This window comes from Thermomonas sp., assembly GCF_041919455.1.
GTDB lineage: Bacteria > Pseudomonadota > Gammaproteobacteria > Xanthomonadales > Xanthomonadaceae > Thermomonas.
This window is the reverse complement of the sequence record NZ_JAYRTQ010000018.1, coordinates 1-56633: the sequence shown is the minus strand read 5'-3', so window position 1 is coordinate 56633 and position 56633 is coordinate 1. Positions and strand designations below refer to the sequence as shown.

Here is a 56633-nt window from a genome sequence, read left to right as displayed (position 1 = left end):
GGTGATCCAGGCGATCACCAAGGAAACCGGCACCCAGATCGACATCCAGGACGACGGCACCATCACCATCGCCTCGGTCAACGCCGCCGCCGGCCAGGCCGCCAAGGCGCGCATCGAGCAGATCACCTCCGACGTCGAGCCGGGCCGCATCTACGAGGGCAAGGTCGCCAAGCTGATGGACTTCGGCGCGTTCGTGACCATCGCCCCGGGCAAGGACGGCCTGGTGCACGTGTCGCAGATCTCCAACGACCGCGTCGAGAAGGTCGGCGACGTGTTGAAGGAAGGCGACATCGTCAAGGTCAAGGTGCTGGAAGTCGACAAGCAGGGCCGCATCCGCCTGTCGATGAAGGCCGTGGCCGAGGGCGAAGGCACCGGCGCGTAATCGCCGGCGCCATCGGCGTCACACCGGAAAGCGGGCTTCGGCCCGCTTTTTGTTTGCGCATTGCACGGAGATCCATTTTTCCATTGACGCATCGCCGATGACCCAATATGTTGTGGTCGTCGGTTCCGGTGGCTACTACCACTGGATGAAAAGGGAAGCCGGTGCGGCGCTCATCCAAGGATGTGGCGCCCATCCCGGCACTGCCCCGCAGCGGTAAATGGAGACGAGGTCGCAACTGGCACTGGGATGGTGATCCCGGGAAGCCGCGACCAAGGAGGCAACGGTTCGCCGATGCCGCATCCATGAGTCCGAAGACCTGCCGACAGCCGCGCGAAGCACGCCGCGCGGTGCCGGCCGACGAATCTCCGGGGGGAGATGGCGGGTGCAGCATGGCCGGCCGCATGCCTTGCATGCAGGTCGCAGGCCGTGCGACATCGATGCCAGACCCTGCGTTTCCGATGCCATCCGCGCCTGCGAGGGACAGGCAAGGACCGTGCATCACGCATGGAGCCACCCGATGTCCGAGACCTTGCTTGCCGAGGCGCCTGTTGCGCCCCCGCTTTCACCCCCGATGTTCGACCTGACCCCGCCACCGACCGCGACCACGATGCGCGTGACCAAGCGCAACGGCGCCAGCGAAGCGGTGGACCTCAACAAGATCGTGCGCGCCGTCACACGCGCCGCAGAAGGCCTGCATGCCGTGGAGCCGATGCGCGTCGCCACCCGCACGATCTCCGGCCTGTACGACGGCGCGACCACCGCCGAACTCGACGAACTCTCGATCCGCACCGCTGCGCTGCTCACTGGCGAGGAACCCGAATACGGCAAGCTTGCCGCCCGCCTGCTGGCCAGCGTGATCGCCAAGGAAGTCGCCGGGCAGGAGATCCATGCGTTCTCGCAGTCGGTGCAGCGCGGGCACGAGGTCGGCCTGGCCAACGACCGCCTGCTCGGGTTCGTCCAGGCCAATGCGCGCAAGCTCAACGACGCGCTGGATGTGTCGCTGGATCGCCACTTCGATTACTTCGGTCTGCGCACCCTGTACGACCGCTACCTGTTGCGGCATCCGCGCACCCGCAAGGTCATCGAAACCCCACAGCAGTTCTTCCTGCGTATCGGCTGTGCGCTGTCCGAGGATGTGTCCGGCGCGCTCGCGCTGTACCGGCGCATGGCCGAACTCGACTACCTGCCGAGCTCGCCGACACTGTTCAACAGCGGCACCACGCATGAGCAACTGTCGTCCTGCTTCCTGCTGGATTCGCCGCAGGACACGCTGGAGTCGATCTACGCGAAGTACGGCGACATCGCCCAGCTGAGCAAGTTCAGCGGCGGCATCGGCGTGAGCTACACGCGCGTGCGTTCGCGCGGTTCGCTGATCAAGTCCACCAATGGCCACAGCAACGGCATCGTGCCGTGGCTGAAGACCCTTGATTCCTCGGTGTCGGCGGTGAACCAGGGCGGCAAGCGCAAGGGCGCGGCCTGCGTCTACCTGGAGCCGTGGCATGGCGATGTCGAGGAGTTCCTGGAACTGCGCGACAACACCGGCGACGAGGCGCGGCGCACCCACAACCTCAACCTTGCCAACTGGATCCCGGACCTGTTCATGCAGCGCGTCGAGGCCGATGCCGACTGGTCGCTGTTCGATCCGCGGGTCGTGCCCGAATTCACCGATCTGTACGGCGACGCGTTCGAACGCGCGTACGTGCAAGCCGAAGCGCAGGGCAAGGCGCTCAAGACCATCAAGGCGCGCGAGCTTTACGCGCGGATGATGCGGACGCTCGCGCAGACCGGCAACGGCTGGATGACCTTCAAGGACAAATGCAACCGCGCGAGCAACCAGACGCTGCGCGCCGGCAATGTCATCCACCTGTCCAACCTGTGCACCGAGATCCTGGAAGTCACGTCGAACGACGAGACCGCGGTGTGCAACCTCGGTTCGATCAACCTCGCGCGGCATTTCAATGAGGACGGTTTCTTCGATTTCGACAAGCTCGCCGAGACCGTGCGTTTGGCGGTGCGCCAGCTCGACCGCGTCATCGACCTGAATTTCTATCCGATCGAAACCGCACGCCGCGGCAACCTGCGTTGGCGGCCGGTGGGCTTGGGCTGCATGGGCCTGCAGGACGTGTTCTTCAAGCTGCGCCTGCCGTTCGACAGCGCGGAAGCGCGCCAGTTGTCCGCGAAGATCGCCGAGACGATCTATTTCCATGCACTGGAAACGTCCTGCGAATTGGCCGAGGAACGCGGCCAGCATCCGTCGTTCGCCGACACCCGCGCCGCGCGCGGCGAATTGCAGTTCGATGCGTGGAACATCGTGCCTGCGAACGGCGAGCGCTGGGACGCCTTGCGCGAACGCATCAAGACGCACGGCCTGCGCAATTCGCTGCTGGTGGCGATCGCGCCGACCGCGACCATCGCGTCGATCGCCGGCTGCTACGAGTGCGTGGAGCCGCAGGTGTCGAACCTGTTCAAGCGCGAGACGCTCTCCGGCGACTTCCTGCAGGTGAACCGCTACCTGGTCGAGGAGCTGAAGAAGCTGGGCCTGTGGACGCCGGAGGTGCGCGATGCGATCAAGCAGGCCGAAGGCTCGGTGCAGGGCGTCGCGCAGATCCCGGAGACGTTGCGCCACGTCTATCGCACGGCGTGGGAAATTCCCATGCGCGCACTGATCGACATGGCGGCCGGGCGCGGCGCCTTCATCGACCAGTCGGCTTCGCTCAACCTGTTCATGGAAAGCCCGAACATCGGCGCGATGTCGTCGATGTACATGTATGCGTGGAAGCAGGGCATCAAGACCACGTACTACCTGCGCTCACGGCCGGCGACAAAGATTGCCAAGACCACGGTTGGGAGTGTTGCGGCAAGCGTGCCGAAGCCGGACTACACGCCGGTCGAGGCCATCGCCTGTTCGCTGGAGAACCCGGAAGCCTGCGAGGCTTGCCAGTGAGCGCGCATAACCGCCAACTGCTGCTCGATCCCGGCTTCGAACTTACCCTGCGGCCGATGCGCTACCCGCAGTTCTATGAGATGTACCGCGACGCGATTCGCAATACGTGGACGGTGGAGGAAGTGGATTTCTCGCTGGATACCAACGACCTGAAGACCAAGTTCGGGCCGGCCGAACGGCACCTGATCGAACGCCTGATCGCGTTCTTCGCCACCGGCGATTCGATCGTGTCCAACAACCTCGTGCTGAACCTGTACCAGCACATCAATGCGCCGGAAGCGCGCATGTACCTGTCGCGGCAGCTGTACGAGGAAGCGCTGCATGTGCAGTTCTACCTGACGTTGCTGGACACCTACCTGCCGGATCCGAACGAACGCGCCAAGGCGTTCGCCGCAGTCGAGAACATCCCGTCGATCCGCCGCAAGGCCGAGTTCTGCTTCAAGTGGATCGACTCGCTGCAGGGCGTGCAGAAGATCGAGACGCGCGCGCAGCGCCGGCAGTTCCTGCTCAACATGGTCTGCTTCGCGGGCTGCATCGAGGGCCTGTTCTTCTTCGGCGCGTTCGCCTACGTGTACTACCTGCGCTCGCGCGGCCTGCTGCACGGGCTGGCCAGCGGCACCAACTGGGTATTCCGCGACGAGAGCGCGCACATGGCGTTCGCCTTCGAGGTGATCCGCACTGCGCGCGAGGAAGAGCCCGACCTGTTCGACGACGCGCTCAAGGCGCAGGTGGTGCAGATGATGTGCGAGGCTGTCGACTGCGAAGTCGCGTTCGCCGAGGACACCCTGAGCGGCGGCGTGGCCGGGTTGTCGATCCGCGACATGCGCCAGTACCTGGAATATTGCGCCGACCAGCGCATGGCCCAGTTGGGCATGCCGCGGCACTTCGGGTCACGCAATCCATTCCCGTTCATGGACCTGCAGGACGTGCAGGAGCTGACCAACTTCTTCGAGCGCCGCGTCTCCGCGTACCAGGTCGGCGTGCAGGGTGAGGTCGGCTTCGACCACGCGTTCTAAGCGACTCTGTTATTGCGACGCAGTGGCATCCGCCTCCGGGTGCCGCTGCAGCCACGCGGCCAACGCCTTTCGATGGGCGATCACTTCTTCGGCATACAGGTCATGCACGCAGACCGGGCAGCCGCTGTCGCAGCAGTCTGAGGGCAGGGGACGTTCCGGTGGTTGGGGACGCGGGTCCGGATCGGCATTGGCGAGAAGGCTGGTCATGCGATGGCGATGAGGGAGTCGCGGTGATTATCCATGCGCATGTGTGCGGGTGCTTGCGACATGCGCGACGAACCGCTCCAATGCGGCATGACTGATCCCAACGTGCCAGCAATCTCGCGTCGCAATCTGTTGGCCGGCGGCATCGGACTGGCGTCGTTGGCCGCCTTGCCGGCAGGCGTCCAGGCCGCTCAGCCTTGGGATGACACCGCCGACTGGATTCCCGGCGATGCGCTCCTGCAGGACCTGCCGCGGCAAATGCGCGCGCTCGGCGTGCCCGGCGTGGGCATCGCCGTGGTGGAGGCGGGCAGGCTGGCGTGGTCGCGTGGCTTCGGCGTCACCCATGTCGAACGCGGCACGCCGGTCGAAGACAACACGTTGTGGGAAGCGGCATCACTCAGCAAGCCGGTGTTCGCCTACACCGTGCTGCAACTGGTCGATCGTGGCGAGCTGGCGCTGGACGCGCCGTTGGTGAGGTACGTGAGGCCCGCCTACCTCGGCCAGTCGCCGTGGATCGAGCGCATCACCGTGCGCGACGTGCTGCGCCATACCACCGGCCTGCCGAACTGGCGAAAGGATCCGGCCAACGAGCCGCTGGTACCCGCCGTGGCGCCGGGCATGCGCATCGATTATTCCGGGGAGGCCTTCGTCTGGCTGCAGCTGGCGGTGGAGGCGGTGACCGGCGAAAGCCTTGACCAGACCATGCACCGCCTGCTGTTCGCGCCTGCGGGCATGCGCGACAGCAGTTACGGCTGGGATGCGGCATTGGCGACGCGCTCTGCATACGGTCATCGTGCACCGGATGACACCCAGCCGGGCATGCCGGCGCAGGGATTGCGCGAGGCGTGGGACGCCGCACAACCGACCGCCGATGCATGGCGCAAGCCGCTCTCGACATGGCGCTATGCCGATGCCGAGCGCGCCTTGCCGCTCGCCCGCGCGAATGCCAGGACGGGCGTGGTGAACTGGCCCAGCGACATCCTCGCCAATTCCGCGGCCAGCCTGCGCTGCACGGTGCAGGACTACGCGCGCTTCATGGCGCTGGTCGTGCATGCGTCGCCGGCTGCGTGGGCGCTGAAACCCGCGACGCGCACCGCGATGCTGACACCGCAGATCGCATTGCCCGGACGATGGACGGAAAAGGGCCTCGGCTGGAACCTCGAAGCCACCCGGGTCGGCCCGGTGCTGTATCACTCCGGCAGCAACGCCGGCGTCTTCAAGACCTTCGCGCTGGGCGATGCCGCGCACCAGCGGGCCATCGTCATCATGGCCAACGCGGCCAACGGCAACGTGCTGTACCGGCGCATCGTGCGCGCGGCCACCGGGCTGGATCTGCTGGCATTCGACCTGTGACATAGTGGCGCGCCCCGCGCGACGCCCACCGCATCCCCCATGCGCCACGACCACATCCTGACCCTGTCCTGCCCGGATCGCACCGGCATCGTCCACCGCGTCTCCGGCTGCCTGTTCGAGGCCGGCTGCAACATCCTCGATGCCCAGCAGTTCGGCGACGGCGAAACCGGTCGCTTCTTCCTGCGCGTGCATTTCGATGCGCCCGCGGCGCACGCGGTCGAGGCATTCCGCGCTCGATTCACGACGCTCGCTGATGACTTCGGCATGGACTGGCAGTTGCACGATGCGCGCCGCCGCGCGCGCCTGTTGATGCTGGTGAGCAAGCAGGGCCATTGCCTCAACGACCTGCTGTTCCGTACCCACAGCCGCCAGCTGCGCGCGGACATCGTGGCGGTGGCCTCGAACCACGAGGACTTCGCCGCGCTGGCGTCGTCCTACGGCGTGCCGTTCCATCACCTGCCGGTGGATGCCGGCAATCGCGAGGCGCAGGAGCACGCGATCATCGACCTGGCCGAGCGCGAACAGGTCGATTTGGTAGTGCTGGCGCGCTACATGCAGATCCTTTCGCCGCGCCTGTGCGAAGCACTGGCCGGCCGCGCGATCAACATCCACCACAGCTTCCTGCCCAGCTTCAAGGGCGCGCAGCCGTACCACCAAGCGCACGCGCGCGGGGTCAAGCTGATCGGCGCGACCGCGCATTACGTCACGCCGGACCTCGACGAAGGCCCGATCATCGAGCAGGACGTGGCCCGCGTGGACCATGCGATGACCCCACGCGATCTCGTGCGCGTCGGCAGCGACATCGAATCGCAGGTGCTGGCCCGCGCGGTGCGCCACCACATCGAACACCGGATCCTGCCGAACGGGCATCGCACGGTGGTGTTCCGCTGAAGCCGCCGCGCCACCCGCGGTTACCATGCGCGGCATGAGAGCCTATCTGCCCGACTGGTTGCGCCCGTGGTTCGCCGAAGTGGCGATCGTGCTGCAGGTGCTGGTGATCCTGCTGGTGGCGTGGACCTTGCGCTGGCTGCTGCGTCGCCTGGTTGCCCGGCTGGCAAGGCGCTACGACCTGCCGCTGGAAGTCAGCATGGGCGTGCGCCGGGTGAGCGGCTTCCTGGTCGGATTCGCCGCGTTGCTGGCGATCCTGCACGTGGTCGGCGTGTCCGCCGGCGTGCTGTGGGGCGCGTTCACCGGTTTCGCCACGGTGGCGGCGGTGGCGTTCTTCGCCGCATGGAGCGTGCTGACCAATGTGTTCTGCGCGTTCCTGATCATGACCAGCCGCCCGTTCCGCCTGCACGACCACGTGGAACTGCTGGAGAGCGGCGAGCGCCCCGGCCTGCGCGGGCAGGTGATGGACATCACCCTGGTCTACGTCACCCTGCGCGAGACCCATGCGCATGGTGGCCACAGCCTGCTGCGCGTGCCCAACAGCATGTTCTTCCAGCGTGCCGTGCGCCGCTGGGAACCGGGCGCGCCCGATGTCGCCCTGCAGGCCGCGGAACCGATGAACGGCCGCGACCAGCGTCGCGGCGCGGTGCTGGGCGGCGGGGTGTCGGCGAACACCGTGGATCCGGACTGAGGGTGGCGCGCGAGAGTCCTCTGTTTCCGCCAGAATGCGGGAGGGGTTGAATCGCAAGGCGGGGGAGATGGTGCAACCACGTTCCAATTTTTCCCATCTGCTTGCCTTGCAGGCAGAGCTTGCACGCCTTGGTGCAGCGGCCGAGCGCTATTTCTCCGATGATCCCAATACCTCTCTGATCAAGCTGCGGCAGTTCGCAGAACTGATGGCACAGCAGGTTGCCGCGCGCGCAGGTCTCTATCTCGCCGATGAGGACAACCAAGCGGCGTTGTTGTCCCGGCTCAAGCGCGAAGGCTGGTTGCCGCGCGACATCGCCGATCTGTTCCACTGGGTACGCAAGGCGGGCAACGAAGCCGCCCATCATCTCCGTGATGACCATCGCACCGCGCTTGAGGCGTTGAAGATCGCCAACCAGATGGGCGTCTGGTTCCGGCGGACATTTGCCGATCCGGCGTTCAAGGGTGGCGCGTTCATCCCTCCTGCTGCGCCGATCGACGAATCCGTCGAACTCCGGCAGGCGCTGGATGCCCTGCGCGAAAGCCATCGCATCGAACAGGAAAAGGCGGGTGCCGCCGAGCAGCTGTTGGTACAGGCTCAGGAAGATGCACGCTTGTGGGAAGCCTTGGCGCAGGAAGGCGACACCGCCATCGCCACGCTGAAGGCGCAACTGGTCCAGCTGCAGGCACAGGCGTTGGCACAACCTGCGGTGCACTTCGCCTCGATTCGCCAGAATGCGGAGCAGGCGGCATCGCTGGTCTCGCTGGACGAAGCCGCCACCCGCGAACTGATCGACCAGCAGCTACGCGACGCTGGTTGGGAAGCGGATACCCGCGCCTTGCGATACAGCAATGGCACCCGGCCGGAACCGCATCGCAACCTGGCGATTGCCGAATGGCCAACGGAAAGTGGCCCGGCCGATTACGCGCTGTTCATCGGCACCGAGTGCATTGCGGTGGTCGAGGCCAAGCGTGGCGGCCGCAATGTCTCGGCCAGCATCGACCAGGCCAAGCGCTATGCCAGCGGATTGCGCGACGATGCCGGTCAGCCGATGCGCGCGAAGTGGGGCGAGTTCCGCGCTCCGCTTGTGTTCGCCACCAATGGCCGCCCGTTCCAGCAGCAGTTCAAGGAGGTGAGTGGCATCTGGTTCTGCGACCTGCGCAGGCCGGAGAACCATCGGCGTGCACTGGATGGTTGGTACACCCCGGACGGCGTGCGTGACCTGCTCAAGCAGGATCACGTCGTTGCGGAGTCCAGGCTCGATCGGATCGGTTTCGATTTCGGTTTTCCGCTGCGTCGTTACCAGCGCGATGCGATCGAAGCGGTGGAGCAGGGTGTGCGCGACCACAAGCAGGCCATGCTGGTGGCGATGGCCACGGGTACCGGCAAGACCAAGACCTGCATCGCGCTGGTCTACCGCCTGCTCAAGGCACAGCGCTTCCGCCGCATCCTGTTCCTGGTCGACCGTACCGCGCTGGGCGAGCAGGCGGCCAATGCGTTCAAGGAAACGCAGATGGAGTCGCTGCAGCGTTTCACCGATGTGTTCGGCATCAAGGAGGTCGACGAACAGCAGCCCGATGCGGATACCAGAGTGCACATCGCGACCGTGCAGGGATTGGTCAGGCGGGTGTTGCACGCAGAGGATGGTGGTCTGCCGGTGGACGCCTACGATTGCATCGTGGTGGACGAATGCCATCGCGGCTATCTGCTCGACCGCGAGATGAATGATGCCGAAGTCGCATTCCGGGATCAGCGCGATTACATCTCCAGCTATCGGCGCGTGCTGGACCATTTCGATGCGGTAAAGATCGGCCTTACCGCCACCCCAGCCTTGCACACCACCGAAATCTTCGGGCTGCCGGTGTACGTGTATTCCTACCGCGAGGCCGTGCTGGACGGTTACCTGGTGGACCACGATCCGGCCCTGCGCATCCGCACGAGGCTGGGCGAAGACGGCATCCACTACAAGGTGGGCGAGGACGTCGCCATCTACAATCCGCAGACCCAGGGCGTGGACCTGTTCAAGACCCCGGACGAGCTGGATTTCGATGTCGGCGAGTTCAATCGCAAGGTGGTCACCGAGTCGTTCAACCGCGTTGTCTGCGAGGCGCTGGCCGGTCATGTCAATCCGGTCGGCCCCGACAAGACGCTGGTGTTCTGTGCCACCGATGTGCACGCAGACATGGTGGTGCGTTTGCTCAAGCAGGCTTTTGCCGACAAGGGTATCGAGATCGAGGACGGCAGCATCCTCAAGATCACCGGTGCCGCGGACAAGCCGTTGCAGTTGATCCGCCGCTTCCGCAACGAACGCATCCCGGTCATCGCGGTGACCGTCGATTTGCTGACCACCGGCATCGATGTCCCGCCGATCAGCAATCTGGTCTTCCTGCGTCGGGTCAACAGCCGCATCCTGTACGAGCAGATGCTCGGTCGTGCCACCCGCCGCTGCGATGAAATCGGCAAAGAGGCGTTCCGCATTTTCGACGCGGTCGACCTGTACGCGAACCTGGAGGCCGTCAACAGCATGCGGCCGGTGGTGCAGAACCCGAACATCGGCTTCGCCCAACTGGTGCAGGAGATCGTGGCGCATGCGGGCGAAGACATCGCCGAGCAGGCCCGCACGCAACTGTTGGCCAAATGGCAGCGCAAGCGACGGCATCTGACCGACACCCAGGCCGCGGGGCTCAAGCAAGCGGGCGTGGATCCGCAGGACTTTGCCGAGTTCATCAAGACGACAGACGTCGCCAAGCTGGCCGACTGGTGGGTTCGCCATGCGGGCTTGGGCGAGTTGCTGGATCGCACGCGCGAGTTCCCGCTCGACCCGCTGGTGGTGTCAGGGCACGACGACGAACTGCTCGAGGTTGTCCCGGTCTACGGCAAGCCGGAGGATTACCTGGAGCGCTTCACCCGCTTCGTCCAGGAACAGGGCAACACGCTGCCCGCGCTGGTGGCAGTGGTGCAGCGCCCGCGCGACCTGACCCGGCGCGACTTGATCGAATTGACCACGGCGCTGGAAGGTGCCGGTTTCGACGAACGCAGCCTCACCTCCGCCTGGACCCAGACCACCAATCACGAAGTGGCCGCGCGCGTGCTGGGATTCGTGCGGCAAGCCGCCATCGGCGATCCGCTGCGTCCTTACGCCCAGCGCGTGGATGAAGCCGTGCAGGCACTGATTCGCACGCATGGGCTCAACCCGATGCAGCAAGGCTGGCTGCGCAGGCTTGGACAGCAGGTCGTTGCGAATGTGGTGCTCGACCAGGCATTGATCGACGAAGGACCTCTGCGCGAGCAAGGCGGCTTCCGGCGGTTGGATCAGATCTTCGACGGCCAGTTGAGTGACTTGCTTGCCGACATGAACGAGGCGATCTGGCGCAGCGCCGGCTAGCCCTGCCATCCAGATGGATGCACAATGGCATCATTCTTGATTCAAGGGCGATACTATGCGCACCACCGTCACCATCGACGACACCGATTACGAAGCCGCGCTCGCCGTGGCCGACCCGGCCATGGACAAGGCTGACCTCTTCCGCGAAGCCATCCGCACCTTCATCCGCGTTCGCGCTGCGCAGCGATTGGCTGCCCTCGGCGCCGCCGCGCCCGACATGGCGGACGTACCGCGCCGCGGTGGCCTGCGCGTGAACGAAGACGCGCCTTCGGAATGAATGTCCTGGTCGATACGTCCGTCTGGGTGGAGCATTTCCGCAACGGCCAGCCCGCGCTGGCGCAACTGTTGGCAGTCGATGCCGTGCTGATCCATCCCTGGGTCGTGGCCGAACTGGCCTGCGGCACGCCGCCCGCACCGCGCCGCCGCACGCTGGACGACATCGCGCGTCTGCGACCGGCCGTGCAGGCCAGCCAGGCTGAATTGCTCGACTTCATCGAACGCGAACGACTCCACGGCCTGGGCTGCGGCATGGTCGATGTGGCCCTGCTCGCTGGCACCTTGCTCACCCCGCGCGCGCGGCTATGGACGCTGGACAAGCGCCTGGCCGCACTCGCGGACCGCTACGACGTGGCCTACGCGCCCGCAACCTTCGAGACACCAACGCAATGAGCAAGCGCACCACCGACATCGTCGGCAAGCTGTGGAACCTGTGCAACGTCCTGCGCGATGACGGCGTCACCTATCACCAGTACGTGAGTGAGTTGACCTATCTGCTGTTCCTCAAGATGGCGAAGGAAACGGGGGCCGAGGACAAGTTGCCCAAGGGTTACCGCTGGGACGATCTGGAAGCGAAAGCCGCGCCCGAGCGCCTGACCTTCTACAAGCACCTGCTGATCCACCTGGGCGAGCACGGCAAGGGCATCGTCCAGCAGATCTTCGTGAACGCCTCGTCCTTCATCAAGAAGCCGGCCACGCTCACCCAACTGGTCAACGCCATCGACGCCATCGACTGGTATTCCGCCAAGGAAGAAGGCCTGGGCGATCTCTACGAAGGCCTGCTGGAAAAGAACGCAGGCGAGAAGAAATCCGGCGCAGGCCAGTACTTCACTCCGCGCGTGCTGATCGACAGCATGGTCGCGCTGATGCAACCGCAACTGGGCGAAACCATCCAGGACCCGGCCGCGGGCACCGGTGGGTTCCTGATTGCGGCGAACCACTTCATCCGCCAGCACAACGACATCGACGCGCTGGACAAGAAGACCTACGACCGTTTCCGCCGGCAGTTCCACGGCATGGAGCTGGTGCAGGACACCCAGCGCCTGGGCCTGATGAACCTGATGCTGCACAACCTGCAGTCGGACGACAGCAGCGGCCTGCACTTCGGCGACACCCTCAGCAGCGATCATCAGAAGCTGCCGAAGGCCGACCTGATCCTCACCAATCCTCCCTTCGGCACCAAGAAGGGCGGTGGTCTACCGACGCGCGACGATTTCACCTATCCCACCAGCAACAAGCAGCTGGCCTTCCTGCAGCACATCGTGCGCGGCCTGAAACCCGGTGGGCGCGCAGCCGTGCTGCTGCCGGACAACGTGTTGTTCGAGTCAGGCGTGGGCGTGCAGATCCGCCGCGACCTGATGGACAAGTGCAACCTGCATACGCTGCTGCGCCTGCCTACCGGCATTTTCTATGCGCAGGGCGTCAAGACCAACGTGCTGTTCTTCACCCGCGGCGTGAAGGACACCGGCAACACCAAGCACGTGTGGGTCCATGACTTGCGCGCCAACATGCCCGCGTTCGGCAAGCGCACGCCACTCACCCGCGCGCATTTTGCCGAGTTCGAGAAAGCCTTCGGCAAGAAGGCCGATGGCAGCAGCAAGCGCAAGGACACCGGCGTGGAAGGCCGCTTCCGCATGTTCACGCGCGAGGAGATCGCCGCACGCGGCGACAGTCTGGATATCAGTTGGTTGAAGGATGACAGCGAGCAGGCGAATGGCGAGTTGCCGGAGCCGGAGGTGTTGGTGGGCGAGGCGATCGTGGAGCTGGAAGGTGCGGTGGCGGAGTTGCGCAGCATCCTGGCGGAGTTGGGGTTGGAGGAGGAGGCGTGAGTTCGCTTCCTAACGGATGGACGGAAGTAAGTCTCGCCGAGTTGACTTGCAAGGTCGGAAGCGGCTCAACACCGAAAGGTGGCGAATCTGTCTACAAGAAGTCAGGAACGCCACTGATTCGCTCGATGAATGTCGTTTTTTTTGGGTTCAAGCGCGACGGGCTTGCATACCTTGATGACAAGCAAGCGCGCTTACTCAACGGATCAGAGGTTCGCTCAGACGATGTCCTGTTGAACATTACCGGAGCCTCGATTGGTCGCGTCACCATTGCTCCGTTTGATTTAAATGGTTCGCGCGTCAATCAACATGTATGCATTATTCGGCCAGTGGCGGAGGTTGATCCTCGATATCTGCGTGCCTATCTCTCAAGTCCAGTACTGCAGGCTGTAATCACACAAGACAACTATGGTGTGACGCGGCAGGCACTCACGAAAGAGCAGATTCTTGAGTTCTCAGTCCCACTCGCTTCACTGTCCGAGCAAAAACGCATCGCCGAAAAACTGGACGTGCTGCTGGCGCGCATTGATATCTCGCGTGCGCGGCTGGATCGTATTCCCGGCTTGCTCAAACGGTTCCGGCAATCGGTGCTGGCGGCGGTGACCAATGGTGAGTTGAGTGAAGAGTGGCGTGGTCTGAGGCCTCACGAAACAGCACAAGAATTATGCGATGCACTGTTGAAAGATCACGAGGATGTGGGTGGACATAAGCGCGGCAATGCTTCAGATCCAACCGATGACGCGCACGATCTTTCCCAAGACTCCATCCCGATGGAATGGCGTGTCGTCACGATGAAAGACGTGTGTACGCCAGGCCGACCAATTACCTACGGCATCCTGAAGCCAGGGCCAGAACTTGAAGAAGGCGTGCCGTATATCCGGGTGGCGGATTTTCCGGGTAACAGACTGAGTCTCGCGAACATCAAGAAGACGTCTCCTGCAATTGATGAGCAGTTCCGTCGTTCCAGGCTCAACTCGGGGGACTTGCTGCTATCAATACGCGGGAGCGTGGGTCGACTTGTCGAGATTCCCGAAGCACTCTCTGGTGCGAATATCACGCAGGATACTGCGCGCTTGTCGATATCCGGCCGGCTGTGCGCTCGATACGTCTATTTCGCGTTGCTCTCTGAAGATGTACAGCGAAGGATGCGCTTGTCTACCCGAGGCGTTGCAGTTCGCGGTATCAATATTGGCGATGTAAGAGCGTTGCAAATTCCGCTGCCACCACTCCCAGAACAAACTGAAATCGTCCGCCGCGTCGAAACCCTGTTCGCCTTGGCCGACAAGGTGCAGTCGCAATACACCGCAGCCCGCGCCCGCATCGACAAACTCACCGCCGCCATCCTCGCCAAAGCCTTTCGCGGCGAACTGGTGCCGCAAGACCCGAACGATGAGCCGGCCAGCGTCCTGCTGGCGCGCCTGCGCGCCCAACGCGATGCAGCGCCTGCGCAGACACGCCGGGGCCGCAAACCAGCAGCGAAGCACTGAGAGATTGCCGCCACCCCGGCGACAGCCGGGATCCAGCGTTTCGATGCGTTGAGACAAGCGCTGGATCCCGGCTTTCGCCGGGATGACGACGGGTGACGTTCAGCGTTGTGCCAACCGCGAACCCACTACCTCAGCCGCGCTTCAATCCCTTCAACGCATCGGCCATGGCGCTATTGAACGGCGCAGCCTGCGCTTGCGGCTTCGGCGGAGTGTTCGCGCGACCTCGATCACTGCCACGATTCCCGTCGCGTCGAGCATCGCGTTCGGCGCCCGGCGGGCGCGAGGTAGCCTGGCCGGGTTCGTCGCCCATGCGCCGGGTCAGCGCGATGCGCTTGCGCGCCACGTCGACCTCGAGCACTTTCACCTTGACGATGTCGCCGGCCTTCACCACTTCGCGCGGATCCTTGACGTAGGTATCGGACAGCGCAGAGATGTGGACCAGGCCGTCCTGGTGCACGCCGATATCGACGAAGGCGCCGAATGCGGCGACGTTGCTGACCACGCCTTCCAGCACCATGCCGGGCCGCAGGTCCCGGATGTCCTCGATGCCGTCGGCGAAGGTCGCGGCCTTGAACTCCGGGCGCGGATCGCGACCGGGTTTCTCAAGTTCCTTGAGGATGTCGCGCACGGTTGGCAGGCCGAACGTGTCGTCGGTGAACTGCTCGGCCTTGAGCGAACGCAGGAACGCGGTATCGCCGATCACCTGCTTCACCTGCTTGCCGCCGCCCGCGGCGAGGATGCGCTCGACCACCGGATAGGCTTCCGGATGCACGGATGATGCGTCCAGCGGCTGGCTGCCATCGACGATGCGCAGGAAGCCGGCGCACTGTTCGAAGGTCTTGTCGCCGAGCCGCGGCACCTTCAACAGCGCCTTGCGCGAGGCGAACGCGCCATGCGCATCGCGATACACCACGATGTTCTCGGCGACGGTAGCGGACAGGCCGGAGACGCGCGCCAGCAGCGCACTGGAGGCAGTGTTGACGTCCACGCCGACCGCGTTCACGCAGTCCTCCACGCGCGCATCCAGTGCGCGTGCGAGGCGGTACTGGTCGACGTCGTGCTGGTACTGGCCGACGCCGATCGCCTTCGGCTCGATCTTCACCAGTTCCGCCAGCGGGTCCTGCAGGCGCCGCGCGATCGACACCGCGCCGCGGATCGACACATCCAGGTTGGGGAATTCCTTCGCCGCCAGTTCCGATGCCGAATACACCGAGGCGCCGGCCTCGCTGACCACGATCTTCTGCGCCTTCAGCTCGGGGACCAGTTTCAGCAGGTCGCCGGCGAGCTTGTCGGTCTCGCGCGAGGCGGTGCCGTTGCCGATCGCGATGAGTTGCACGCCGTGCGCGATGCAGAGTTTCTTCAGCGAGGCGAGCGACTGGTCCCATTGCCTGCGCGGTTCGTGCGGGTAGATGGTGTCGGTGGCGACCAGCTTGCCGGTGGCATCGACCACGGCCACTTTCACCCCGGTGCGCAGGCCGGGATCGAGGCCGAGCACGGCCTTCGGTCCGGCCGGTGCGGCCAGCAAGAGATCCTTGAGGTTGTCGCCGAACACGTTGATCGCCTCGGCCTCGGCCTTCTCGCGCGCCTGGTTGAACAGGTCCAGCAGCAGGTGCATGTGGATGCGCGCGCGCCACGCAAGGCGGCAGGCGTTGCGCAGCCAGGCGTCGGCGGCGCGTCCGCGTTCGGCGATGCCGGCATGCAGGGCGATGCGGTTCTCGGCCTGCAGGTGGCCCGCTTCGGCATCGCTGCCGGGATCGAGCTCGAGCTGCAGGAATTCCTCGCGGCGGCCGCGGAACAGCGCGAGCAGGCGATGCGAGGGGATCTTCGCCAGCGATTCCACGTGGTCGAAGTAGTCGCGGAATTTCTCGCCCGCAATCTCCTTGCCCTCGACCACCTTCGCGCGGATCAGGCCGTTGCCTTCCAGCCAGCTGCGCAACTCGCCGAGCAAGGTCGCATCTTCCGACCAGCGTTCGATCAGGATCGCGCGCGCGCCCTCCAGCGCCGCCTTGGCGTCGGCCACGCCCTTGTCGGCATCGACGAAAGCGAGAGCGAATGTTTCGGGGACTTGCGACGGGTCGGCGAGCAGGCCATCGGCCAGCGGTTCAAGCCCGGCTTCACGGGCGATCTGCGCGCGGGTGCGGCGCTTCTGCTTGTAGGGCAGGTAGAGGTCTTCCAGCCGCGACTTGCTGTCCGCGGCCTCGATTTCGCCACGCAGCGCATCGGTGAGCTTGCCCTGTTCGGCGATGCTGGACAGGATCGCGGCGCGGCGGTCTTCCATCTCGCGCAGGTAGGAAAGGCGCGCTTCGAGGTTGCGCAGCTGGGTGTCGTCCAGCCCGCCGGTGACTTCCTTGCGGTAGCGCGCGATGAACGGCACGGTCGCGCCTTCGTCGAGCAGGCCCACGGCGGCATGCACTTGCGCGTCCTGTGCGCCGATCTCGGTGGCGATGGTCTGGGCGATCTTGCGCGCGAGCGCGGTGGAAACCTGGGTCATTCGATGGCGGGCACTGCGGATACGGAGCGCAATTGTCGCCGCCGCGTCCCGCCTGCGTAAGCTTGACAGCGTAAAAGGGGTCAGAGTGAAGTTTTGCGAATCGAAAGAATCGATGCGCCGATTCCAGTCGGCGCAAAATTCACTCTGACCCCTTTTACAAGCCCGGCTAGCGTCAGTCCGCCACGCGCGCCCGCCGCATCATCACGTGCAACCCCAGGGCCACGCCCAGCACCGCCATGCCGGCGATGTAATGCATCGGCGCGGCGGGATCGTCCTTGATCGCCAGGCTCAGCAGGATCGGGGTGAGGCCACCGGCGATTGCATACGCGACGTTGTAGGAAAACGACAGCCCGGAAAACCGCACCTGCGCCGGGAAGCCGCCCACCGCGATGGCCGGCACCAACGCGGTCACGCCTACGCCGAAACCCGCGATGACGTACAGCGCAGGCGAGTAGGCGCCCGCAAGTGCGGCGCCGTAGAACGTCCAGAACGCGATGCCCAGCAGCACGCTCCACAACACCAGCACGCGACCGGCGCCGAAGCGGTCGGCCATCCACCCGGCGACCAGGTTCGCAACCACTGTCGCGCAGATCGCCAGGGTATTCCCGGCCAGCGCATCCGCACGACTGACGCCCAGGCCCTGCAGCAACGCCGGCATCATCAGCAGGGTCACCACCACTGCTGCGGTGAGCAGCCAGGTCAGCAGCATCGCCAGCAGCATCGCGCCGGCATGGTCGCGGACTACTGTCTTCAATGGCAACTCGGCGGCCAGCGACTTGCGCTCGCGCATCTCGGCGAACACCGGTGTTTCATGCAGCTTGCGGCGCAGGAACATCGCCAGCAGGCCGAACACGCCGCCGGCGATGAAAGGCAGGCGCCACGCCCAAGCGAGCACCTCGGCTTCATCGAACGATGCATGGATCGCACGCGCGACCAGCGAGCCCAGCAGGATGCCGCTGCACAGGCCTGCCGACAGCGCGCCACAGGCCAAGGCGCGATGCCGCGCCGAGACATGCTCGCTGACGAACACCCACGCCCCCGGCGCCTCACCGCCGATCGCCGCGCCCTGCATGATCCGCAGCAGCAACAACAGGATCGGCGCCAGCACGCCGACCGTGGCGTACGTGGGCAGCAGGCCCATCATCAACGTGGGGATCGCCATCATCAGGATGCTCAGCATGAACATCCGCTTGCGCCCGGACAGGTCGCCGAAGTGCGCCATCACGATCCCGCCCAGCGGCCGCGCCAGGTAGCCCGCGGCGAAGATGCCGAAGGTCTGCACCAGCTTCAGCCACTCGGGCATGTCGGCGGGGAAGAACAGCGCCCCCATCGTGGTCGCGAAGAACACGAAGATCACGAAGTCGTAGAACTCCAGCGCACCGCCGAGCGCGGCGAGCGTGAGCGTCCTGGCTTGCTGGCGGGTGAGTCCGGGGGAGGCGTCTGCGGTCGTCATCGCGCTAGCGTATGCGAAGCGGCGGCCTGCACGGAACTAGGCGAACAGATCGTCCATCGACGGGTTCCCGACGGCTTCGCTGAAACCGGACAAGCCCACGCCGACCAACCGATAGCGCGTCGATGCGGGCAAGTCCACGCGCTCGCGCAATCCGCAGCCGATGTCGGCGAAGGCGCACTCGCTGGTGGGCGGCTCGCTCGCAGTGAGGCTGCGGGTCAGGGTGCGGAAGTCGCTGGTCTTCAGCTTCAGCACCACGGTGCGGGCGATGCGCTCGGGGTGGCGTTCGCGTTCGCGCAGGTAGCCGGCCCAGGCCTTGGCTGCGAGTCGGCGGATGTGTTCGTCGAGTGCGTCCAGCGGCAGGTCTTCGGGGAAGGTGTCCTCGGCGGAAATCTGCAGGGTCAGGCGTTCGGGTTGCACCGCGCGCTCGTCGATGCCGAAGGCGAGTTCGTGCAGGCGCCGTCCCCAGCGACCGAATCGCTGTTCAAGCGCTTCGGTACCATGCAGCCGCAAATCATTGCAGGTGGCGATGCCGAGTTCGGCCAGTTTCGCTTCCATCACCTTGCCCACGCCGGGCAGCTTGCCGACCGCGAGTGGTGCGAGGAATGCATTGACCATCGCCGGCTTCAGCACGAACTGGCCGTCCGGCTTGTTCCAGTCGCTGGCGATCTTGGCCAGGAACTTGTTTGGCGCGATGCCGGCGGAAGCGGTGAGTTGCGTCTCCTCGCGGATCGCATCGCGGATGTGCATGGCGATGGCGGTGGCGCTGCCGAGATCCTGCTTGGGCATGGTGACGTCGAGGTAGGCCTCGTCCAGCGACAGCGGTTCGATCAGGTCGGTGTGGCGCTCGAAGATCGCGCGCACCTGCTTCGACACCGCCTTGTAGCGCACGAAGTCGGGCGGCACGAAGACCGCATCGGGGCACAGGCGTTCCGCGCGCACCGCCGGCATCGCCGAACGCACCCCGAACACGCGTGCCTCGTAACTCGCGGCGCACACTACCGAGCGCGCACCGCGCCAGGCGACCACGACCGGCTTGCCGCGCAGGGCGGGGTCATCGCGCTGTTCCACCGACGCGTAGAACGCGTCCATGTCGACGTGGATGATCTTGCGCTGCGGCGTTTCGTTCACGCCGAGATTTTATGCCGCGCGTGTCGCGGGATCAGCGCCAGAACACGATCCGATAGTGGCGGTACGCGGGATCCTTGCTGTCGCGGCGGCTGTCCTGCACCAGCGGCCTGCCGACCAGCAACTCGTGGCGTCCCGGCGCGAGCGCGCGCACGTCGATCATCGCCAGCAGCGCGGGTCGGTCGGTGCGTGGGTCGCTGGCGATCTCGTAGCGCAAGCCTTCGACGAGCTTGCCATCCAGCAGCACCGAACGGGTGGACTGCAGGCAGGCCAGCAGGGCCTGTGCCTGCTCCGCGGTCTTTCCTTCCTCCGGCTGCTTGCAAGAGCGCAACGCGGGGCCATCCCGGCGGGGTTCATAGGGCACTGTCAACTGCAGGTAGGGCCCGTCGACGACCATGCTGGCGATGTAGGGAACGGCCTGGTCGCGTGTTGCATCGCGCCGGTCGTCGTAGTGGGCGTCGTCGATCTCGAGCGCGCGCGCGCTCGGGAACAGGCTGTAGCTGCCGATGGGATTGCCCGACTGCATCGCGACGTAAATCAGGGAAACGCTGGAGATCGCCACCAGCATGATGCCGAACACCAGCACCATGGTGCGCTTCTCGCCCTGGTTGCTGAGCAGGGTCGCCAGGATGTGGTTGCTGCGTCGTCCCATGCCGAGCCGTGTGTACAGCCCGATGACCCTCGCCACCAGACGGTGCACGGGTGTCCCGGGCCGGATGCGTTCCTTGAGGTGCTGGTCGACGCCGATCGCGAGCAGGTACGGCAGCATCAGCAGCATGAAGAGGCCACCCACCACCACGAAGGTTTCGACCTGCAGGCCAACCAGGTTGGTCAGCAGGGTGGCAACCAGCAGGGTGGTGCAGAACACGATGCAGACGATGGCGATGATCAGGGCGACGCTGACGCCGATCGCGAACACCACGCTCGCACGATTGTCGGCCCGCTCGATGGCCTCTTCGGTGCTGCCCGTTTGCCCGGCTTCGATCTCGCGCTGGATCGGACCCATGCGCGCATCGTCGAGGTGGATGCCGCGCGGGAACACCGAATGCACGCCCATCAGCGCGATCCACTGTGCGCGCAACAACAGGTGCAGGGCAAAGGTGCAGGCCAGCACGATCGCCGCGCTCTTCGAGTAGAAGTAGGCCAGTACCGCGATCATTCGCCAGTCGCGGCCCAGCCGCGGCTCCAGTGCGAACATCCCGTCGTCCAGCCAGCCCGGCAGCTGCAGCATGGCGAAGATCGCCACGCCGGAGATCAGCAGCTCGACTTCCCAGGTGGGGGCCACGCGGGCCAGGCGTGGATCGATATTCGTGGGTTCATTCATGGCCCGGGATGGTGCGGGCCGGCTGCCGGTATGGCAAGCAGGTCAGACGAAGCCGAAGGCGTAGAACAGCCCGATCACCACGAACACGGCCAGGGTCTTGATCACGGTAATGGCGAAGATGTCTTTGTAGGCCTGACGATGGGTCAGCCCGGTCACCGCCAGCAGGGTGATCACCGCGCCGTTGTGCGGCAGCGTGTCCATGCCGCCGGAGGCCATCGCGGCCACGCGGTGCAGGACCTCCATCGGGATGCCGGCCGCGTTCGCGTTGGCGATGAAGGTCTCGGCCATTGCGGCGAGGGCGATGCTCATGCCGCCCGATGCGCTGCCGGTGATGCCGGCCAGCGCGGTCACCGTCACCGCTTCGTTGACCAGCGGATTCGGGATGGAGCCCAATGCGTTGGCGACGACGAGGAAGCCGGGCAGGGCAGCGATCACCGCACCGAAGCCGTATTCCGATGCGGTGTTCATGCCGGCCAGCAAGGCGCCGCCGATCGCGGACTTGCTGCCTTCGGCGAACGCCGAGGTGACCGGCTTCCACGCGAACAGCAGCACGCAGGCGATGCCGGCGAGCAGCGCGCCTTCGACCGCCCAGATCGCGGCGAGCTTGGAGACTTCCTGCACCACCGGCGCGGCGCTGCCGATCACCGCCGGATCGAAGCTGTGGCTGTCGCCGTACACCGAGGGAATCCACAGTGTCAGCAGCTTGTTGACGATGCCGACGACCAGCAGCGGCAGGATCGCGATCATCGGGTTGGCGAGCTTGCCGCCGGCGAACGGCGCGGGCTCGTTCAGCAGGGTGGCGGCATCGCCATAGCCTTCGCCGGCCTTCAGCGCAACGCGGCGACGCCAGTCCAGGTAGGCCATGCCGACGATCAGGATGAACACGCCGCCGAGGGTGCCGAGGATCGGGGCAGCCCAGGTGTCTGTGCCGAAGAAGGTGGTCGGGATGATGTTCTGGATCTGCGGCGTGCCCGGCAGCGCGTCCATGGTGAAGGTGAACGCGCCAAGCGCGATCGTGCCCGGGATCAGGCGCTTGGGGATGTCGCCCTGGCGGAACAGCTCGGCGGCGAACGGATACACCGCGAACACCACCACGAACAGCGACACGCCGCCATAGGTGAGCAGGGCGCACACCGCGACGATCGCCAGCATCGCCCGCTGCGCGCCGACCACGCGGATGGTCGCGGCCACGATCGACTTCGAGAACCCGGACAGCTCGATGACCTTGCCGAACAGCGCGCCGAGCAGGAACACCGGGAAATACAGCTTGAGGAAGCCGACCATCTTGTCCATGAACAGGCCGGTGAACATCGGCGCCACCAGCTGCGGATCGGTCAGCAGCACCGCGCCCAGTGCCGCCACCGGCGCAAACAGGATCACGCTGTAGCCGCGGTAGGCCACGAACATCAGGAAGCACAACGCGGCCAGGACGATCAGGAAATCCATTGCGCCACCGGGGCTTGCGGAATCAGGGCACGAGTGTCCGCGTGGGCGGCGGGCCGGCCCATTGTCCGAACGTCCAATGCCGTCAATCACGCTTAACACCTACCGTGCACCCCATCGGCGGCGTGGGTCCGCCCACGTGCACCTACCCTGGAGGGGACAGATGAAGCGCAAACAATTGAGCAGGGCGATCCATGGCGTGCTGGCCATGTCGTTGCTGGCCGGCACCGGCACCGTGATGGCGCAGGATGCGACGCCGGCGGCGGATGGTCCGAAGACCACGACCCTCGAAGGCATCAAGGTCACCGCCCGCAAGCGCGAGGAGACCCTGCAGGAAGTGCCGGTCGCGGTCACCGCGTTCACCGCGGACTCGCTGGACAAGCTCAACGTCAAGGACCTGGCCGACCTCGACGGGCAGGTGCCGAACCTGACCATCTACGCGGCGCGCGGCTCCAGCAGCACGCTCACCGCCTACATCCGCGGCGTCGGCCAGTCCGATCCGCTGTGGGGCGTGGACCCGGGCGTGGGCATCTACATGGACGACGTCTACATCGCGCGTCCGCAGGGCGCGTTGCTGGACGTGTTCGACGTCGACCGCATCGAAGTGCTGCGCGGCCCGCAGGGCACGCTGTACGGCAAGAACACCATCGGCGGCGCGATCAAGTACATCTCCAAGGGCCTGCGTTCCGACTTCAACGGCTACGGCTCGGTGACGATCGGCAACTACGGCCAGCGCGACATCAAGGCCGCCGTCGGCGGTGGCTTCGGCGGCAGCGAGTACCTGCGCGGCCGGATCTCGGTGGCCGACCTGCATCGCGACGGGTTCGGCGAGAACCTGGTCACCGGCGCGCAGGTCAGCGACAAGAAGATCCGCGCGATCCGCGCCAACCTGGGTGCCTACGTCACCGACAGCTTCGACCTGCAGTTCTCCTTCGACCATGTCGATGATGGTTCCGGCGTGCGCGGCGCGCAGATGTTGCGGGCCAATCCGTTCGACGCGCTGCTGACCCCGGCCACCGGCCCGTTCCTGCCGCTGGCGGATCGCTACGACGTGCGCAACGGCATGCCCAACGTCAACGACACCACCCTGAGCGGCGCGTCGGTCGTGGCCAATTTCCGCATGAACGACGACTGGACGTTCAAGTACGTGCTGGCCAAGCGCGAGTCGGACACCGAGACCAACATCGACTTCGATACCACCCCGGACAAGATCGCCGACGTCAAGGCGTTCTACAGCGACGAGCAGGTCACCCACGAATTCCAGGCCAACTACGATGCCGGCGGCCGCTCGCGCGGCGTGATCGGACTCTACAAGTTCGACGGCGAGGCCGGCGGCCAGGTCCTCAACAACTTCTTCAACCTGAGCTTCGGCGACACCCAGGGCGTGGTCTACACCGAAAGCATCGCCGCGTACGCCGACTGGACCTTCGATGTCAGCGACAAGTTCAGCATCGATGCCGGCCTGCGCTGGACCAGCGAGGACAAGCACGCCGTGGTCAGGAACATCGGCTACACCGATGGCACCTTCACCAAGCCCAGTGGCGTGGTCGCCGCCGCGTTCGACAAGACCATCAACTTCAAGAACCTGTCGCCGAAGATCTCGCTGGATTACCAGCTGACCCCCGACATCATGGTCTACGGCCTGGCGTCGCGCGGCTTCAAGTCGGGCGGCTACAACATCCGCGCGCAGGCCACCGCGGTGCCGCGTTCGGCCGAGCCGTTCCAGGACGAGCAGGTCGACAGCTACGAGGTCGGCACCAAGATGGGCCTGCTCGACCAGCGCCTGTTCCTGAACCTGTCCGCGTTCCACAACAAGTACAAGGACATCCAGCTCTCGATCTTCACCGAGTACACCACGCCGCAGAACACCAAGGCGTTCTTCGGCGACTTCACCAACGCGGGCGAAGGCACCGTCAACGGCCTGGAAGTCGAATACCAGTGGCTCGCCACCGACCACTTCAACATCTCCGGCAACCTGGCCTGGCTGGATGCGAAGTTCGACACCTACATGTTCAAGAACGTCAACATCGCCGACCAGCAGGAATTCACCAACGCCCCGGACTTCTCCGGTGCGCTGAACGCCGAATACCGCATCGACCTGGACGGCGGCGGCAGTCTCTCGGCGCGCGTGGGTTACACCTACCAGAGCCGCGTGGTCGCCACGACCGAAGTGGTCAAGGACCCGGTGACCCTGGCTACCGTGCAGCCGATCACCCAGGATGGCTACGGGCTGGTGGGCGCGGGCATCATCTGGAAGGCGAACGATGCGTGGACGGTGTCCCTGCAGGGCAGCAACCTGACCGACAAGGAATACCGCACCACCGGCTACAACCTGTACGCCGCGCTCGGCGTGCACACCGGCTTCTACGGCCCGCCGCGCCAGTACAGCCTGACCGTGAAGTACGACTTCTGATCGACGCGTGCCAGGCGATGCAACCACGACGGCGGGCCTTGGCCCGCCGTCGCGTTATCCTCGCCGCGCATGCCTGCCCATGACCGTTCGCCGCGAATCCGATGCCTGAAGGCGGCGCGATGCTGAGCGTCGCGGTGGTCGTCGCGGCCGCGGTGCTGTGGCTGGGCCTGCTGTTCGGCACTGCGCTGTATGCCGAACGGCGCCCGGGCGTGCTGGCCAGCCACTGGCACCACGTCTACGCGCTGTCGCTGGCGGTCTACTGCACTTCGTGGACCTTCTTCGGCACAGTCACCCAGGCCGCACGCTACGACTGGCCGCTGCCGCCGACCTTCGTCGGCACGTTGCTGCTGTACGCGCTCGGCGCGGGGCTGATGCTGCAACTGGTGAAGCTGGCAAGGGCCAGCAACGCCACCTCCATCGCCGACCTGATCGCTACCCGCCTGGGCAAGGATGCATGGCTCGCTGCGGGCGTGACCCTGATCGCGGTGCTCGGCCTGATCCCGTACGTCGCCCTGCAACTGAAGGCGGTGTCGATGAGCTTTGCGCTGCTGACCGACTCGCAGGCCGGTGCCGACCAGCCGCCCTGGCACGACAGCTCGCTGTACGTGGCGCTGGTGATGGGCATCTTCGCGATGCTGTTCGGCACGCGCCGCGCCAGCGCCGCCGAACACAACCGCGGGCTGGTGCTGGCGATGGCGTTCGAGTCGCTGTTCAAGCTGGTGGCGATGCTCGCGCTGGGCCTGTTCGTGTGGCTGGGCCTGGGATTGCCGTCGCCGCCTTCGTTGACCCAGGCCGCGGCCTCGACCGATAACGGCGGCTTCATCCCGCTGGTGCTGCTCGGCGTGCTGGCGATGTTCACCCTGCCGCACCAGTTCCACGTCGGCGTGGTCGAATGCCGCGACGAACGCCATGTGCTGACCGCGCGCTGGTTGTTCCCGTTGTACCTGGTGTTGATCGCGTTACCCGTGCTGCCGCTCGCACGCGCCGGCGATGCCTTGCTGGCCGGGCAGGGCGTGCCGTCGGACCTTTACGTACTGGCGCTGCCGTTGTCGCAATCGCAGACCGGGCTGGCGCTGTTTGCGTTCCTCGGCGGGCTCAGCGCGGCCACCGGCATGGTGGTGGTCAGCACGCTCACCTTGAGCCTGATGATCGGCAACCACTGGCTGGCGCCTGGCCTGTTGCGTGGCGCGTGGGCGCGTGGCGACGCCGGCGACCTGCGCGGCAACGTCTTGTTGCTGCGCCGATCGGGCATCGCCGCGATCATGCTGCTGGCCTGGGCCTACAGTCGCTCGATCGCCGGCAACGCCGCATTGGCCGATGTCGGCGCGTTGTCGTTCTCGGCGTTGGCGACGCTGGCGCCGGCGCTCGGCTTCGCGGTGTGGCGCACGCAGACGCCGCCGCGTGCGGCACTGATCGGCATGTTCGCCGCATTCCTGACCTGGGCCTGGTGCCTGCCGGTGCCGCTTCTGCTGCGCGATGGCGCACCATCGTGGTTGAGCGAAGGCCCACTGGGTATCGCCTGGCTCGCACCTGACAGTTTTTTCGGGCTGACCGGCTGGAGTCCGCTGGGTCGGGCTGTCGCCGCCAGCCTCTTCGTCGGAACACTCGGCACGCTGCTGCTGTCGGCTTGGCATCGGCCGGTGGCCAGCCTGGGTCGACGGCGTCTGGATGCACGCAGCCTGGACAACGTGGCCCGCCGCTTCCTGCCGGCGACCCAGGTCGAGCACTTGCTGGCGCGCGGTCGCGACGCCGAAGCCGACATCGAACGTGCGCTGTCGTCGGTGCTCGGGTCGGCCTCCGCACGCGTACTGCTGGATGCCGCGCGGCGAGATGCCACCGATGCAAGTCGTCCCGGTGCGGATCTCGACACGATCGCCGCGATCGTCGGCGAGGCCAGCCAGGACCTGCGCTTCAACCAGCGCGTGCTGGAAGCCGCGCTGGAGAACATGAGCCAGGGCATCAGCGTGGTCGATGCCGACCTGCGGCTGGTCGCGTGGAACCGGCGCTACGCGGAACTGTTCGGGTATCCGCCCGGGATGCTGCGGGTTGGTATGCCGATTGCCGAGGCATCGCAATGGGCGTTGCGTGCGCTCGGCGATGTGGACGATGACGATGTGGCGTTGCAACGCCGCCTCGCACACATGCGCGCCGGTACCGCACATCTGTCCGAGCGCGTGTTCCCTGACGGCAGCATCGTCGAGATCCGCGGAAATCCGATGCCGGGCGGCGGCTTCGTCGCCACTTTCACCGACGTCACCGCGTTCCGCCAGGCGGAGACCGGCCTGAAGCGCATCAACGAGACGCTCGAGCAACGCGTCGGCGAACGCACCGCGATGCTCGAGACCGCGAAGGGCGAAGCCGAGCGCGCGAACGATGCCAAGAGCCGCTTCCTCGCCGCGATCGGCCACGACCTGCTGCAGCCGCTGCATGCGGCGCACCTGTTCGCCGATGCCTTGCAGCAGCGCGGCGACGGCGAGCAGCGCGAACTTGCGCGGCAGATCGGTGGCGCGCTGGATTCCACCACCGACCTGCTGGGCACGCTCCTCGACATGTCGCGGCTGGAGGCCGGTGGCCTGGTGCCCGAGCTGCGCGATTTTCCGCTGGCCGAGGTGCTGGATCCGCTGGTCGCGCAGTTCGACGTGCTCGCCCGCGAACGCGGCCTGCGCCTGCGCCACGTGCCCACGCGCGCCTGGGTGCGCAGCGACCCGCAACTGCTGCGCCGCGTGCTGCAGAACTTCCTGGCCAATGCGGTGCGCTACACCGCGAATGGCAGCGTGCTGCTGGGCGTGCGCCGCGATGGCGATGCGCTGCGCATCGAGGTCCACGACACCGGCCCCGGCATCGAGCCGGCGCGCTTCGACGCGATCTTCGAGGAGTTCCGCCGTGGCGAGGATGCGCCGGGGCAGGGGCTTGGCCTGGGCCTGGCGATCGCCCGTCGCATCGCGGTGTTGCTGGGGTCCGATGTCGCCCTGCACAGCATGCCCGGGCGCGGCAGCCGCTTCGGCATTGATGTTCCGCGTGTTGCGGCCACGCAGCCGCATCGCAACCCGAAGCGCGGGCTCGCCGGCCTGCGGGTGCTGCTGGTCGACAACGAACCACAGGCGTTGGACGCATTGGCCAGCGTGCTGCACGGCTGGGGCTGCGAGGTACGCGCGGTGGCCGATGGCGAGGCGGCACGCGCCGAACTGTCACGCGAGACCGCCGATCTCTGGGTCTTCGATTACCACCTCGACCACGGCGACGATGGCGTGGCGTTGCGACGGCGCCTGTCCCTGGAATTCGGAAACGTGCCCTGCCTGATCCTCAGTGCCGACCAGACCGGTGCTGTGCGCACCGCCGCACAGGAAGCAGGCCTGCCGTTGCTGATGAAGCCGTTGCGCCCGTTGGCACTGAAGTCGGTGCTCGACCGGATGCTGGCGGCGCGGGGTGTGGGCTAGCACGCCAAGGGCGCCGCATGCGGCCGCAAGCCTTTGATTTGCGAAGCGTTAGGGCATTCGCCTTATGGTCGCCAGCGCAGGACGTCCCCACGATCGGAGCCTCCCGACCACCGAGGCTCCGCCATGCGCGACGTGCCGATCTACGATGCTCCCACCCGGCTGTTCCACTGGTTGTTCGCGGGGTTTTTCACCGTGGCGTTCGCCATCGCGAACCTGGTCGATGACGAGTCGGCGCGGTTCTCGCTGCACATGCTGGCGGGGCTGTGCATGGTGTTCGTGCTGCTGCTGCGGATCGTGTTGTCGCTGGTCGGGGCCCGCCACGCCCGCGCCAGCGATCTCGTCCTGAACCCCGCGCGATTGTTCGGCTATTTCAGGGACATGGCCTCGGGCCGTGGCCAGGAATGGGCCGGCCACAACCCGGCCTCCAGTTGGGCCGCGGTGACGATGGCCAGCCTGGCGCTGGGACTCGGCATCACCGGCACCCTGATGGCGACTGGCGGCGAAAACGGCCAGCTCAAGGACGTGCACGAGCTGCTGGCCAACGGCTTCCTGGCGGTGGTCCTGCTCCACCTCGGCGGCGTGCTGGTGCATGCCTTGCGCCATCGCGACCGCCTGCCATCGAGCATGATCACCGGCAGGAAAAAGCTGCATGCCGATGGACACACGCCGATCCGTTCGATGCCGCTCGCCGGCCTGGCCTTCCTGGCCTTGACCGGCCTGTTCATCGGCCATCTCTGGCGGACCTATGATGCGCAGGCCCGCACCGTCGACGTATTCGGCATCACCCTGCAACTGGGCGAAAACGAGGATGGCCATGCAGCCGACGCCAGCGAAGAAGACGAGCACGAACGTCGATAGTCCGTCGCAGCGCGCGGGCACCGCGCCGCCGGCAGGTGGCCTGCAGGGCGGCGAACGCGCGGTGATCGCCGCGGTGCTTGGCTTGATCGCATTGCTCGCCGGCCTGGACCTGCTGGTCGACCAGCGCGATGGCGTGACGGCCTGGCACCTCCTGGTCGAGGCTGCGGTGGTCGGGGTCGCCGGCCTGGGTGCCTTCCACCTGCTGCGAGGCGCATGGCGCCTGCGCAAACGCCTCGACATGCAGGATCGCGACTTCCTCGCGTTCCGACGGCAGGCGGAGGCATGGCGCAACGATTCACGGAAGTACCTCGACGGCTTGTCCCGTTCCATCGACCTGCAACTGGATCGGTGGGGATTGTCGGCAGCCGAAAAGGAAGTCGCGTTCCTGCTGCTCAAGGGATTCAGCCTGCGCGACATCGCGCAGGCGCGCGGTACCTCGGAAAAGACCGCGCGCGTGCAGTCCAGTGCGATCTATGCGAAGTCCGGCCTGGCAGGCAGGTCGGAGTTGTCCGCGTTCTTTCTGGAAGACTTGCTGCCGCCAGCGCCTGTCACGCCGCCCGCTGTGGGCCCCGTCGCACCTCCCTGACCGCCGGCGCATCCGAAGGCGCAACAAACCGTTTGCTTGTGGGGCCAGCGCCGCCTCGACTAAACTGCGCGCGTCCTTGGGGAGTAGCCTCTCGCCTGCCCCGGCGAGGCCCGCGTCAACATGCTTGGCCTACATCGGCCGTGGCGCGTGCGATCCCGCATCTGGCAAGACCATCGACCACGACCCCTCCTGCAGGCCGGGGGAGCGTCGTGGTCATGTGTCCCTTCCCGGCCGGGTGCCTTCCATGTCCGCTTTCCTCACCGCCACCGGTGCCGTCGCCATCGCCGAGATCGGCGACAAGACGCAGTTGCTGTCCTTCATCCTCGCCGCGCGCTTCCGCAAGCCGCTGCCGATCATCCTCGGCATCCTGGTCGCGACCCTCGCCAACCACGCATTGGCCGGCGCCGCCGGCGCCTGGGTCATGAGCATGGCCGGCCCCGGCGTGTTGCGCTGGGTGCTGGGCGTACTGTTCATCGCGATGGCGGCGTGGACGCTGGTCCCCGACAAGCTCGATGGCACCGAAGTCCGCAACGTCGGTCGCTTCGGTGTATTCGGCACCACCGTGGTCGCGTTCTTCATCGCCGAGATGGGCGACAAGACCCAGATCGCCACTGCCGCGATGGCCGCGACCGAGGCCTCGCTGGTCGCGATCGTCGCCGGCAGTACGCTGGGGATGATGCTGGCCAACGTGCCGGCGGTGTTCATCGGCGATCGCCTGCTGCACAAGGTGCCTATGCGCGTGGTGCGCGGTATCGCGGCGTCCCTGTTCGCGTTGTTCGGTGTGTTGATCCTGCTGGGTGCGGGCAGCAAGCTGGGCTTCTGACGCGGCGGACTTCTTCCACGCTTCACACGACGTTCGCCGGATCTTCGCCGCGTGGGCGCAACGTGGCGCCACTTACAGCGAGGGCAGGGCGATGGCAGCACAACTGCAACCAGGCAACACGCGCAAGGGCAATCCATGGCGGCTGGCGGTGTGGGGCGCGGCGGCGGGGCTGCTCCTGTTGCCGGCGATTGCCATGCAACTCGGTGCCGAAGGCGTGCACTGGACGGCATTCGACTTCGTGGTCATGGGGACGTTGCTGGGGTCCTGCTGCGCCGCGTACGAATTGGCGACGCGGATGTCCGGCAACACGCTGTATCGACTCGGTTTCGCAGTTGCGATCGCGCTCGGCTTCCTGCTGGTCTGGATCAATCTCGCGGTCGGCATCATCGGCGACGAAGACAACCTGGCCAATGCAGTGTTCGCGGGTGTGTTGCTGGTGGGTGCAATCGGAGCCTTGCTCGGACAGTTGCGGGCCGCCGGCATGGCCCGCGCGATGGTGGCCACCGGCATCGCCCAGTTGCTGGCAGGCGGGTACGCACTGGTGCTCGGTTCGATGGAAGGCGGCATGCTCAGCGCGGCATTCGCTGTCATGTGGTTCACATCAGCGGCCCTGTTCCACAAGGCGGCGCGGTAACAACGGCGGGCGCATACTTCCGGCATCCCATTCCCGGAGTCCTGCGCATGACCACCAAAGCCTACGGCGCCCACGCCGCCGACAAGCCCGTCGGAGCGATCGCCATCGAGCGTCGCGCGCCAGGCGCGAACGACGTGCAGATCGACATCGCCTATTGCGGCGTCTGCCACTCCGACCTGCACACGGTGCGTTCGGAATGGCCGGGCACGTTGTATCCCTGCGTGCCGGGACACGAGATCGTCGGCCACGTGAGCGCAGTGGGCGATGCGGTCAGCGGCTTCAAGGTCGGCGATGTCGTCGGCGTGGGTTGCCTGGTCGACAGTTGCGGCGAGTGCGGCGCCTGCCATGACCACCTCGAGCAGTTCTGCGAGAAGGGCATGATCGGCACCTACAACGGGCCGACCCCGGATGCGCCGGGCCACACGCTGGGCGGTTATTCGCAGCGCATCGTCGTCGACCAGGGCTTCGTCCTGCATGTGCGCCATCCGGAAGAGCAACTGGCCGCGGTCGCGCCGCTGCTGTGTGCCGGCATCACCACCTATTCGCCGCTGCGCCACTGGAATGCGGGGCCGGGCAAGAAGGTCGGCGTGGTCGGCATCGGCGGGCTGGGCCACATGGGCCTGAAGATCGCGCATGCGCTGGGCGCGCACGTGGTGGCCTTCACCACCAGCGAATCCAAGCGCGAGGAAGCGTTGAAGCTCGGTGCCGACCAGGTGGTGAACTCGCGCGAGGCCGGGCAGATGAAGGCGCATGCGGGCAGCTTCGATTTCATCCTCGACACCGTGGCGGCACCGCACAACCTCGATGCGTTCACCGGACTGCTCAAGCGCGACGGCACCCTGTGCCTGGTCGGCGCGCCGGCGTCGCCGCATCCCAGCCCCAGCGTCATGGGCCTGATCTTCGGTCGCAAGTCGATCGCCGGTTCGCTGATCGGCGGCATCGCCGAGACCCAGGAGATGCTGGATTTCTGCGCCGAGCACGGCATCGTCGCCGAGATCGAGATGATCGCCGCGCAGGACATCGAGCCCAGCTACGAGCGCATGCTCAAGAGCGACGTGAAGTACCGCTTCGTGATCGACGTCGCGACGATGTGACGCTTTCCCGAAAAGGGGACGGAGGGAATTAAGTTCGCTTAATTCCCTCCGTCCCCTTTTCGTTGTCACTCCAGCTGGCGCGCCGGATCCGACAGTTCAAGTTCGCGCAGCACCACGCCCGCTTGGGTGCGGTTGCGCACGCCCAGGCGCTCGAAGATCGCGGTCAGATGCGCCTTCACCGTGCGTTCCTGCACGTCCAGCCGGTCGGCGATCTGCTTGTTGAGCAGGCCTTCCGCGACCAGTGTCAGCACCCGGAACTGTTGCGGCGACAGGCTTGCCAGGCGCGCCGCCAGATCGGCATCGTGCGGCGAAGACGCGGCCCGCGACACGCTGGCGCGCAGCATCGCCGGCAGCCAGGTTTCGCAGGCCAGCACGGTGCGGATGGCATCGCGGAGTTCGTCCAGCCCGGCGCTCTTCGGCAAATAGCCGGCGGCGCCGTGGTCCAGTGCGCGGCGCACCACGCGCGGATCGTCGTTCGCGGACACCACGATCACCGCGACGCCGGGATGCTGCGCGCGTACCGCGGCCAGTCCGGCCAGGCCGTGATTGCCGGGCATGTGCAGGTCCAGCAGGACCAGGTCGACCTGCGGCTGCGCGTCCAGCGTGGCCAGCACGCCATCGAGGTCGCCGGCTTCCAGCAATTCCACGTCGCCCAGCGCATCGCGTGCGGCCTGCCGCAATGCGGCGCGGAACAGCGGGTGGTCGTCGGCGATCAGCAGCGAAGGCATGCGTCAGGCTACAACGCGCGGGTCATGTAGGTGCTGTTGGGATCGTCGACATAGTCGGCGAAGGGCGCGCATTCGATGAAACCGGCATCCGCATACATCCGCCGCGCCGGCGCGAAATAGTCCATCGATCCGGTCTCGAGGCTCGCCTGCGAGTAACCGGAGACGCGCGCTTCCTGGAGCAGATGCGCCAGCAATGTCTTGCCGACGCCACGGCGCAGGTGCGTGCGCGACGTGCGCATCGCCTTGATCTCGACATGCGTGGCATCCAGGTGCTGCAGCGCGCCGCAGCCGAGCAATGCATCGTCCTCGCGCAGCCCCCAGACGCTGACATGCGGTTGCTTCAGGCCCGACAGGTCCAGCGCATGCTGGCTCTCCGGCGGCGCGGTAGCCTGCATCGCAAGCCGGTGTTCCTCCATCAGGGCGATGAAGGCAGCGCTGTCGAGATCGGCGGGTTCGATCCGCATCGGCTTATTGCGCGGTCCAGCCGCCATCGACCGGCATCGCCGCGCCGGTGATGTTGTGCGCCTCCCGCCGGCACAGGAACACTGCCAGCGTACCGATCTCGGCGGGCAGGGTCATGCGCAGGCTGGGCTGCTTTTCGGAGAGCAGGGCACGCACGCCGTCGTCGCGGGTGCCGTTGCCGATACGCGCCTCGATCTGCGGTTCGATCAAGGGCGTTTCCACCCAACCCGGGCAGATGCAGTTGACGGTGATGCCACCGGAATCGCGCGAACCCTGCGCCGCATATTCCAGTGCCGCGACCTTGCTCAGTCCGACGATGCCGAACTTGCTGGCCACGTACGGCGCCTTGTCCTTCGAGGCCACCAATCCGTGCACCGACGCGACGTTGATCACCCGCCCGTAGCCACGCGCGGCCATCATCGGCATCGCCGCGCGCATGGTATGGAACGCCGACGACAGGTTGATCGCGATGATGTCGTTCCACTTCTGCACCGGCATCTCGTGCAACGGCACCGCGTGCTGGATGCCGGCGTTGTTGACGAGGATGTCGATGCCGCCACCGGACCACGAGGCGAGTTCGGTCATCATCACGTCGATGGCGTCGGGGTCGCGCAGGTCGGCACCGAAGTGTCTGGTGCCCCCGATGCCGGCAGCATCGACATCGGCGATGGCCGAAGCGATCTGCCCGGGCGTGCCGAGGCCATTGATCGCGACCTTCGCACCGGCGGCGGCAAGCGCGTGGGCGATGGCCAGCCCGATGCCGGAGGTGCTGCCGGTCACCAGTGCGGTGCGGCCTTCGAGGAAGCGATCGGTCATGAGGTGTCATCCGTGCTGCATTGCGTCAGCTGCATACGCTAGCAGGCCGGGCCGCGCGACGGGGCATGCCGGCAGTGGTACGAAGGTACGATGCGGCGGCGGCACGCAATCGCTAAGGTCACGGCATGAACAGACTCCAGTCCTGCGCCTGCATCGCCGCCATGTTCCTGCTCGGCGCCTGCGCCAGCACCACGCCGTCATCGGGAAGCCGCATGTTCAGCCAGCCACGCAGCAGCGACCATCGCGGCCAGGACGACCTGCTCACCGCCGGGCTCGGACTGGCCGGTCTGCGCGCGATGATGCCGCCGGCGTTCGCCGATGCCGCGCATCCGACGGCACAGGAATTGCGCCGCCGTGCATTGTGGGCGAACTGGCGCGGGATCGCCGACCTCGCGCCGGGTGGCGGTTATGGCGAGCTCTACGGCAGCGTGGCCAGCGTGCCGGGACGCGAGTTCAGTGCGTTCGCGACCTTGCCTGGCGCGAAGCAGCCGCATCGTGTCTTGCTGCAGTTGCCCGATGATTTCGACACGGCCAAGCGCTGCGTGGTGGTCGCCGCTTCCTCGGGTTCGCGCGGGATCTACGGCGCGATCGCGGTCGCCGGTGCCTGGGGCCTGCCGCGCGGCTGTGCGGTGGTCTACACCGACAAGGGCGCGGGCACGGATTACTTCGATATCGATACCGGGCAGGGCATCGACGCGGCCGGGCAGGTGGCAGGCGCGGATGTCGCATTGGCCTTCAGGCCGACGACCAGCGGAACCGGTATCGCCTACAAGCACGCGCATTCGCAGGACAACCCGGAAGCCGACTGGGGCCGGCACGTGAAGCAGGCGGCGGAGTTCGCGCTGGCCACCCTCAATGCCCAGCTACCGCAGCAACCGAATTTCAGCTTCGCCAACACGCGGGTCATCGCGGTCGGCATCTCCAACGGCGGGGGTGCAGTCCTGCGTGCAGCCGAGCTGGAAGGGGAGTGGCTGGATGCCGTGGTCGCCGGCGAGCCCAACGTGCTGGTCGAAGGCCATGGCGCGCGCAGTCTCTATGACTACACCACTGAAGCCGCGCTGCTGATGCCCTGCGCGTTGCCTGCGCTGGGTGTGCCCGCGGTGCCTGGCGCGGATGCCAGGTGCGCGGCACTGGCTGCGCAAGGCGTGTTGTCCGGATCCGATTTGAAGGCGCAGCAGCAGGATGCCTTGGCGAAACTGCATGCGACGGGTTGGACCGACGCGGCATTGCGCGCCGGGTCGATCAGCGTCGGCTTCGACCTGTGGCGCGCGATCGGCGTGGCCTACGCATCCGCCTATGGTCGTTATGCTGCCGATGCGCACCCCTGCGGCTATCGCTATTCGGCGCTGGGTGCCGACCTGTCGCCGCGCGCTTCCACGGATGCCGAACGTGCGGCGTGGTGGGCCGATGCCAGCGGTATTCCGCCCGGCGCGGGCGTCGGCATCGTCGATCCGAATCCACTCGCCGATGCCGGATTGACCGGACTGCAGTGCCTGCGAGCCTTGTCGACAGGCGACAGCGCCGATGCCAGGCGCGTGCGCACGGGCATTGCCGAAACCCGCGCGGGTTTGCCGCGTGCGGGTTTGCCGGTGATCGTGCTGCACGGCACCGACGACGGCCTGGTGCCACAGGCGTTTTCCAGCGCACCGTATGTGGCGATGGCGCAGGCCGCGGGCCGCGACGTGCGCTACTGGCAGGTGCGCAACGCCCAGCACTTCGACGCGTTCCTCGGCTTCCCGCAGTACGGCGCGGTCTACCTCCCGCTGTTGCCGTATGTGTATGAGGCGCTGGACCGAGTGGATGCACACCTGGACGGGAAGGGCGCGTTGCCGGTCGATGCGGTGATCGCCACCGTGCCGCGCGCGGGCAAACCGCTGGCCGCCGAGAATCTGGCGATACCACGCTGATCGTGCTTGCCGGCTTCACGCCGGCTTTGGCAGGCTTGTCGCATCCACGCGCCGGAGCGGCTCGATGAAGCAACGCCATTTCTCGATGCTGCGGGATTTCCATCTCGCCGACTGGTTCACCCTGGCCAATGCCTTCTGCGGCACCGGCGCGGTGTTCGCGGCGATGCGCTTCCTGCAGGACGGCAACGTGCGCGACCTGCTGATCGGCATGGCGCTGATCCCGCTGGCCTTCGTGTTCGATGCGCTGGACGGGCGCATTGCCCGCTGGCGCAAGGTGTCTTCCACCCTCGGGCGTGAACTGGATTCCCTGGCCGACGTGATCAGTTTTGGTGTCGCCCCTGCGGCATTGGCCTATGCCTGCGGCCTGCAGGGCGGCTGGGACTGGATCATCCTGAGTTACTTCGTCGGTTGCGGTGTAAGCCGGTTGGCGCGCTACAACGTCACTGCGGAGACACTGGCCGACGGTGGCGACAAGGTGAAGTATTTCGAGGGCACGCCGATCCCGACCAGCGTGGCCATCGTCGGCCTGCTGGCGTGGCTGGCGTGGAGCAACCGAATCGGCGTGACGTTGCCATTCGGCGCGGTGCAACTCGGTCCGTGGCAATTGCATCCGCTGGTGCTGGTGTTCGCGCTGTCGGGTTCGCTGATGATCAGCAAGACCATCCGCATTCCGAAGCCCTGAACCGCGCGATGGCGGTGTCACCAGTGCGTTGCTAGCATGCAGGCTTCCGCCGCGGATGAGCCGAGATGGCACACGACAGCAACGACTTCGAGGCGCTTGCGCGCCGTTACTGGGACATGTGGGGCGATGCGGCACGCACGGCGACGCCGGGTGCGGGCGGCTTCGGCGCGATGGGCTCGATGGGTTCGATGGGCGGCCTGCAGGGCTTCCGCGACGCGATGGACGGCTGGACCCGCAACGTCGGTGCCGGCAGTAGTGGTGCCAATGACGTGCTCGGTCATTTCAATCGCCAGAACCAGGCTTGGTTCGGCCAGATGCAGCAGCTCGCGGCCCAGTTCGCCGGCCAACCGCACAGTGCGCGCGATGTCGCCGAGGCGTGGCGCAAGCTGATCGGCGGCAACGGCAACGGCAACGGCAACGGCAACGAGCTGTTCCAGAGCCTGTTCGACGGGATGCAGGGTCCCGGCATGCAACAACTGCAGCAGTGGAGCGACGCCGCGGCGCCGTGGCTGCAGTCGATGCACAAGGAGGCCGCGACCACGCTCGGCATGCCCACCTTCGGCTTCGCCCGCGAGCACCAGGAACGTTTGCAGGGGCTGGCGCGGGCGCAACTGGATTGGCAACAGGCGCTGGGTGCGTACCACGCGCTGCTCGGCAAGGTCTCGCAGGATGCGTTCTCGCGCTTCGAATCGAAACTGATCGATCGCGAGGAGCCGGGTCGGCAGATCGGCAGCGTACGTGCGCTGTTCGACCTGTGGGTGGATGCGGCGGAAGAGGCGTATGCGGAGACCGCGCTGTCGGTCGATTACCGCCATGCCTACGGCACGCTGGTCAATGCGCAGATGCGCTTGCGCAACGCAATGCAATCGATCATGGAACAGAACGCCAGCATGGCCGGACTGCCGGGGCGTGCCGAGCTGGATAGCGCGCATCGCAAGATCGCCGAACTGGAACGGCTGGTGCGACGCATCCAGCGCAAGGCCGACGCGGACGATGACGCCGCGTCGCCGCCACCGATGGGCAAGGCTGCAGCGAAGCCCGCTTCGTCGCCGAAATCCGCCGCGAACAAAGCGGTCGCGAAGAAAGCCATCGCGAAGAAAGCCATCGCGAAGAAAATCGCCAAGCCGGCCGCGAAGAAACCTGCGCGTTCCGTGAAGACATCGGCCAAGCCCGTCGCCGCCAACCGCAGGAAGCGCTGACATGACCGGTCCCCTGAACATCACCGCGGAATCGCTGGCGCAGGAAGCCGACCAGTTCCAGCGCAAGCTGGGCGCGGGCCTGGGCACGCTGCGCGAGATGGAAGACGTGCACTTCGGCGTCACCGCGCGCGAGGAAGTCTGGCGCGATGGCAAGGTCGTGCTGTATCGCTACCGCGGCGAACGCGCGCCCAGCGCGAAGGTGCCGATGCTGGTCTGCTACGCGCTGGTCAACCGCCCGTACATGGTCGACCTGCAGGCGGATCGTTCGCTGGTGAAGGGCCTGCTGGAGCGCGGCGAGGACGTCTACATCATCGACTGGGGCTACCCGGATCGCAGCGACAAGTACCTCACGCTGGAGGACTACATCGAGCGCTTCCTCGGAGGTGCCGTCGACCATCTGCGCAAGGCGCACGGCCTGCCGTCGGTGAACCTGCTCGGCATCTGCCAGGGCGGCGTGTTCTCGCTGTGCTATTCGGCACTGAACCCGCGCAAGGTCAGGAACCTCATCACCATGGTCACCCCGGTGGACTTCCACACCGCGGACAACATGCTGTCGAACTGGAACCGCGAGATCGACGTCGACCTGCTGGTCGACACGCTGGGCAATATCCCGGCGGACATGATGAACCTCACCTACCTGATGCTGAAGCCGTGGCGGCTGTTCGCGCAGAAGTACGTGGGCATGGTCGACATCCTCGACGACAAGAAGGCGATGGAGGATTTCCTGCGCATGGAGAAGTGGATCTTCGATTCACCCGACCAGGCCGGTGAAGCCTTCCGCGAATTCAACACCCAGTTCTTCCAGGGCAACAAGTTCGTCAAGGGCGGCGCCGAAGTCGGCGGCCGCGAGGTCCACTTGGGCCTCGTCGAGATGCCGATCCTCAACATCTTCGCCGAGCAGGATCACCTGGTGCCGCCCGATGCCTCGCGCGCACTCAAGGACCTGGCCGGGACGCGCGACTACACCGAGCTTTCGTTCAAGGGTGGCCACATCGGCATCTATGTCTCCGGTCGCGCGCAGAAGGAAGTGCCACAGACCATCCACGAGTGGCTGGCCAAGCGCGCGCGTTGAACGACATGGGCGACATGCCGCGCTGGCTGCTGCGTTGCCTGCAGGCGTTGGGCGCGGCGTGGACGTCGCCCAACACGCTGCTCGGATTGCTTGCCGGCAGCGCGGCGCTCGCAGGCGGTGCGCACTGGCACTGGCGCGGGCAGGATCTTGCGCTGGTGTTCCATCGCGTACCCTGGGGAAAGGGCGGGGCGCTCACCTTGGGCAACGTGATCCTGCACACCGGCGACACCCTCGATTCACCCTGCCTGACCTATGCGCACCATGCCGGGTTGGGTGATGAAGACCCGATCCTTATCGGCGACCACGAACGCGCGCATGTGTATCAGTACATGGTGCTGGGACCGCTGTTCCTGCCGCTGTACCTGGCCTTCGGCGGGGTCAGCGTGCGCAACCGGTTCGAGCGCGCGGCTGATCGCTATGCGCAGAGTGGGCGGGGCTGGTGGCCGTTCCGACGAACGGCATCCTGAACGGGGATCGCTTAGCCGATTCCTAACATTCGCGGGCGTAGCCTGCAGTCGTCGGAGAAAAACTTCGGGGTGCGCAAGGCGCTCCGGAAAATCGCTCCGGCATACCGGACCCGGTCCCCTCCAGGCGCAAAGCCCGCGAGACCGGGTCTTTCTATTTGCGGCCGCCGCATCCGCGCAAACGAAAGGGGCCTTGCGGCCCCTTTGTCTGGATCATTGCGTGCCGGCTCAGTTGGCGTTGTGCAGGTCGCGCAACTGGCCCTGGACGCTGCCGTAGTAGGCCGCAAGGTCGGCGATCTGCTGGTCGGTCAGTTCCTTGGCCTGGCTGGCCATCAGGTCGGTGGTGGTGCTGCCGCCACGATCGCCGGAGCGGTACGCCACCAGGGAGTGCTCGATGTAGTCGGCGTACTGGCCACCCAGCTTCGGGTAGGTTGCATCGATCGGGCTGTTGCCATCGGCACCATGGCAGTCCACGCAGGCCTGGCCGGACGCGCCCTTCTTCGAGGCCAGCGCCTTGCCGGCGTCGATGTGGCCCGTCGGCATGCCGGCGGAGGATGACGCATGGGCGGCTTCGGCGGCATGATCGCCTTCGGCGGCCTTCTCGGAACCACAGGCGGACAGGGCCAGTGCACAGGCAACGGCGAGCAGGGTCATGGAAGTCTTGGTCATGGCGCGGCTCACTTGATGCTGGACAGGTAGGCGGCGATGTCGGCGATGTCCTGCTCGGAGAAACTCTCCGCCTGCGCCTGCATGGTCGGGTGCTTGCGCTTGGCCCCGCGGTATTCCAGCAGTGCGTTGCGCAGGTACACCTCGGACTGGCCGCCCAGCTTCGGCACGTGGTAGCTCGGGTAGGCGTTCTTGTACCCCTCCACCCCGTGGCAGCCGCGGCAGGTATAGGTCAGGCCCTTGCCGCGGGTGGCGTCGCCGCTCGGTGTGGCGGGGGCTGCGGCCGGGGCGGCAGGAGCCGCTGCAGCGGGGGTGGCGGCTGGATCGCTGGCGGGCGGGGTGGCGGCGTTCTGCGCGGTGACGGCAGAGGCGACGAGCACCATGGCAAGGCTGGCGGCGATCGACAACGGTCGCATCATGTGGCGGTTCCGGATGTGTTGAGCGGGTTGGACGCCGCGCGGGCGGCATGCATCGGCCAAGTATAGCGAGGGAGCCGGCCGCTTCATATTCGCGGCATGTGCTTGAAGGATCATGCGCGCGATCGCCAGACCATGACCTTCGGCGCATGACGAGTGCATGGGGGTCGGTGACATACTTGACTACAACACCAGACAGGCTCCCCTCCATGCACGACACCGCCCAGGCCGCCGCTCCCCGCACCGGCCATTTCCTCCCGATCGCGCGCCTGAGTGTCCTGGCCATGATGCTGGCCCTGGCCGCCTGCAAGGGCGGCAAGCCGGAAGACGGCAAGGGCAAGGACGGCGAGGAAGCCAGCAAGGGGCCCGAGGCCGTGCCGGTCGAAGTGGCCCAGGCCGGACGCCGCTCGATCGCCGCCAGCTACGCCGGCAGCGCGCCGCTGGAAGCGCGTGGCGAGGCGCAGGTGGTGGCCAAGACCTCGGGCATCGCATTGCGTGTGTTCGCCGATGTCGGCCAGCAGGTGCGCGCCGGCCAGCCGTTGGTGCAGATCGACCGCGACCGCGCCGCGCTGCAGGTGGCGCAGGCCGATGCACAGGTACGCAAGCTGGAAGCCAACTACCGCCGCGCCTCGCAGCTGGTGGAACAGAAGATGGTCAGCGTCAACGACGTCGAGCAGTTGCGCTACGACCTGGAGAACGCACGCGCCAGCCTGCGCCTGGCGCGCCTGGAACTGTCCTATGGCACGGTCAACGCGCCGATCTCGGGCGTCGTCGCCACCCGCAACATCAAGCCGGGCAACCTGGTGCAGATCAACACGCCGATCTTCACCATCGTCGACAACTCGCAGCTGGAAGCGACGCTCAACGCGCCGGAGCGCGAAATCGAGACGCTCAAGGCCGGACAGGCAGTGCAGCTCAGCGTGGACGCGTTGCCGGGCAAGACCTTCCCGGGCCGCATCGACCGGGTCTCGCCGGTGGTCGATTCCGGCAGCGGTACCTTCCGCGTCATCTGCGCGTTCGACGGCGGCGGCCTGCTGCAGCCGGGCATGTTCGGGCGCATCCGCATCGAATACGACCAGCGCGCTAATGCGCTGGTGATCCCGCGCACCGCCCTGCTGGAAGACGGCAGCGCCCCCGCGGTGTACACGGTCAAGGCCGACAAGGCCGCGCGCGTCGCGCTGAAGCTGGGTTACGTCGATGGCCAATGGGTCGAGGTGCGTGAAGGCCTGAGCCAGGGCGATCCGGTGGTGATCGCGGGCAAGGCAGCGCTGCGCGAAGGCAGCGCAGTGCAGGTGATCGGCGCCAGTGCGACCGCCAAGGCCGCGGCCGCAACGGCTCCTGCGGCGGCGCAGGCGGCCGCGCAATGAGTCCGGCGGAACCGAAGAAGGACGGCGCGTACGACCCGCTGGCGTCGCCCGGCGGGTTCAGCCTGGTCGAGTTCGCCACCCGCCGTCGCGTCACCATCTTCATGATGACGCTGACCCTGGTGCTGTTCGGCCTGATCGCGCTGGGCAGCCTCAAGGTCAACCTGCTGCCCGACCTCAGCTACCCCACGCTGACCGTGCGCACGGATTACACCGGCGCCGCGCCGTCGGAGATCGAGACCCTGATCTCGCAACCTGCGGAAGAAGCGTTGGGCGTGGTCAAGGGCTTGCGCAAGCTCAAGTCGATCAGCCGCACCGGGCAGAGCGACGTGGTGCTGGAGTTCGCCTGGGGCACCAACATGGACCAGGCCAGCCTGGACGTGCGCGACAAGATGGAGGCGCTGCAATTCCCGCTGGAGGCCAAGCCGCCGGTGCTGCTGCGCTTCAACCCGTCGACCCAGCCGATCATGCGCCTGGCGTTGTCGCCGAAGAACGATGGCGGCAGTGATGCCGAGAACATCCGCCAGCTGATGGAACTGCGCCGCTTCGCCGACGACGACCTCAAGCGCAAGCTGGAGCCGGTCGAAGGCGTGGCCGCGGTCAAGGTGGGCGGTGGCCTGGAGGACGAGGTCCAGGTCGACATCGACCAGCGCAAACTCGCCCAACTGGGTCTCTCGCTGGACACGGTGATCAACCGCCTGCAGCAGGAGAACGTCAACGTCTCCGGTGGACGCCTGGAAGAAGGCTCGCAGCGCTACCTGGTGCGCACGGTCAACCAGTTCGCGACCGTCGACGAGATCGCCAACATGCTGCTCACCACGCGCACCGCGTCGGCGGCCGGCGGCGGTTCCGAGCAGGCGATGCGCCTGGCTGCGGCCAGCGGCGATGCCAGCGTGATGGCGGCGCTGTCGCAGCAGGGCGGCAACGCATCCTCCGGCAGCCTGCCGGTGCGCCTGCGCGATGTCGCCGACGTGCGCCAGGGCTACAAGGAGCGGGAGGCGATCATCCGCCTCAACGGCCGCGAGGCGGTCGAACTGGCGATCTACAAGGAAGGCGACGCCAACACCGTCTCCACCGCGGACGCGTTGGAGGCGAAGCTCAAGACCATCCGCGAGCAACTGCCCGACGACATCGATGTCGCAACGATCGAAGACCAGTCGATCTTCATCCGTAATGCGATCGGCGACGTCAAGCTGGACGCGGTGATCGGCGGCCTGCTGTCGATCCTGATCATCTTCCTGTTCCTGCGTGATGGCTGGAGCACGTTCGTGATCTCGCTGTCGTTGCCGGTGTCGATCATCGCCACGTTCTTCTTCATGGGGCAGTTGGGTCTCAGCCTCAACGTGATGTCGCTGGGTGGCCTGGCGCTTGCCACGGGCCTGGTCGTCGACGATTCCATCGTCGTGCTGGAAAGCATCGCCAAGGCGCGCGAGCGCGGGCTGGGCATCCTCGAAGCCGCCATCGTCGGCACCCGCGAAGTGAGCATGGCGGTGGTCGCGTCCACCCTGACCACGATCGCGGTGTTCCTGCCGCTGGTGTTCGTGCAGGGCATCGCCGGCCAGTTGTTCCGCGACCAGGCGCTGACCGTGGCGATCGCCATCGGCGTGTCGCTGGTGGTGGCGATGACCCTGATCCCGATGCTGAGCGCGCTGAAGGGCCGCCCGCCGCTGGGCTTCCCGGAGGAAGCGCCGGCGCCGGGCTGGCAGCCGACCAAGACCTGGCAGAAGCCGGCCGCGTACACCGGCAAGGGCATCGGCGCGATGTTCCGCTACGCCTTCTTCAGCATCGCCTGGTTGATCACGCGGATCTGGCGCGGCCTGGCGGCGGTGGTCGGCCCGGTGATGCGCAAGGCCAGCGACCTGGCGATGGCACCGTACGCCCGTGCCGAGCGCGGCTACCTGCGCATGCTGCCGGCCGCCTTGAAGCGCCCGACGCCGGTCCTGCTGGTGGCCAGCATTGCGTTCGCCCTGACGATGGCAGCGGTTCCGCTGCTCGGCACCGACCTGATCCCGCAGTTCGCCCAGGATCGCTTCGACATGACCGCCAAGCTGCCGCCCGGCACACCGCTGGCGCAGACCGACGCACTCATCCGCGACGTGCAGGGCAAGCACGCGAAGGACGATGGCGTGCGCGTGCTGTACGGCGTGTCCGGCACCGGCACCCGACTCGATGCCAGCCCGACCGAGAGCGGCGAGAACATCGGCAAGCTCTCGGTGGTGATGACCGACAACGGGGCCGAGGCAGCGCTGACCGAATCGTTGCGCAAGACCATGCAGGCGAATCCGTCGGCGCAGGTCGATTTCAGCCGCCCCGAACTGTTCAGCCTGTCGCCGCCGCTGGAAATCGAAGTCGAGGGCTCCGACCTGGAGGGCATCCGCGTCGCCGGCGCCAAGCTCGCCGCGATGCTGCGCGCCAACCCGCACTACGCCGACGTGAAGTCGACCGTGGAGCAGGGCTTCCCCGAGATCCAGATCGTGTTCGACCAGGATCGCGCGGCGGCGCTCGGCCTGACCACCCGCCAGATCGCCGACGTGGTGGTCAAGAAGGTGCGCGGCGAAGTCGCCACCCGTTACAGCTTCCGCGACCGCAAGATCGACGTGCTGGTGCGTGCGCAGCAGAGCGACCGCGCCTCCGTGGACGACATCCGCCGGCTGATCGTGAACCCGGGCAGCGGCGCGCCGGTGGAACTGGCCTCGGTGGCCCAGGTCATCTCGACCACCGGCCCCAGCGAGATCCATCGCGCCGACCAGCGCCGGGTGGCGATCATCTCCGCCAACCTGCGCGACACCGACCTGGGCAATGCGATCCGCGAAGTCGAGACGATGGTCGCCGAGAATCCGCTGGGCACCGACATCGACATGCGCATCGGCGGGCAGGGCCAGGAGCTCGGCGAGTCCATCCGTTCGCTGCTGTTCGCGTTCGCGCTGGCGATCTTCCTGGTCTACCTGGTGATGGCCTCGCAGTTCGAATCGCTGCTGCACCCGTTCGTGATCCTGTTCACCATCCCGCTGGCCCTGGTCGGGGCGGTCGGTGCGCTGCTGCTGACCCGCGCGCCAGTGTCGGTGGTGGTCTTCATCGGCTTGATCCTGCTGGTCGGCCTGGTGGTGAAGAACGCGATCATCCTGATCGACAAGGTCAACCAGCTGCGCGAGGAAGGCGTGGCCAAGCGCGAGGCGCTGGTCGAGGGCGCGCGCTCGCGCCTGCGGCCGATCATGATGACCACGCTGTGCGCGGTATTCGGCTTCCTGCCGCTGGCGCTGGCGTTCGGCGAGGGCGCCGAAGTGCGCTCGCCGATGGCGACCACGGTGATCGGTGGCCTGCTGGTGTCCACGCTGCTGACCCTGCTGGTGATCCCGATCGTCTACGACCTGCTGGACCGCAAGCCCGACGAGTTCTACGCCGAGCGCGGTCGTCGCGCGCGCAATGCCGCCGCGCAGGTGACGGAAGTGCTGGCGCACGAGCACGACGCGCTGGGCGATGGCGGCACCAAGGCCTGATGCGATGAACATCACCGAGTTGTCCATCCGCCGGCCGGTCACCACGATCATGCTGTTCGTGTCGATGGTGGTGATCGGCCTGATCGCCTCGTTCCGCCTGCCGCTGGAGGCCGAGCCGGAAGCCACGGTCCCGTTCTTCTTCGTCTCGCTGCCGTACTCGGGTTCGACGCCCGAGGAAGTGGAACGCAACATCGTGCGGCCGGTCGAGGAAGCGCTGGCGACGATGCCGGGCATCGAATCGATGAATTCGCGGGCGAACGCCGAAGGCGGTTCGGTGCAGGTGCGTTTCAGCGACTGGAGCCGCGACATCGCGATCGCCGCGTCCGAGGCGCGCGAGCGAATCGACGCGATCCGCGACGAACTGCCGGACGACTTCCGCCGCTACTTCGTCTATCGCTGGAGCACTTCCGACCGCGAGGCGGTCAGCCTGCGATTGACCAGTGCGGTCGACCTGACCGCCCGCGCCGACCTGATCGAGCGCAGCATCAAGCAGCGGCTGGAACGCCTGCCCGGCGTCGCCCGCGTGGAGGTGGAAGGCGTTGCACGCCAGGAAGTGCTGGTGGCGCTGGACAAGGACCGCCTGACCGCGCACGGCATCGCGCTCAACGAACTGGTCCAGCAACTGCAGACGGCGAATTTCTCGGTGTCCGCCGGGCAGATCACCGAGGCTGGCCAGCGCCTGCGCGTGCAGCCCAAGGGCGAGCTGCTGGAACTGCAGCAGTTGCGCGACCTGCGCATCGACCGGCGCGGCACCCGCCTGTCCGACGTCGCCGACGTGGAGCTGAAGTCGCAACGCATGGACTACGTGCGGCGCATGGACGGCAAGCCCAGCGTCGGCGTGGACATCTACAAGGAGCGCTCGGCCAACCTGGTCGACCTGTCGCGCGACGTGCGCGCGGAAATCGCCGAGCTCGAGAAAGACCCTGCGATGGGCGGGATCAACATCGAGGTCACCGACGACCAGGGCCTGGCGGTGACCAGTTCGCTGCTGGCGCTGGCCGAGGCCGGCGGCGTCGGCCTGCTGCTGTCGGTGATCGTGCTGTACGCCTTCCTGCGCCACTGGCCGTCGACGCTGATGGTGAGCACCGCCATCCCGATCTGCTTCATCATGACCCTGGGCTTCATGTACTTCACCGGCATCTCGCTCAACATCATCTCGATGATGGGCCTGCTGCTGGCGGTGGGCATGCTGGTCGACAACGCGGTGGTGGTGGTCGAGAGCATCTACCAGGAGCGCGAGAAATATCCCGACCGGCCGTGGCTGGCCTCGATCATCGGCACCCGCCATGTCGCCATCGCGCTCTCCGCGGGCACCCTCTGCCACTGCGTGGTGTTCCTGCCGATGATGTTCGGCGAGAAGAACATCATCACCATTTACCTCTCGCAGCTGGCGGTGACCATCTCGTTCTCGCTGCTGGCCTCGTGGCTGGTCGCCATCAGCCTGATCCCGATGCTCTCGGCGCGGATGAAGACCCCGCCGGCCTTGAAGTCGCCGTTCATCAACAAGTTGCAGGAACGCTATGCCCGCGCCCTGCGCTGGACCCTGGAACACCGCGGCTGGAGCGTCGCCGGCATCCTCGCCATTTCCCTGGCCAGTGTGTATCCGATGACCCACACGGTGGGCGGCGGCGACGACAACGACCCCAGCGAGATCAACATCTTCTACCAGTGGAAGGGTGCGTACTCGAAGGAGGAGATGGGCAAGGAAGTGGCGCGGGTGGAAGCCTTCGTCAACGCCAACCGCAAGCCCTTCCACGTCGAGCGCGTGTACAGCCGATACAGCGAGCAGGGCTGGGCGCAGACGCGCCTGTTCCTGGACATCGAGGACACGGAACAGAGCAAGAAGATCGCCGAAGAGGTCCGCAAGGGGCTGCCGAAGTCCGCGCGCGCCAACCTGGGCATCGGCTGGCCGGGGCAGGGCGGCGAAGGCGAGGGCATCAGCTTCAGCCTGATCGGCGATTCCACCCAGACGTTGCAGGAGCTCGCCGGCGACATCCTGCCGATGCTCGCCCGCAACCCCAAGCTGCGCGACGTGCGCATCGACACCGGTGACGCCAACACCGAATTGCGGGTGCAGGTGAACCGCGAGCGTGCCGCCGCCTATGGCTTCAGCGCACGTGAGGTGGCCCAGTTCGTCGGTGTCGCCCTGCGTGGTTCCTCGCTGCGCGATTTCCACCGCGAGGACGTCGAGATCCCGGTCAATGTGCGCTTCGCCGGCTCCGACGAGTACGGCATGGAGGACCTCTCCACCTTCATGGTGCGCGCGCCGAACGGAAGCGAAGTGCCGCTGCTGGCGATGGTCGACGTCGGCATGTCGCCGGCCGCCACCTCGATCCAGCGGCAGAGCCGGCAGACCATGCTGCAGGTGCAGGCGGGACTGGCCAAGGACGTGTCGATGGAAGACGCGCGCAAGGCCATCGAGACGACCCTCGACGGCACCCAGTTCCCGCCGGGCTACAGCTACACCTTCGAGGGCGGCGGCTTCAACATCAACTTCGACGGCATGGACCAGATGATGCGCGCGATCATGATCGCGCTGGTGCTGATGCTGGTGATCATGGCCGCGGTGTTCGAGTCGCTGCTGTTCCCGTTGGCGATCATGTCCTGCGTGCTGTTCTCGATCTTCGGCGTGTACTGGCTGTTCTGGCTGACCGGCACCGAGATGAACATCATGGCGGTGATCGGCATCCTGGTGCTGATGGGCGTAGTGGTGAACAACGGCATCGTGATGATCGAGCACATCAACAACCTCCGGCGGCGCGGGTTGCCGCGCACCGAGGCCTTGATCGAAGGCAGCCGCGAGCGCCTGCGGCCGATCATGATGACGATGGGCACCGCGATCCTGGCGATGATCCCGATCGCGCTGTCCACCAAGACCGCCGACGGCATGCCGCCGTACTACCCGATGGCACGCGCGATCGCCGGGGGCCTGGCGTTCTCCACCGTGGTCAGCCTGCTGTTCCTGCCGACCATCTACGCGATGCTGGACGACCTGCGCATGGGCAGCGGCAACCTGGTCCGCAAGGCACGCATGAACCGCGCGCAGCGGCGCGAAGCACGGTCGGCCGTCGCGTGAGTGCGGTCGGCACCCTCCGCAGTGACGGGCGCGTTGCCGGTGCCCTGTACCTGGTGGTGGTGCTGACCGGCATGTATTGCCTGGCCTATGTGCCGGGGCAGGTGGGCGGCACCCTCGCCGAGGCATCCGCGCGGTCCGCGATATTCCGCGCCGGCATCGCCGCGTTCCTGGTCATGCAGGTCGCGTTCCTGTTGCTGCCATTCGCGCTGTACCGGGTACTGGGCGATGTCGACCGCCGCGCCGCCATCGCGATGGTGGCGCTGGCATCGGTGAGCGTGCCGATCGGGTTGGTCGCGGTCACCCACCGGATGGAAGCGCTGGCGCTGCTTGGACGGGCGACAGGCAGCACCGATGCGATGGAGGCCGCGTACGCGCTGAGCCTGCAGCGCTATGGCCATGGCCTGCGCATCGCCAGCCTGTTCTGGGGGCTTTGGTTGTTGCCGTTCGGCTGGCTGGTGCTGCGTTCCGGCCGATTGCCGCGCGTGCTCGGCCTGCTGCTGGTACTGGGTGGGCTCGGTTACGTGGCGCAGGTGTTCGGTGGCCTGGTGCCGGCGATCATGGAGGCGTCCTGGCTGCGGTACGTCCGCATGCCGGCCGCGTTCGGCGAGATCGGCAGTTGCCTGTGGCTGCTGCTGTTCGGTGCGCGTGCGGGTCGTCGAGGTGCAACGCCGGCGACCGTTTCATGAGCACGACCGTCACACCATTGCGCGCGCTGTCCGACCCGCCGTTGCCGATGCGGCTGAAACTCTCCGCGCTATGGGCCAGCCTGACGTTCTGTTACCTGTACGGCGATTACTTCGGCCTGTACAAGCCCGGCAAGCTCCAGCACATGCTTGATGGAGCGGGCCCGATGGGCCCGACCAGCCAGGGCTCGTTGCTGTTCGTGGCGATGTTGCTGGTGGTGCCGGGGCTGATGGTGTTCCTGTCGCTGGCCTTGCCCGCACGCAGCGTGCGCTGGCTCAACATCGGGTTCGCGGTGTTCTACGCCGTGTTCGTTGCGATCACGATGCCCGGCGCATGGTGGTTCTACCTGGCCTACAGCAGCATCGAAATCCTGCTGTGCACCGTCATCGCATGGCTGGCATGGCGCTGGCCACGCACCGCCTGACCGGGTTCAGCCCATCAGCTTGCCGATGATCGCGGCACCCGAGACCCACACGCCGACCATGCTGCCGAGGTTGGTCAGCAGGAACACCAGCACCACCCGGCAGACCCGGTTGCGATACCAGCCGGCGAGCGTTTGCGCATCGTCGCGCAGGGCGAGGAAATCCGGATAGGCCGGTTTGCGCAGGTGCACTTCGACCAGCGCGCTGAACATGCCCGGCGGCAGGCCGGGGCGGAACGGCTTGAGCGGCGCGGAGATCGCCGCGGCCAGGATGCTGAGGATGTGGCCGCGTGCGAGCAATGCGCCCAACCCGGCAAGCCCGCCTGTCCACGCGACCCATTGCAGCAGGAGTTCGCGGCCCAGGTCGCGGCCACCGTTGAAGTAACCCCAGGCGATGCCGCCGCAGATCAGCAGCATCAGGATGATGGTGATCCATGGGATGTTGCGCTTCTTGACCACGTGCGCGAGTTGCGCGGTGAGTTCGGTCGGCACGCGCTGGTCTTCGGCCAGGTAGCGCGCCATGCCCTTGAGGTGGCCGGCGCCGACCACCGCCAGCACGTGCGTCGCGCCATCGCCGCGTTCGCGCAACTTGGCCGCCATGTACTGGTCGCGTTCGTCGATCAGGGTCGCGTACAGCGAAGGCGTGTCGCGCGCGAATTCGCCGAAGCTCGACTCGAGCATGTCGCCTTCCTTCAGCCGCTCGATGTCGTCCTCGGAGACCTCGTCGCTGGCGAACAGCCCGCCCGCCAGCCCGCCGACCAGCTTCATCCGATCCCACCAGCGCAGGCCGTGCAGGATGCGGCGGAAGGTGATGCCGACATCGCGGTCGATCAGCTGCAGCGGCAGGCCGCGCGCGGCGGCTTCGACCGCGGCCGCCTTGAGCTCCGCGCCGGGCTCGATGCCGAGTTGCTCGGCCAGCCGGCGCTGGTAGGCGGCCAGCGCCAGGTTCGCCGCAAACGGCGCGATCTTGCGCTCGCGGATGACCTTGACCAGGTCGAGTTGCGCCAGTGCATCCGGATGGGTCAACGCCTTGTGCCGCTGCTCGTCCAGCTCGACTGCCACAGCATCGAAGCGCCCGCTGTCGATCGCCGCCATGACCGCATCGATGCTGGTCTTCGAGACATGCGCGGTGCCCAGCAGGGTGTAGCGCACGCCGTCGCGCTCGAGCTCGACGATGGGCTGGCCGGCGAAGGCGTCGGTGGCTGTGCTGGATTCGGTGCTCATCGTGCCTGCGGATTGCGTCGGAAGCCGTCATTCGCACGGCGGCGGCGCAGGATAGACGGTTTCGCGCCGGCGATGCGTCAGTGTATTCAGGCCAGGCCGTAGGGCAGGTCGGCGGTGGAGAACACGCGCTCGCCGACGGCTTCGCCGCGCAGGAAGCGCAACGCGGACGCGATCACGCCGGCGTCGTCGGCGATCCGGTTGTGGCCCAGCCCGCGCGTGTTCAGCAGCCGCGATTGCGGCCAGTAGCGCGCCCAGCGTTCGCCCTCCGACCATGGCACTTCGCGATCCTCGATGTCGTGCACGATCAATGCCGGGCGGCCGATCCGCGGGGCATTGTGCTGTGCCTGCAATTCCTCGGCGGAGAAGCGCATCGCGCCCTCGAACCGGGCGAACATGCGCCGGCCAAGATGACTCGCCAGCCACAGCAGGTTGGAGAAGCGTTCGACCGCGGCCAGCGGATCGGCGGCGGGCGCGATCAGCACCGCAGTCTTCGCCTGCATGCCGCGCGCCAGCGCCAGCGCGGTCGCCGCACCGCCCAGCGAATGCCCGATCACCGCCGCTGCCGGCCCGTAATGCTTTGCGACCGCCATCAGGTGGCAGGTGAAGTCCGGCAAGGTGGTGTGGGTTCCGCCGCTGCGGCCGTGCGCGGCCTGGTCGAAGGTGACCACCGCGTAGCCGGCGTCCCGCAAGGGCTGCACCCAGCGCGCCACGCGGGTGCCGTGGCTGGACCAGCCGTGCGCGAACAGCACGTACGGCTGTGTCGCCGGATCACCCCAGGTGTAGGTGTGCAGGGCGATGCCATCGATGCCGAGGTCGTCCTCGCGTGCGCCAAGGGTGGGTGCGGATTGGGCGCGTGCGCGACTGGAGGCGAACGGCGTGGTGAACAGGCGCGCCGCGTTCGACGCCATCGCCTCGGGCGCGACATGGCCGCCCAGCAGGAAGGTCATCCGTACCAGTGGGAGCCTCAGGTAATCACGAACGGTCGTGCTAATTTTGGAGAGACGCGTGGACATGATGGCACCTCGTGGTTGGATCAGGGGGAGGGAGCGTGGGCGGCGAACCAGCGTTCCAGCGCGCTGTCGCCGTGGCGGCGCGCCTGGTCGTAACCGAACAGGCCGGCTTCATGCAGCATGGCCAGCGGGATCGCATAGAGCTCGAAGGCGTACTGGTCGGTGTCGCCGTCGCGCAAGTGCCCGCAATCGATCGCGAGTTGCGCGGCGCGCTGCAGTTCCTGGCGCCAGCGACGTTCGTTGCGGACGACCTGGTCGCGCAGCGGGCCGGGCCGGTCGTCGAACTCGCTGACCGAAGCCACCAGCACGCAGCCACCAGTTTCCAGGCGTCCCCACTCGAACCAGTTGCGCATCATCGCGCGCAACCGCGGCAGCCCGCGGGGTTGCGACAGGGCCGCGCCCAGCACGAATTCGCCGAAACGCATGCCGGCCGATTCCAGTACGGCCAGCTGCAGGTCCTCGCGCGATCCGAAGTGGGCGAACACACCGCTCTTGGACATGCCGACCGCCTGCGCCAGCGGGCCGATCGACAAGCCTTCGATGCCGGTGAAGCGGGCGATCTCGTAGGCCTTGTCGATGATGGCGTCGCGGGTGGCGGCGCCCTTGCTGGTGGCGGTCAGCGGATTCATGGTCGTGACATTGGCACGACCGTTCGGATTTATTCTGCCGTTCGTCGGAATGCCGCCGAGGCGCAATCAGTCCCGATAGCGCTTGGTGAGGTCGCCGTAGGCATCGATGCGGCGGTCGCGCAGGAACGGCCAGATCCGGCGGACATGCTCGCTGCGGGCCATGTCCACATCGGCCAACAGGATCGTCGGCTCGGTGCCGGCTTCGGCGATGAATTCGCCCTGCGGGCCCAGCACATGGCTGTTGCCCCAGAAATCGATGCCGGACGCGCCAACATTCTTGTCAGAAGCAATGGGCGACGGTTCGTGGCCGACGCGATTGCAGCTCAGCACGGGCAGGCCGTTGGCGACCGCATGGCCGCGATGGCTCAGCACCCAGGCATCGCGCTGGCGGGTCTTTTCAGCGTTGTCGTCCGAGGGATCCCAGCCGATCGCGGTCGGGTAGAGGAGCAGTTCGGCGCCGGCCAGCGCCATCAGGCGCGCCGCTTCCGGATACCACTGATCCCAGCACACCAGCACGCCCAGACGGCCGACGCTGGTATCGATCGGGGTGAAGCCGAGATCGCCCGGGGTGAAGTAGAACTTCTCGTAGAAGCCCGGGTCGTCGGGGATGTGCATCTTGCGGTACTTGCCTGCAGTGCTGCCGTCGGCATCGAAGACCACCGCGGTGTTGTGGTACAGGCCGGCGGCGCGTTTCTCGAACAGCGAGCTCACCAGCACCACGCCATGTTGCTTCGCCAACGCCGCAAGGCGTTCCGTGCTCGGCCCCGGGATGCGTTCGGCCAGGTCGAATTCGTCGACCGATTCGTGCTGGCAGAAGTACGCGCCGTTGTGCAGTTCCTGCAGCAGGACCAGCTTGGCGCCGGAGCGAGCGGCTTCGCCCACGCGCTGCTCGATCACGGCGAGGTTGGCCTCGGCGTCGCCGTGGTTGCGTTCCTGGATCAGCGCGACGGGCAGGATCTTGTTTTTCATGTCGGCCATTGTAGGGGCAGGCCCCCGTGCCTGCCCTTGCGCGGGGCGGCGTGCGGGATGACGTGCATGGGCAATAACGGCGATTACACAGGGGCAACCACAGGGGTTGCCCTTACAGGATGCCGTCGGGCAATTGCATGGTGATGCAGTGCAGGCTGCCGTTCTGCCAGATCAGCGGGCGGCACGGGACCTGCACGATCTCGCGACCGGGAAAGGCGGCGGCGAGCACGTCGGCAGCGGCATTGTCGGCGGCATCGCCGTAGGCCGGCATCAACACCGCGCCGTTGACGATCAGGAAATTCGCGTAGCTGGCGGCCAATCGTCGCTCACCACCATCCGCGGTGACATCCAGGATCGGTTTCGCCCACGGCAGCGGGAACAATCGGTACGGCTGATCGTCCTTGGTGCGCAGCGCGGCGATCTCGTCCGCCATCGCCGTGAGGTCAGCGTAATGCGAATCGGCGGGGTCGTCGCAGGCCTGGAACACGATGGCGTCGCGTGCGGCGAAGCGGGCGAGGGTATCGATGTGGGCGTCGGTGTCGTCGCCTTCCAGCGCGCCGTGGTCGAGCCAGAGCACGCGATCCTGCTTCAGCCATCCCGCGAGCTTGTCGCCCAGTTCCTCGCGCGACGCGTCGGGATGGCGTTCGTGCAGGCATTGCCACGTGGTCAGCAGGGTGCCATCGCCGTCGGTCTCGATGGCTCCGCCTTCCAAGGCGAAATCGATCTCGTCGCGCGCGGCATCATCGAACAGTCCGTTTGCATGCAGGCGCTGGACCAGTTGATCGTCGTCGCTGGCGTCGTACTTGCCACCCCAGCCAGTGAAGCGGAAATCCAGCAGGCGGAAGGCGTCGCCCTCACGCAGTGTGATCGGGCCGGAATCGCGCAACCAGGTGTCGTCGTAGGGCGCGGTGACGAAGCGCACGCGATCCATGTCCACGCGATTGCTGCGCAGGCGCATCTCCGCATAGGTCTCGATGTCGTCGTCGGCCACGCAGATCACCACCCGCTGGAAACGGACGATGGCCGCGACCAGGGCGATGTAGGTCTCCTCCACATCGGCCAGGCGCTCGGCCCAGTCGGTGTCGGCGTTCGGCCACGCGATCAGGATCGCCGCGTGGGGTTCCCACTCGGCGGGGAAGCGCACGTTGTCTTGCATGCTGGCTCTCAAGTGGTCGGCGGCTTCGGCCCGATCTCGTTCGAGTCGGCCTTGGTCATGACCACGTCGATGACCTTGTTGCGTTCGAAGTACACGGTGAAGGCCGGATAGGTCCAGCGGTTGATCGTCGGCCACTGGCGCTTCTGCCCACCGCGCGGATCCAGGCGGTCACTCGGTGCGCCGAAGCGGGCTTCGACTTGCGACATAGACATGCCACGGTTGGGCAGGTTGCCCGGTTCTTCCTGCACGCGTTCGATCAGCAGGACATCGCCTTGCACCTGTACTTGCTGGGCAAGGCCGATGCCGGGCGCGGCAACGAGGGCGGCGGCGAAAACGGCGAGGGTGCTGCGGGACAAACGGTTCATGGCGACGCTCCCGATTGCAGGATGGGGACGACGGATTCTATGCCCGAATCGTGAACAGGCTGCGAGGGTGAGCCACCTCGCCTGGCAGGCGCCATCAAGGCGCCTGCCGCGGCTGCGCTGAAATGCAGAAAGCCGCCTTGCGGCGGCTTTCGACAGTGCAACCCCGGCGATCAACTCGGCGCTGGCGCCTTGACCGTGCCGATTCGGTGCCTCAGCGCTGGCGCGCCTTGAAACGCGGGTTGGACTTGCAGATCACGAAGACCTTGCCACGACGGCGAACCACCTTGCAGTCGCGGTGACGGTTCTTCGCCGACTTGAGGGAGGACAGGACCTTCATGACAGAACCTCGGCAAAAATGATGGATGGAGCGGTTGGATGGAAGCGCAGCGGCAAGCCCGGATCGGGTGGCTGCGAAGCGAAGCCGCGCATTCTAACGGGGTTTGTGTTTCCGGATCAACAGCTTGAAGCGCATTCCTGCCGGACCGGGCGGAATCGGTCGCCGGCACGGCCGCGCCGGCATAATCGCGGCATGGATCCCACTGCCCCCGTACTCACCATCGATGGTCCCTCCGGTTCCGGCAAGGGCACCATCAGTCGCATCGTCGCCCAGCGACTGGGCTGGCATTACCTCGATTCGGGCGCACTTTACCGCGCCGTGGGCGTGGCGGCGGGCTGGGCCGACTTGGACCTGGACGATGCCGGTGCCCTGGTGCGCTGCACCTTCGACACCCTGGTCGGCTTCCGCGAGGGCGATGCCGGCGACCTGCGGGTACTCGTCAACGGTCACGACGCAACGGACGAACTGCGCACCGAAACCGCCGGCGCGGCGGCATCGGCGATCGCGGCGATCCCGGAAGTGCGGGCCGCGCTCAAGGATCGCCAGCGGGCGTTCCGGCAACTGCCGGGGTTGGTGGCCGACGGTCGCGACATGGGGACGGTGATCTTCCCCGACGCCGGCCACAAGGTGTTCCTGACCGCGAGTGCCGACGAGCGCGCCGAGAGACGCTATAAGCAGTTGAAAGACAAAGGGGTTTCCGTCACACTTGACGGTCTGCTGCGCGAGATTCTCGCCCGCGATGCCCGCGACGCCAGTCGCACGGTGGCGCCATTGCGACCGGCCGACGACGCCGTCCGCATCGACACCACAGGGCTTGGCATCGATGGCGTGGTCGCACTGGTGCTGGACGTGGTGTCCCGCCCCCGCGCGAACTGAGCGCCCCGCACGGCAGAACCTTTCCATGCCCGCATCCCGCGGCGCATGGCGTCCATCCCACCACCACACATGGCGGAGCGCGTCCTGCGCGATGCCAGACCCAAGGTGGGTTGCCCCGTACGTGCGGGCGGCCCGTGTATCCACCAGAGATTCTCAATGAATTCCGTAATGACCGAATCCTTCGCCGAACTGTTCGAACAGAGCCAGACCAACCTCGCCAAGCTCAAGCCCGGCGCCATCGTCAAGGGCATCGTGGTCGACGTCCGCAACGACGTCGTGGTGATCAATGCCGGCCTGAAGTCCGAGGGCATCGTCCCGATCGAGCAGTTCCGCAACGACGCCGGCGAAATCGACGTGGGCATCGGCGACGAGGTCAAGGTCGCCCTCGACTCGCTCGAGAACGGCTTTGGCGAAACCGTGCTGTCGCGCGAGAAGGCCAAGCGCGCCATGGTGTGGGACGAGCTGGAAGAGGCGCTGGAAGCC

Annotated in this window: 47 protein-coding genes, 1 pseudogene and 2 riboswitches; of the genes and pseudogenes, 30 read left to right on the top strand and 18 right to left on the bottom strand. The window is 66.5% G+C overall.

Translation table 11 applies throughout. The annotated features are described in order from the left end of the window. The 3 genes from ACE3T8_RS12135 to ACE3T8_RS12125 all read left to right on the top strand — a co-directional run. A partial coding sequence (locus ACE3T8_RS12135; protein ID WP_374609455.1) for a S1 RNA-binding domain-containing protein occupies positions 1-382 on the top strand: 382 nt, incomplete at its 5' end. A gap of 103 nt (positions 383-485) precedes the next feature. Further along, positions 486-721: riboswitch (cobalamin riboswitch) on the top strand. A gap of 178 nt (positions 722-899) precedes the next feature. Further along, entirely contained in the window at positions 900-3326 is a 2427-nt protein-coding gene (locus ACE3T8_RS12130; protein WP_374609454.1) for a ribonucleoside-diphosphate reductase subunit alpha, read from the top strand. A 56-nt stretch (positions 3327-3382) separates the two neighbouring features. Next, positions 3383-4342 carry a ribonucleotide-diphosphate reductase subunit beta gene (locus tag ACE3T8_RS12125; protein ID WP_374609460.1) on the top strand — a complete coding sequence of 320 codons (960 nt, stop codon included), beginning with the start codon at positions 3383-3385 and terminating at the stop codon, positions 4340-4342. Between the two features lie 9 nt (positions 4343-4351). Here ACE3T8_RS12125 and ACE3T8_RS12120 read toward each other — a convergent pair whose 3' ends face one another. Continuing rightward, entirely contained in the window at positions 4352-4549 is a 198-nt protein-coding gene (locus tag ACE3T8_RS12120; protein WP_374609453.1) for an oxidoreductase-like domain-containing protein, read from the bottom strand. An 87-nt stretch (positions 4550-4636) separates the two neighbouring features. Between ACE3T8_RS12120 and ACE3T8_RS12115 the strand changes: the two genes are divergently transcribed. The 8 genes and pseudogenes from ACE3T8_RS12115 (at position 4637) to ACE3T8_RS12080 (ending at position 14449) form a co-directional block, all read left to right on the top strand. Further along, entirely contained in the window at positions 4637-5899 is a 1263-nt protein-coding gene (locus ACE3T8_RS12115; protein WP_374609452.1) for a serine hydrolase domain-containing protein, read from the top strand. Positions 5900-5938: 39 nt separating this feature from the next. Then, the gene (purU, locus tag ACE3T8_RS12110; RefSeq protein WP_374609451.1) at positions 5939-6790 is read left to right on the top strand and encodes a formyltetrahydrofolate deformylase; all 852 of its coding nucleotides are present in this window, start codon (positions 5939-5941) and stop codon (positions 6788-6790) included. Positions 6791-6815: 25 nt separating this feature from the next. Continuing rightward, a pseudogene (locus ACE3T8_RS12105) lies at positions 6816-7361 on the top strand (mechanosensitive ion channel domain-containing protein); the annotation flags it as partial. A 184-nt stretch (positions 7362-7545) separates the two neighbouring features. Beyond that, positions 7546-10860, top strand: a complete 3315-nt coding sequence (gene hsdR / locus ACE3T8_RS12100) for a type I restriction-modification system endonuclease (protein ID WP_374609450.1) — start codon at positions 7546-7548, stop codon at positions 10858-10860. 55 nt (positions 10861-10915) lie between these two features. Next, complete coding sequence (locus tag ACE3T8_RS12095) at positions 10916-11137, top strand: hypothetical protein (RefSeq protein WP_374609449.1); 222 nt, start codon at positions 10916-10918, stop codon at positions 11135-11137. Continuing rightward, the gene (locus ACE3T8_RS12090; protein ID WP_374609448.1) at positions 11134-11529 is read left to right on the top strand and encodes a type II toxin-antitoxin system VapC family toxin; all 396 of its coding nucleotides are present in this window, start codon (positions 11134-11136) and stop codon (positions 11527-11529) included. Before ACE3T8_RS12095 ends, ACE3T8_RS12090 begins: the two co-directional genes overlap by 4 nt. After that, positions 11526-12965: an N-6 DNA methylase gene (locus tag ACE3T8_RS12085; protein ID WP_374609447.1), complete on the top strand. Its 1440-nt coding sequence runs from the start codon at positions 11526-11528 to the stop codon at positions 12963-12965. Before ACE3T8_RS12090 ends, ACE3T8_RS12085 begins: the two co-directional genes overlap by 4 nt. Further along, complete coding sequence (locus ACE3T8_RS12080) at positions 12962-14449, top strand: restriction endonuclease subunit S (protein WP_374609446.1); 1488 nt, start codon at positions 12962-12964, stop codon at positions 14447-14449. Before ACE3T8_RS12085 ends, ACE3T8_RS12080 begins: the two co-directional genes overlap by 4 nt. A gap of 130 nt (positions 14450-14579) precedes the next feature. Here ACE3T8_RS12080 and ACE3T8_RS12075 read toward each other — a convergent pair whose 3' ends face one another. From ACE3T8_RS12075 to ACE3T8_RS12055, 5 genes are all read right to left on the bottom strand, one after another. After that, a complete protein-coding gene (locus ACE3T8_RS12075) occupies positions 14580-16940 on the bottom strand; it encodes a Tex family protein (RefSeq protein ID WP_374609445.1) in 2361 nt (786 codons plus the stop codon). Between the two features lie 172 nt (positions 16941-17112). Then, positions 17113-18393 (bottom strand): MFS transporter, encoded by a 1281-nt coding sequence (locus ACE3T8_RS12070; protein WP_374609444.1) that lies wholly within the window; start codon positions 18391-18393, stop codon positions 17113-17115. A 36-nt stretch (positions 18394-18429) separates the two neighbouring features. Further along, positions 18430-19521: a DNA polymerase IV gene (gene dinB / locus ACE3T8_RS12065; RefSeq protein ID WP_374609443.1), complete on the bottom strand. Its 1092-nt coding sequence runs from the start codon at positions 19519-19521 to the stop codon at positions 18430-18432. A gap of 31 nt (positions 19522-19552) precedes the next feature. Further along, positions 19553-20842 (bottom strand): hypothetical protein, encoded by a 1290-nt coding sequence (locus ACE3T8_RS12060; protein ID WP_374609442.1) that lies wholly within the window; start codon positions 20840-20842, stop codon positions 19553-19555. Positions 20843-20884: 42 nt separating this feature from the next. Next, positions 20885-22288, bottom strand: a complete 1404-nt coding sequence (locus ACE3T8_RS12055; RefSeq protein WP_374609441.1) for a GntP family permease — start codon at positions 22286-22288, stop codon at positions 20885-20887. Between the two features lie 160 nt (positions 22289-22448). Between ACE3T8_RS12055 and ACE3T8_RS12050 the strand changes: the two genes are divergently transcribed. From ACE3T8_RS12050 to ACE3T8_RS12020, 7 genes are all read left to right on the top strand, one after another. Beyond that, positions 22449-24698: a TonB-dependent receptor gene (locus ACE3T8_RS12050; RefSeq protein ID WP_374609440.1), complete on the top strand. Its 2250-nt coding sequence runs from the start codon at positions 22449-22451 to the stop codon at positions 24696-24698. 119 nt (positions 24699-24817) lie between these two features. Then, positions 24818-28135 carry a PAS-domain containing protein gene (locus tag ACE3T8_RS12045; protein WP_374609459.1) on the top strand — a complete coding sequence of 1106 codons (3318 nt, stop codon included), beginning with the start codon at positions 24818-24820 and terminating at the stop codon, positions 28133-28135. A gap of 123 nt (positions 28136-28258) precedes the next feature. Beyond that, positions 28259-28993 carry a cytochrome b/b6 domain-containing protein gene (locus ACE3T8_RS12040; RefSeq protein WP_374609439.1) on the top strand — a complete coding sequence of 245 codons (735 nt, stop codon included), beginning with the start codon at positions 28259-28261 and terminating at the stop codon, positions 28991-28993. After that, on the top strand, positions 28950-29579 hold the full coding sequence (locus ACE3T8_RS12035) for a helix-turn-helix transcriptional regulator (RefSeq protein WP_374609438.1): 630 nt from the start codon (positions 28950-28952) through the stop codon (positions 29577-29579). Before ACE3T8_RS12040 ends, ACE3T8_RS12035 begins: the two co-directional genes overlap by 44 nt. A 58-nt stretch (positions 29580-29637) precedes the next feature. Further along, positions 29638-29816, top strand: a riboswitch (yybP-ykoY riboswitch). Between the two features lie 7 nt (positions 29817-29823). Next, a complete protein-coding gene (locus tag ACE3T8_RS12030) occupies positions 29824-30402 on the top strand; it encodes a TMEM165/GDT1 family protein (protein ID WP_374609437.1) in 579 nt (192 codons plus the stop codon). Positions 30403-30493: 91 nt separating this feature from the next. Continuing rightward, positions 30494-31036, top strand: coding sequence for a hypothetical protein (locus ACE3T8_RS12025; RefSeq protein ID WP_374609436.1), 543 nt, complete (start codon positions 30494-30496; stop codon positions 31034-31036). Positions 31037-31083: 47 nt separating this feature from the next. Continuing rightward, positions 31084-32130 (top strand): NAD(P)-dependent alcohol dehydrogenase, encoded by a 1047-nt coding sequence (locus ACE3T8_RS12020; RefSeq protein ID WP_374609435.1) that lies wholly within the window; start codon positions 31084-31086, stop codon positions 32128-32130. 65 nt (positions 32131-32195) lie between these two features. Here the strand turns inward: ACE3T8_RS12020 and ACE3T8_RS12015 are convergent, their stop codons facing one another. The 3 genes from ACE3T8_RS12015 to ACE3T8_RS12005 are packed head-to-tail and all read right to left on the bottom strand — an operon-like array spanning position 32196 to position 34136. Beyond that, complete coding sequence (locus ACE3T8_RS12015; RefSeq protein ID WP_374609434.1) at positions 32196-32858, bottom strand: response regulator; 663 nt, start codon at positions 32856-32858, stop codon at positions 32196-32198. An 8-nt stretch (positions 32859-32866) separates the two neighbouring features. Continuing rightward, the gene (locus ACE3T8_RS12010) at positions 32867-33322 is read right to left on the bottom strand and encodes a GNAT family N-acetyltransferase (protein WP_374609433.1); all 456 of its coding nucleotides are present in this window, start codon (positions 33320-33322) and stop codon (positions 32867-32869) included. Between the two features lie 4 nt (positions 33323-33326). Further along, positions 33327-34136, bottom strand: coding sequence for a 3-hydroxybutyrate dehydrogenase (locus ACE3T8_RS12005; protein ID WP_374609432.1), 810 nt, complete (start codon positions 34134-34136; stop codon positions 33327-33329). 125 nt (positions 34137-34261) lie between these two features. Here ACE3T8_RS12005 and ACE3T8_RS12000 point away from each other — a divergent pair, with 125 nt between their 5' ends. From ACE3T8_RS12000 to ACE3T8_RS11980, 5 genes are all read left to right on the top strand, one after another. Further along, positions 34262-36043: a 3-hydroxybutyrate oligomer hydrolase family protein gene (locus ACE3T8_RS12000; protein WP_374609431.1), complete on the top strand. Its 1782-nt coding sequence runs from the start codon at positions 34262-34264 to the stop codon at positions 36041-36043. 64 nt (positions 36044-36107) lie between these two features. Then, a complete protein-coding gene (locus ACE3T8_RS11995) occupies positions 36108-36725 on the top strand; it encodes a phosphatidylcholine/phosphatidylserine synthase (RefSeq protein WP_374609430.1) in 618 nt (205 codons plus the stop codon). 65 nt (positions 36726-36790) lie between these two features. Next, the gene (phaE, locus tag ACE3T8_RS11990; protein ID WP_374609429.1) at positions 36791-37924 is read left to right on the top strand and encodes a class III poly(R)-hydroxyalkanoic acid synthase subunit PhaE; all 1134 of its coding nucleotides are present in this window, start codon (positions 36791-36793) and stop codon (positions 37922-37924) included. A 1-nt stretch (position 37925) separates the two neighbouring features. After that, entirely contained in the window at positions 37926-38996 is a 1071-nt protein-coding gene (locus tag ACE3T8_RS11985; protein ID WP_374609428.1) for a class III poly(R)-hydroxyalkanoic acid synthase subunit PhaC, read from the top strand. Between the two features lie 14 nt (positions 38997-39010). After that, positions 39011-39463, top strand: a complete 453-nt coding sequence (locus ACE3T8_RS11980; protein ID WP_374609458.1) for a hypothetical protein — start codon at positions 39011-39013, stop codon at positions 39461-39463. Positions 39464-39688: 225 nt separating this feature from the next. Here ACE3T8_RS11980 and ACE3T8_RS11975 read toward each other — a convergent pair whose 3' ends face one another. Then, on the bottom strand, positions 39689-40129 hold the full coding sequence (locus ACE3T8_RS11975) for a cytochrome c (RefSeq protein ID WP_374609427.1): 441 nt from the start codon (positions 40127-40129) through the stop codon (positions 39689-39691). 8 nt (positions 40130-40137) lie between these two features. Continuing rightward, on the bottom strand, positions 40138-40542 hold the full coding sequence (locus tag ACE3T8_RS11970) for a cytochrome c (RefSeq protein ID WP_374609457.1): 405 nt from the start codon (positions 40540-40542) through the stop codon (positions 40138-40140). Positions 40543-40826: 284 nt separating this feature from the next. Between ACE3T8_RS11970 and ACE3T8_RS11965 the strand changes: the two genes are divergently transcribed. The 5 genes from ACE3T8_RS11965 to ACE3T8_RS11945 are packed head-to-tail and all read left to right on the top strand — an operon-like array spanning position 40827 to position 49587. Continuing rightward, the gene (locus tag ACE3T8_RS11965; RefSeq protein ID WP_374609456.1) at positions 40827-41909 is read left to right on the top strand and encodes an efflux RND transporter periplasmic adaptor subunit; all 1083 of its coding nucleotides are present in this window, start codon (positions 40827-40829) and stop codon (positions 41907-41909) included. Continuing rightward, the gene (locus ACE3T8_RS11960) at positions 41906-45403 is read left to right on the top strand and encodes an efflux RND transporter permease subunit (RefSeq protein WP_374609426.1); all 3498 of its coding nucleotides are present in this window, start codon (positions 41906-41908) and stop codon (positions 45401-45403) included. Before ACE3T8_RS11965 ends, ACE3T8_RS11960 begins: the two co-directional genes overlap by 4 nt. Positions 45404-45407: 4 nt before the next feature. Beyond that, complete coding sequence (locus tag ACE3T8_RS11955) at positions 45408-48479, top strand: efflux RND transporter permease subunit (RefSeq protein ID WP_374609425.1); 3072 nt, start codon at positions 45408-45410, stop codon at positions 48477-48479. Beyond that, complete coding sequence (locus ACE3T8_RS11950; protein WP_374609424.1) at positions 48476-49165, top strand: DUF4386 domain-containing protein; 690 nt, start codon at positions 48476-48478, stop codon at positions 49163-49165. The genes ACE3T8_RS11955 and ACE3T8_RS11950 overlap by 4 nt, the downstream gene beginning before the upstream one ends. After that, positions 49162-49587 (top strand): DUF6326 family protein, encoded by a 426-nt coding sequence (locus ACE3T8_RS11945; RefSeq protein ID WP_374609423.1) that lies wholly within the window; start codon positions 49162-49164, stop codon positions 49585-49587. Before ACE3T8_RS11950 ends, ACE3T8_RS11945 begins: the two co-directional genes overlap by 4 nt. A 6-nt stretch (positions 49588-49593) precedes the next feature. Here the strand turns inward: ACE3T8_RS11945 and ACE3T8_RS11940 are convergent, their stop codons facing one another. From ACE3T8_RS11940 to ykgO, 7 genes are all read right to left on the bottom strand, one after another. Continuing rightward, entirely contained in the window at positions 49594-50808 is a 1215-nt protein-coding gene (locus ACE3T8_RS11940) for a TraB/GumN family protein (protein WP_374609422.1), read from the bottom strand. Positions 50809-50894: 86 nt separating this feature from the next. Then, on the bottom strand, positions 50895-51755 hold the full coding sequence (locus tag ACE3T8_RS11935) for an alpha/beta hydrolase (RefSeq protein WP_374609421.1): 861 nt from the start codon (positions 51753-51755) through the stop codon (positions 50895-50897). An 86-nt stretch (positions 51756-51841) separates the two neighbouring features. Beyond that, entirely contained in the window at positions 51842-52447 is a 606-nt protein-coding gene (locus tag ACE3T8_RS11930) for a TetR/AcrR family transcriptional regulator (RefSeq protein ID WP_374609420.1), read from the bottom strand. A 66-nt stretch (positions 52448-52513) separates the two neighbouring features. After that, positions 52514-53416 carry a carbon-nitrogen hydrolase gene (locus ACE3T8_RS11925; RefSeq protein ID WP_374609419.1) on the bottom strand — a complete coding sequence of 301 codons (903 nt, stop codon included), beginning with the start codon at positions 53414-53416 and terminating at the stop codon, positions 52514-52516. 112 nt (positions 53417-53528) lie between these two features. Then, entirely contained in the window at positions 53529-54572 is a 1044-nt protein-coding gene (locus ACE3T8_RS11920) for an agmatine/peptidylarginine deiminase (RefSeq protein WP_374609418.1), read from the bottom strand. An 8-nt stretch (positions 54573-54580) separates the two neighbouring features. Continuing rightward, the gene (locus tag ACE3T8_RS11915; RefSeq protein WP_374609417.1) at positions 54581-54937 is read right to left on the bottom strand and encodes a hypothetical protein; all 357 of its coding nucleotides are present in this window, start codon (positions 54935-54937) and stop codon (positions 54581-54583) included. A gap of 211 nt (positions 54938-55148) precedes the next feature. Then, complete coding sequence (gene ykgO / locus ACE3T8_RS11910; protein WP_036206164.1) at positions 55149-55274, bottom strand: type B 50S ribosomal protein L36; 126 nt, start codon at positions 55272-55274, stop codon at positions 55149-55151. Between the two features lie 192 nt (positions 55275-55466). Here ykgO and cmk point away from each other — a divergent pair, with 192 nt between their 5' ends. Together cmk and ACE3T8_RS11900 are read left to right on the top strand one after the other, a co-directional pair. Beyond that, positions 55467-56150, top strand: coding sequence for a (d)CMP kinase (cmk, locus tag ACE3T8_RS11905; protein ID WP_374609416.1), 684 nt, complete (start codon positions 55467-55469; stop codon positions 56148-56150). Positions 56151-56318: 168 nt separating this feature from the next. Further along, positions 56319-56633, top strand: a 315-nt coding sequence (locus ACE3T8_RS11900) for a S1 RNA-binding domain-containing protein (protein WP_374609415.1), incomplete at its 3' end; no start/stop codon positions are given.

Coding starts and splice junctions, on each gene's coding strand:
- ACE3T8_RS12130 (WP_374609454.1), top strand. CDS start 900: ATGTCCGAGACCTTGCTTGCCGAGGCGCCTGTTGCGCCCCCGCTTTCA.
- ACE3T8_RS12125 (WP_374609460.1), top strand. CDS start 3,383: ATGCGCTACCCGCAGTTCTATGAGATGTACCGCGACGCGATTCGCAAT.
- ACE3T8_RS12120 (WP_374609453.1), bottom strand. CDS start 4,549: ATGACCAGCCTTCTCGCCAATGCCGATCCGGACCCGCGTCCCCAACCA.
- ACE3T8_RS12115 (WP_374609452.1), top strand. CDS start 4,637: ATGACTGATCCCAACGTGCCAGCAATCTCGCGTCGCAATCTGTTGGCC.
- purU (WP_374609451.1), top strand. CDS start 5,939: ATGCGCCACGACCACATCCTGACCCTGTCCTGCCCGGATCGCACCGGC.
- hsdR (WP_374609450.1), top strand. CDS start 7,546: ATGGTGCAACCACGTTCCAATTTTTCCCATCTGCTTGCCTTGCAGGCA.
- ACE3T8_RS12095 (WP_374609449.1), top strand. CDS start 10,916: ATGCGCACCACCGTCACCATCGACGACACCGATTACGAAGCCGCGCTC.
- ACE3T8_RS12090 (WP_374609448.1), top strand. CDS start 11,134: ATGAATGTCCTGGTCGATACGTCCGTCTGGGTGGAGCATTTCCGCAAC.
- ACE3T8_RS12085 (WP_374609447.1), top strand. CDS start 11,526: ATGAGCAAGCGCACCACCGACATCGTCGGCAAGCTGTGGAACCTGTGC.
- ACE3T8_RS12075 (WP_374609445.1), bottom strand. CDS start 16,940: ATGACCCAGGTTTCCACCGCGCTCGCGCGCAAGATCGCCCAGACCATC.
- ACE3T8_RS12070 (WP_374609444.1), bottom strand. CDS start 18,393: ATGACGACCGCAGACGCCTCCCCCGGACTCACCCGCCAGCAAGCCAGG.
- ACE3T8_RS12060 (WP_374609442.1), bottom strand. CDS start 20,842: ATGAATGAACCCACGAATATCGATCCACGCCTGGCCCGCGTGGCCCCC.
- ACE3T8_RS12055 (WP_374609441.1), bottom strand. CDS start 22,288: ATGGATTTCCTGATCGTCCTGGCCGCGTTGTGCTTCCTGATGTTCGTG.
- ACE3T8_RS12050 (WP_374609440.1), top strand. CDS start 22,449: ATGAAGCGCAAACAATTGAGCAGGGCGATCCATGGCGTGCTGGCCATG.
- ACE3T8_RS12045 (WP_374609459.1), top strand. CDS start 24,818: ATGCTGAGCGTCGCGGTGGTCGTCGCGGCCGCGGTGCTGTGGCTGGGC.
- ACE3T8_RS12040 (WP_374609439.1), top strand. CDS start 28,259: ATGCGCGACGTGCCGATCTACGATGCTCCCACCCGGCTGTTCCACTGG.
- ACE3T8_RS12035 (WP_374609438.1), top strand. CDS start 28,950: ATGCAGCCGACGCCAGCGAAGAAGACGAGCACGAACGTCGATAGTCCG.
- ACE3T8_RS12030 (WP_374609437.1), top strand. CDS start 29,824: ATGTCCGCTTTCCTCACCGCCACCGGTGCCGTCGCCATCGCCGAGATC.
- ACE3T8_RS12025 (WP_374609436.1), top strand. CDS start 30,494: ATGGCAGCACAACTGCAACCAGGCAACACGCGCAAGGGCAATCCATGG.
- ACE3T8_RS12020 (WP_374609435.1), top strand. CDS start 31,084: ATGACCACCAAAGCCTACGGCGCCCACGCCGCCGACAAGCCCGTCGGA.
- ACE3T8_RS12015 (WP_374609434.1), bottom strand. CDS start 32,858: ATGCCTTCGCTGCTGATCGCCGACGACCACCCGCTGTTCCGCGCCGCA.
- ACE3T8_RS12010 (WP_374609433.1), bottom strand. CDS start 33,322: ATGCGGATCGAACCCGCCGATCTCGACAGCGCTGCCTTCATCGCCCTG.
- ACE3T8_RS12005 (WP_374609432.1), bottom strand. CDS start 34,136: ATGACCGATCGCTTCCTCGAAGGCCGCACCGCACTGGTGACCGGCAGC.
- ACE3T8_RS12000 (WP_374609431.1), top strand. CDS start 34,262: ATGAACAGACTCCAGTCCTGCGCCTGCATCGCCGCCATGTTCCTGCTC.
- ACE3T8_RS11995 (WP_374609430.1), top strand. CDS start 36,108: ATGAAGCAACGCCATTTCTCGATGCTGCGGGATTTCCATCTCGCCGAC.
- phaE (WP_374609429.1), top strand. CDS start 36,791: ATGGCACACGACAGCAACGACTTCGAGGCGCTTGCGCGCCGTTACTGG.
- ACE3T8_RS11985 (WP_374609428.1), top strand. CDS start 37,926: ATGACCGGTCCCCTGAACATCACCGCGGAATCGCTGGCGCAGGAAGCC.
- ACE3T8_RS11980 (WP_374609458.1), top strand. CDS start 39,011: ATGCCGCGCTGGCTGCTGCGTTGCCTGCAGGCGTTGGGCGCGGCGTGG.
- ACE3T8_RS11975 (WP_374609427.1), bottom strand. CDS start 40,129: ATGACCAAGACTTCCATGACCCTGCTCGCCGTTGCCTGTGCACTGGCC.
- ACE3T8_RS11970 (WP_374609457.1), bottom strand. CDS start 40,542: ATGCGACCGTTGTCGATCGCCGCCAGCCTTGCCATGGTGCTCGTCGCC.
- ACE3T8_RS11965 (WP_374609456.1), top strand. CDS start 40,827: ATGATGCTGGCCCTGGCCGCCTGCAAGGGCGGCAAGCCGGAAGACGGC.
- ACE3T8_RS11960 (WP_374609426.1), top strand. CDS start 41,906: ATGAGTCCGGCGGAACCGAAGAAGGACGGCGCGTACGACCCGCTGGCG.
- ACE3T8_RS11955 (WP_374609425.1), top strand. CDS start 45,408: ATGAACATCACCGAGTTGTCCATCCGCCGGCCGGTCACCACGATCATG.
- ACE3T8_RS11945 (WP_374609423.1), top strand. CDS start 49,162: ATGAGCACGACCGTCACACCATTGCGCGCGCTGTCCGACCCGCCGTTG.
- ACE3T8_RS11940 (WP_374609422.1), bottom strand. CDS start 50,808: ATGAGCACCGAATCCAGCACAGCCACCGACGCCTTCGCCGGCCAGCCC.
- ACE3T8_RS11935 (WP_374609421.1), bottom strand. CDS start 51,755: ATGACCTTCCTGCTGGGCGGCCATGTCGCGCCCGAGGCGATGGCGTCG.
- ACE3T8_RS11930 (WP_374609420.1), bottom strand. CDS start 52,447: ATGAATCCGCTGACCGCCACCAGCAAGGGCGCCGCCACCCGCGACGCC.
- ACE3T8_RS11925 (WP_374609419.1), bottom strand. CDS start 53,416: ATGAAAAACAAGATCCTGCCCGTCGCGCTGATCCAGGAACGCAACCAC.
- ACE3T8_RS11920 (WP_374609418.1), bottom strand. CDS start 54,572: ATGCAAGACAACGTGCGCTTCCCCGCCGAGTGGGAACCCCACGCGGCG.
- ACE3T8_RS11915 (WP_374609417.1), bottom strand. CDS start 54,937: ATGAACCGTTTGTCCCGCAGCACCCTCGCCGTTTTCGCCGCCGCCCTC.
- ykgO (WP_036206164.1), bottom strand. CDS start 55,274: ATGAAGGTCCTGTCCTCCCTCAAGTCGGCGAAGAACCGTCACCGCGAC.
- cmk (WP_374609416.1), top strand. CDS start 55,467: ATGGATCCCACTGCCCCCGTACTCACCATCGATGGTCCCTCCGGTTCC.